Genomic DNA, 57671 nt, shown 5'->3' with positions numbered 1-57671 from the left:
TCTTGCGCCAATTTGCCCAGCGCAATACCCATTTTTTCCTGATCCGCTTTTGTTCTTGGCTCTACCGCAACCGAGATAACCGGCTCCGGGAACTCCATGCGCTCAAGAATAATGACATTATCAATGGCGCAGAGCGTATCGCCCGTGGTGACATCTTTAAGACCGATAGCGGCCGCGATATCACCTGCAAGCACTTCTTTAATTTCTTGACGGTCATTGGCATGCATTTGCACCATCCGACCGACACGTTCTTTTTTACCTTTAACCGAGTTATATACCGCCGAGCCACTTTCAAGCACACCGGAATAAACACGGAAGAAGGTTAGGGTTCCAACAAAGGGATCGGTAGCGATTTTAAAGGCCAGCGCAGCAAAAGGCGCATTGTCGTCAGCCTCGCGGGTATCGACGGTCTCACCGTCATCCAGCGTACCCTCAATCGCTTTCACTTGGTTAGGCGCTGGCATGTACTCAATTACCGCATCGAGCACCGCTTGAACACCTTTATTTTTGAAGGCGGAGCCGCCAAACACAGGAATAATTTCATTAGCCAGAGTACGCATACGAATACCCTGCTTGATCTCTTCCTCGCTCAGCTCACCATCTTCAAGGTATTTGTCCATCAACTCTTCAGAAGCTTCGGCCGCAGCCTCCACCATGTATTCGCGCATTTCTTCACACTGCGCCTGAAGGTCTTCTGGAATATCTTGATACTCAAAGGTCATACCTTGATCTTCCTCATTCCAGAGGATGGCCTTCATTTTGACCAGATCAACAACACCCTTGAATTCGTCTTCAGCACCGATGGTCATCTGCATAGGTACGGCATTGGCACCCAGACGATCACGCAACTGCTGAATAACGCGAGTAAAGCTCGCGCCGGTACGGTCCATCTTATTGACGAACACCATGCGCGGAACTTCATATTTATTGGCTTGGCGCCACACGGTTTCAGTTTGCGGCTGAACACCGGAGGAGCCACAAAGCACCACCACAGCGCCATCGAGCACCCGCAGCGAACGCTCAACTTCAATAGTGAAGTCAACGTGCCCAGGCGTGTCGATGATATTGATGCGATGCTGATCGAACTGCTGCTGCATACCCGCCCAGAAACAGGTGGTTGCAGCAGAAGTGATGGTAATACCGCGCTCTTGCTCCTGCTCCATCCAGTCCATGGTGGCAGCACCATCATGAACCTCGCCGATTTTATGAGACAAACCGGTATAGAACAGTACCCGTTCCGTAGTCGTGGTCTTACCAGCGTCTACGTGCGCACAGATACCGATATTACGATATCTGGCGATAGGTGTTTTACGAGCCACGGTATTTTCCTTAGCGCGAGTAACTTAGAAGCGGTAGTGCGAGAAGGCTTTGTTAGCTTCTGCCATACGGTGTACATCTTCACGCTTCTTAACTGCAGAGCCTTTGCCCTGAGAAGCGTCGATGATTTCACCAGCCAGACGCTGACGCATGGATTTTTCACCGCGACCACGAGAGTAATCTACCAACCAACGCATAGCCAACGCAGTGCGACGGCTTGGGCGAACCTCAACTGGAACTTGGTAGGTAGCACCACCAACACGGCGTGACTTAACCTCTACCATTGGCGCGATATTCTCAAGCGCCTCGTCGAATACTTCCAGGGGATCTTTGCTCAAACGTTCCTGCACCAGGTCCAGAGCTCCATATACGATGCGCTCTGCAACCGATTTTTTACCACTTACCATTACGTGGTTCATGAACTTCGCCAGGGTCAGATTCCCAAATTTTGGATCTGGAAGGATTTCCCGCTTGGCGGCGACGCGTCTTCTTGGCATGACTCTACTCTCTCTTCAGGTAAATCCGGTTACGATTTTCGCTTTGAACCGGCCTTACTTATAAAACGATAAAAAATCCTAACGGGGATTAACCCTTAGGACGCTTGGTTCCGTACTTGGAACGCGCTTGTTTACGGTTGTTAACACCGGAAGTATCCAGGCTGCCGCGAACAGTGTGGTAACGCACACCTGGCAAATCCTTAACACGACCACCGCGAATCAGCACAACACTGTGCTCTTGCAGGTTGTGGCCTTCACCACCGATGTAAGAAGAAACTTCAAAACCGTTAGTCAGACGCACACGGCAAACTTTACGCAGCGCTGAGTTAGGCTTCTTGGGGGTAGTGGTGTAAACACGAGTACACACACCACGACGCTGAGGACATGCCTGCAATGCAGGAACGTCGCTTTTTGCCGCTTTGCGTTTTCTCGGCTTACGAACCAACTGGTTGATCGTTGCCATTCATAACTCCAAATACAAAAACCAGCACCAAGGTACTGGTCGTTATTGCTCGTCAGATAATTCTGCCAAGCATAGAAAAAGTGGAGCGCGGATTTTAAAGATGCGCTCCACAGTCGTCAAGAGGGGTTAGTGCCGCCAGTGGCGCACTTATCCCTCAATATTTTCGCTCAAAGCTTCGGTCAGTGCCGCTTCGATTTCCTGAGCAGATACGGTGCTAGCCATAGCTTCTTCACGGCGCTGCTTACGCTCGCTGTGATAAGCCAGACCGGTACCGGCTGGAATCAGGCGACCCACAACCACGTTTTCCTTGAGGCCGCGCAGGTAATCGCGCTTGCCAGTTACCGCTGCTTCGGTCAGAACGCGAGTCGTTTCCTGGAACGAGGCCGCAGAGATAAAGGACTCTGTTGCCAACGAGGCCTTGGTAATACCCAGCAGTTCGCGCTCGTAAGAGCAGGCGATCTTGTCTTGAGCAGCCAGCATTTCGTTCTCAACCACCACGCGTACGTACTCAACCTGCTCGCCTTTGATGAATGAAGAATCACCAGAGGTAAGGATGTTGACCTTGCGCAGCATCTGACGGCAGATAACTTCGATGTGCTTATCGTTAATTTTTACACCCTGCAGACGGTAAACGTCTTGGATTTCGTTAACGATATATTTCGCCAGCTCTTCAACGCCTTTCAGACGCAGAATATCGTGCGGGCTCAATGGGCCTTCAGAAACAATCTCGCCCTTCTCAACCTGTTCACCTTCGAACACGGTCAGTTGACGCCATTTCGGAATCAGCACTTCGTAGTGATCGCTACCATCTGACAGCGGCTTGCCATCGGCTGGAGTAATTACCAAACGGCGCTTACCCTTGGTCTCTTTACCGAAGCTAACGGTACCGGAGATTTCCGCCAGAATCGCGGGCTCTTTTGGCTTGCGCGCTTCAAACAGGTCAGCAACGCGTGGCAGACCACCGGTGATGTCGCGAGTCTTCGAGCTTTCTTGAGGAATCTTGGCGATAACGTCACCAACTTTTACTTCTGAACCATTTTCCAGCGACACAATCGCCAGATCAGACAGGAAGTAGTGAGCAGGAACGTTGGTACCCGCTAGGCACAGTTCGTTGCCATCAGCATCAACCAGAGTCACCGCTGGACGCATATCTTTACCCGCCGCAGGACGCTCAGACTGCTCCATTACAGAGATGCTGCTTAAACCGGTCAGTTCGTCTGTTTGGCGCTTAACGGTAATACCCTCTTCCATACCGGACAGCTTCACGAAGCCCGCCACCTCAGTGATGATGGGGTGAGTGTGCGGATCCCAAGTCGCCACGATGGCACCAGCGGCCACTTCGTCGCGGTCTTGAACCTTGATAGAGGCACCGTATGGCAGCTTGTAGCGCTCGCGCTCACGGCCGTTGGCATCGGTAACTGCCAGTTCACCAGAACGGCTAACCGCAACCAGTGTGCCGTCTTCACGCTCAACGTATTTCAGATTGTGCAGACGCGCTTTACCGTCTTGCTTAACTTGAATGCTGTCGGCCGCAGTTGCCCGCGATGCCGCACCACCGATGTGGAAGGTACGCATGGTCAGCTGAGTACCGGGCTCACCGATTGACTGCGCAGCGATAACGCCCACAGATTCACCACGGTTAACCAAATGGCCACGCGCCAGATCACGGCCGTAACACATTGAACACACGCCGTGGCGAGTTTCACAGGTAATGGGCGAGCGCACTTCGATTTCGTCGATGCCCAGCTCTTCAAGCTGAACAATCCATTTCTCATCGAGCATCACGCCAGCTTCAACGGCCACGTCATCAGTACCGGGAACCATCACGTCTTTCGCAACGATACGACCCAGTACACGATCACCCAGCGATTCGATGATGTCGCCACCTTCGATTACTGGCGTCATCAACAGGCCTTGGTCAGTGCCACAGTCTTTGTCGGTAACAACCACGTCTTGCGCAACGTCTACCAGACGACGAGTCAGGTAACCAGAGTTTGCGGTTTTCAGTGCGGTATCCGCCAGACCTTTACGCGCACCGTGGGTCGAGATGAAGTACTGCAGTACGTTCAGACCTTCGCGGAAGTTCGCGGTGATTGGCGTTTCGATGATCGAGCCATCTGGCTTGGCCATCAGACCACGCATACCGGCCAACTGACGAATCTGCGCTGGGGAACCACGCGCACCAGAGTCGGCATACATATAAACCGAGTTGAAGGAGTCTTGCAGCTCTTCTTCGCCGTCGCGGTTAATCACTGGCTCTTTCGACAGACCTTCCATCATCGACTTAGAAACCAAGTCGTTGGCGCGAGACCAAATGTCGATAACCTTGTTGTATTTCTCACCCTGGGTAACCAGACCCGAGGCGTATTGCTTTTCAATTTCTAGAACTTCTGCATCAGCCGCTTCAACAATGCTGGCTTTTTGCACTGGAATTTCGAAGTCGTTTACACCGATGGAGCTACCGGAGCGAGTGGAGTACTCGAAACCGGTGTACATCAGTTGGTCGCCCAGAATTACTGTGGCTTTCAAACCAACCTGACGGTAACACTCGTTCAGCAAACGTGAGATCGCCTTTTTAACCATTGATTGGTTAACCAGCGAGAACGGCAGACCTTCTGGCACGATGCGCCACAGCACCACACGACCAACCGTGGTTTCAACCAGGCTGCGGTTAGTGTGGCTTTCGCCGTTTTCATCAACGATAACTTCTTTAATACGGCACTTGATACGCGCTTGCAGGTGTACTTTGCCACCGGCATAGGCACGCTGAACTTCCTGCGGGCTAGAGAACGCCATGCCTTCACCCAACGCATTAACGCGGGCGCGAGTCATCCAGTACAGCCCCAATACCACGTCCTGCGAAGGTACGATAATAGGCTCACCGTTTGCAGGCGACAGGATGTTGTTGGTCGACATCATCAGCGCACGAGCTTCAAGCTGTGCTTCCAATGTCAGCGGTACGTGTACCGCCATCTGGTCACCGTCGAAGTCGGCGTTATAGGCCGCACACACCAGTGGGTGCAACTGAATCGCTTTACCTTCGATCAGAACAGGTTCAAATGCCTGAATACCCAAACGGTGCAGTGTGGGCGCACGGTTCAGCATAACGGGGTGCTCGCGAATAACTTCAGCGAGGATATCCCACACTTCTGGTGGCTCACGCTCAACCATTTTCTTGGCGGCTTTAATAGTCGTCGCCAAACCGCGAGCTTCCAGCTTGCCGAAAATGAATGGCTTGAACAGCTCAAGGGCCATTTTCTTAGGCAGACCACACTGGTGCAGACGCAGAGTAGGACCCACCACGATAACCGAACGACCAGAGTAGTCGACGCGCTTACCCAGCAGGTTCTGACGGAAGCGACCTTGCTTACCTTTGATCATGTCAGCCAGTGACTTCAGCGGACGCTTGTTAGAGCCGGTAATAGCACGGCCACGACGACCGTTATCCAGCAGCGCATCCACAGATTCCTGCAGCATACGCTTTTCGTTGCGCACGATGATGTCTGGCGCGTTCAGATCCAGCAGGCGCTTCAGACGGTTGTTACGGTTGATAACCCGGCGATAAAGATCGTTCAGGTCAGAAGTCGCAAAACGACCACCATCCAGCGGTACCAATGGGCGCAGATCGGGCGGCAATACTGGCAGCACTTCCATAACCATCCACTCAGGCTTGTTGCCAGAGTCGGCCAGCGCTTCAATCAGCTTCAGGCGCTTGGACAGCTTCTTGATTTTGGTTTCAGAGTTGGTCGCCGGAATTTCTTCACGCAGGCGATTCACTTCTTCATTCAGGTCCAGCTCCAGCAGCAAATGCTGGATGGCTTCGGCACCCATCTTGGCAGTGAAATCGTCGCCAAACTCTTCCATTGCTTCGTAGTACTGCTCGTCATTGAGCAACTGACCTTTGTCCAGCGTAGTCATGCCGGGATCGGTCACAACATAGGATTCAAAGTACAGAATGCGCTCAATATCGCGCAGGGTCATGTCCAGCAACAAACCGATACGGCTTGGCAGTGACTTCAGGAACCAAATGTGAGCAACGGGGCTAGCCAGCTCGATGTGGCCCATGCGCTCACGACGCACCTTTGCCAGCGCCACTTCAACGCCACATTTTTCACAGATAACACCGCGGTGCTTCAGACGTTTGTACTTACCACACAGACACTCATAGTCCTTTACTGGGCCAAAAATTTTGGCGCAGAACAAGCCGTCACGCTCCGGCTTGAAGGTACGGTAGTTGATGGTTTCCGGCTTTTTAACTTCGCCGAATGACCAGGAGCGGATCAGCTCTGGCGATGCCAGTCCAATGCGAATTGAGTCAAACTCTTCGCTTTGCTGTCCCTGTTTCAAGAGATTCAATAAATCTTTCAAGGCCGTTCCTCCGCAAGGGTAATGTCAGGCGCCTCACCAATGGCGGGCGCCCCTTGCCAAATGTTGATGATGATTATTCGCTGTCCAACTCGATGTTGATACCGAGCGACCGGATTTCCTTAACCAGTACATTGAAAGACTCGGGCATGCCCGGCTCCATGCGCTGGTCGCCATCAACAATGTTTTTGTACATTTTGGTACGACCGTTTACGTCGTCCGACTTGACGGTCAGCATTTCCTGCAGGGTGTAGGCGGCGCCGTAAGCTTCCAGAGCCCAGACCTCCATCTCCCCGAAACGCTGACCACCAAACTGCGCCTTACCACCCAGCGGCTGCTGAGTAACCAGGCTGTACGAACCGGTAGAACGCGCGTGCATCTTGTCGTCTACCAAGTGGTTCAGTTTCAGCATGTACATATAGCCAACGGTAACAGGACGATCAAAAGAATCACCCGTACGACCGTCAAACAGTTTCAGCTGGCCACTTTCTGGCAGATCAGCCAACTTCAGCAGGCTCTTGATCTCAGCTTCATCAGCACCGTCAAATACCTGGGTTGCCATTGGCACACCACCACGAAGATTGCTTGCCATCTCCATGATTTCAGTGTCGCTGAAGCTCGCCAGATCTTCGGTACGGCCAGCGCCGTCGTTGTAGATCTTGCCGAGGAAGTCGCGTACTTCTGCTACTTTGCGCTGCTCGCGCACCATCAGATCGATCTTTTCGCCCAGACCTTTGGCCGCCAGACCAAGGTGAGTTTCCAGAATCTGACCAACGTTCATCCGCGACGGCACACCCAGTGGGTTCAGCACGATATCGACCGGCTGGCCGTTTTCGTCAAAGGGCATATCTTCAACCGGCATAATGACCGAGATAACCCCTTTGTTACCGTGACGACCCGCCATCTTGTCACCGGGCTGGATGCGGCGTTTGATCGCGAGATAAACCTTAACGATTTTCAGCACGCCGGGCGCCAGATCATCGCCAGAAGTCAGCTTGCGCTTCTTGTCTTCAAAACGTTCTTCCAAACGCTTTTTGTGCTCAGCCAACTGAACATCAGCATCTTCAAGTGCCGCATTAATAGCTTCATCAGCCAGACGCACTTTCAACCAATCTTCAGATTTCAGCTCTTCCAGACGCGCCGCATTCAGCTCTTCACCTTTCTTCAAGCCGGGACCGCTCAGCACTTTCTGACCCGCCAACAGGCTCTTCAGACGCGCAAAAGTCGCTTCTTCAACAATGCGGAACTCTTCGTTCAAATCCTTGCGGAATTGATTGAGCTGCATCTGTTCAATTTCCAGCGCGCGCTTGTCTTTTTCCAAACCATCGCGGGTGAACACCTGAACGTCGATAACCGTACCCTTGGTGCTTGAAGGCACACGCAGGGAGGTATCTTTAACGTCAGACGCTTTTTCACCGAAGATGGCGCGCAGCAATTTTTCTTCAGGGGTCAACTGGGTTTCGCCTTTTGGCGTTACCTTGCCCACCAGAATATCGCCGGGCCCAACTTCCGCACCGATGTACACAATGCCGGAGTCATCCAGATTCGCCAGCGCACCTTCACCCACATTGGGAATGTCCGCTGAAATTTCTTCTGGCCCAAGCTTGGTATCACGAGCGATACAAGTCAGCTCTTGAATGTGGATCGTGGTGAAACGATCTTCTTTTACCACTTTCTCAGACACCAGAATCGAGTCTTCGAAGTTGTAACCATTCCAAGGCATGAACGCGATGCGCATATTCTGACCCAGCGCCAGCTCACCCAAGTCAACGGATGGACCGTCGGCCAGAATGTCGCCACTTACCACTTTGTCGCCTTCGCGCACGAAAGGACGCTGGTTAATACAGGTGTTCTGGTTAGAACGGGTGTATTTGGTCAGGTTGTAGATATCAACCGGAGGCTGACCCACTTGCACTTCGTCGTTGTTAACGCGAACAACAATGCGTGAAGAATCCACGCTGTCGATCACACCGCCACGGCGAGCCACCACACACACACCACTGTCAGACGCAACATAACGCTCAAAACCGGTACCTACCAGTGGCTTGTCGGCTTTCAGTGTTGGCACAGCTTGACGCTGCATGTTCGATCCCATCAAGGCGCGGTTCGCGTCATCGTGTTCCAAGAAAGGAATCAACGAGGCCGCCACCGAAACTACCTGCTTGGGCGATACGTCCATATAGGTAACTTTTTCTGGCGGCATAACGGTGAATTCGTTCATATGACGAACCGCAACCATTTCCTCAACCAGCTCACCCTTGTCGTTCATTTCCGCAGAAGCCTGCGCAATCACTTGCTCAGCTTCGTTAATGGCAGACAGGAATTCGATTTCGTCAGTCACCTTGCCGTCGATAACCTTGCGGTACGGGCTTTCGAGGAAGCCGTACTCATTGGTACGCGCATAGGTTGCCAAGGAGTTAATCAGACCGATGTTCGGACCTTCAGGCGTTTCGATTGGACATACGCGACCGTAGTGAGTCGGGTGTACGTCACGAACCTCAAAGCCGGCACGCTCACGAGTCAAACCACCGGGGCCAAGTGCAGATACACGGCGCTTGTGAGTGATCTCAGACAGCGGGTTGTTCTGGTCCATAAACTGAGACAGCTGTGAAGAACCGAAAAATTCTTTCACTGCCGCCGCAACAGGCTTAGCGTTAATCAGGTCCTGAGGCATCAGGCCTTCGCTTTCCGCCATTGACAGACGTTCTTTAACCGCGCGCTCAACACGCACCAGACCCACACGGAATTGGTTTTCAGCCATCTCGCCCACAGAGCGAATACGGCGGTTACCCAAGTGGTCGATATCGTCAACGATGCCTTTACCGTTACGGATGCCAACCAGTGTTTTCAGAACCGCAACAATATCGTCTTTATCGAGAGTGCCAGCACCTTCGATTTCTTCACGGCCAAGGCGACGGTTGAACTTCATGCGACCAACCGCAGACAGGTCATAACGCTCAGCAGAGAAGAACAGGTTCTGGAACAAGTTCTCGGCAGATTCTTTGGTTGGTGGCTCGCCGGGGCGCATCATGCGATAGATTTCTACCAGCGCTTCCAACTCAGTGCTGGTTGGGTCGCTGCGCAGCGTATCGATAATGAATGGGCCACAATCCAGTTCGTTGGTATACAGCGTGTCGATACCATCGATGCCAGCCGCCTTGATCTGCTCGATCATGTCCAGTGTCAGCTCGCTGTTACAAGGGAACAGCACTTCACCGGTTTTAGTGTCGACAATGTCGCGCGCCAAGGCACGGCCAATCAGGTATTCCGCTGGCACTTCCAACTGGCTCAGATTGGCTTTTTCAATCTGACGGATGTGACGCGCAGTAATACGGCGACCGGTTTCAACGATAACCTTGCCGTTTTCGTCGAGAATATCGAAGGTTGCAACCTCACCACGCAGACGCTCAGGAATCAGTTCAATAGTGAACGTACCTTCCTCAGCAAACTTAAAGGTGTTGATGTCGTAGAACAGCTCGAGCATTTCCTCAGAGCTCATTCCAAGCGCACGCATCAGAATGGTTGCTGGCAATTTACGGCGACGGTCGATACGCACGTAAACCAGATCTTTGGGGTCGAACTCAAAGTCCAACCATGAGCCACGGTAAGGAATTACCCGGGCTGAATACAGCAACTTGCCTGAGGAGTGAGTCTTGCCACGATCGTGGTCGAAGAACACACCGGGCGAACGGTGTAGCTGGGAAACGATAACCCGCTCAGTACCATTGATAACAAAGGTACCGTTTTCGGTCATCAGGGGAATTTCCCCCATGTACACTTCCTGCTCTTTAATGTCTTTGATGCTTTTGCTGGATGATTCTTTATCGTAAATAATCAACCGCACTTTGACGCGCAGAGGCACAGAGTAGGTCACACCGCGCAGCTGACATTCACCAACGTCAAAAGCAGGCGCACCCAGAACATAGTCGACATACTCCAGCGCAGCATTGCCGGAATAGCTCACAATAGGGAAGATTGATTTGAACGCCGCGTGCAGGCCATGCTCGCCGCGCTCAGCAGCAGGAATGCCCTGCTGAGTAAACTTGGTATACGAATCTAACTGGATCGCAAGGAGGAAAGGCACGTCCATGACGTGTGGCAATTTGCCAAAATCCTTGCGGATGCGTTTTTTCTCAGTGTATGAGTAAGCCATCAGTACTCCCCAGCGTCTTTACATGATCCCGAGCAACTGGCAACGGAATCTCGAATACAGCCATCCCTAGCTGCCTTAATTCAAAACTCGAGTTTTGAACCGAAAATCTTAAACAGCAAAAGGCCGGCGGGCTAACCCACCAGCCTTTGCTTGAATGACCCAACAGCGGTCATTCGGCAACAACTTACTTGAGCTCGACAGTAGCGCCAGCTTCTTCCAGTTGTTTTTTCGCTTCTTCTGCGTCGGCTTTAGAAGCAGCTTCTTTAACAGTTGAAGGCGCGCCGTCAACCATTTCTTTAGCTTCTTTCAGGCCCAGACCAGTGATGGCGCGAACAGCTTTGATTACGTTAACTTTCTTCTCGCCAGCAGAGGCCAGAACAACGTCAAACTCAGTCTGCTCTTCAGCAGCAGCACCGCCTTCAGCAGCTGCAGCTGGAGCTGCAACAGCTACGGCAGCAGCCGCGCTAACACCAAACTTCTCTTCCATCGCAGAGATCAACTCTACAATGTCCATCACGCTCATTTCAGCGATTGCATTCAAAATATCGTCTTTAGACAGAGCCATTTTTAAACTCCTACTGTGTCAATGGTTAAAAAACTTTCAAGCTGCGATTAAGCAGCTTCTTTCTGATCGCGAACAGCCGCTACTACACGAACCAACTTGCTGGGGACTTCGTTCATGGTGCGTACCAACTTCGTTACCGGTGCTTGCATTACGCTCATCAGCATTGACAGCGCTTGCTCGCGGGTCGGCAGTTTCGCCAGTACATCCAATTGCTCGGAACCCATTAATTGGCCACTGACTGCCAGTGCTTTTACTTCAAAGTTCTTATGCTCTTTAGCAAAGTCTTTGAAAAGACGCGCCGCTGCACCGGGATCTTCCATCGAGAAAGCCAACAGAGAGGGGCCTTTGAAAGCCTCTTCTGCGCACTCGAAATCAGTTCCCTTCAACGCGATTTTTGCCAGAGTGTTGCGCACTACACGCATATCAACCTGGTTTTCACGCGCCAGCTTACGGAGCGTTGTCATTTCGCCAACTGTACACCCGCGGGCGTCAGCAATGACCAATGACAATGCACTTGCAGCAGTCTCGTTAACATCAGCTACGATCGCTTTCTTGTCTTCGAGTCTTAATGCCACTTGGATAACTCCTGGATTTGTCAGTTAATTACCGTAGATCGCCACCCCGAGGGATATTGACCGTGTTTCTGGTGAACAAATCCAATCCACCATCTGCGTAGGCCGGTGCCGGTAACGCCGCCGAAGCAACACACCTATTAAGAGAGTCCAACCCGAAAGTTTTCCTCTCACCTACGGTCTTTGATGGTCTTTGTCTTTTGACACAGTAGGTCAGTTGTCAAAGACCACAAAGGCTAGAGACCGCCACCCCAAACTGGGTAGCGATCGAATTTCTTACTTGGCAGCCAGGCTGCTTTGGTCAATCACTAGGCCCGGACCCATGGTCGAGGACAGGGTGATTTTCTTCAGGTAGATACCTTTAGCTGAAGCTGGCTTGGCCTTTTTCAGGTCAGACAGCAGAGCTTCAAGGTTTTCCTGAAGTGCATTGGCTTCAAACTTGATGCTGCCGATGGCGCCGTGAATGATGCCGTTCTTGTCGGTACGGTAACGAACCTGACCCGCTTTAGCATTCTTAACAGCAGTTTCAACATCGGGGGTAACAGTGCCAGTCTTAGGGTTTGGCATCAGGCCGCGTGGACCCAGAACCTGACCCAACTGACCCACAACGCGCATTGCATCAGGAGAGGCAACAACCACGTCGAAATCCATCATGCCGCCTTTAATTTGCTCGGCCAGATCATCCATACCAACAAAGTCTGCGCCAGCCGCTTTGGCTTTCTCAGCGTTGTCACCTTGAGTGAACACCGCTACACGCACTTCTTTACCAGTACCGTGAGGCAGAGTGGTCGCACCGCGAACCGCTTGATCTGATTTACGCGCATCAACACCGAGGTTGATTGCAACGTCTACCGCCTCAGGAAATTTAACTGCAGAAACTTCTTTCAGCAGAGCAACAGCTTCCTGAATAGAATACTGCTTACCAGCAACCACTTTCTCGCGGATTGCTTTCTGACGCTTGGTCAACTTGGCCATTTACACGCCCTCCACTTCAATACCAGCAGCGCGCGCGCTACCAGCAATAGTACGAACCGCCGCTTCCATATCTGCCGCAGTCAGATCTGGCATTTTCAGAGTGGCGATTTCTTCCAACTGAGCACGGCTTACCTTGCCCACTTTTTTAGTGTTTGGAGTGCCTGAACCGCTCTTAACGCCCGCTGCTTTTTTCAGCAGGAAAGAAGCTGGTGGAGTTTTGGTCACAAAAGTGAAGCTGCGATCAGAGTACACTGTGATAACAACAGGAATTGGCATGCCGTTTTCCATGCTCTGAGTTTGAGCATTGAAGGCTTTACAGAATTCCATGATGTTCACACCGTGCTGACCCAGAGCAGGACCAACTGGAGGACTTGGGTTGGCAGCGCCAGCGGCTACCTGAAGCTTAATGTAAGCTTCGACTTTCTTTGCCATTGTTTTCTCCTTTTGGGTATTAACGCCTCCAAGTTTTGCAACTCTTCACAGGCTCCCCGGTTAAAATTTTTGAATCTGAAACACAGACTCAAAACGCTGAGCTAAACGCTCAAATATCAGGTCTTCTCCACTTGGCTGAAATCGAGCTCAACCGGTGTAGAACGACCGAAAATCAGAACTGCCACGTGCAAACGGCTTTTCTCGTAGTTAACTTCCTCAACAACGCCATTGAAGTCATTGAAAGGACCATCGATAACACGAACCATTTCACCAGGCTCAAACAGGGTTTTGGGCTTAGGCTTCTCGCCACTTTCAACCCGCTGCAGAATCGCTTCTGCTTCTTTATCGGTAATGGGCGCAGGCTTATCTGCTTTACCACCAATAAAACCCATGACACGTGGCGTTTCTTTTACCAAGTGCCAAGTATCATCATCCAGCTCCATCTGAATCAGGACATAGCCGGGAAAGAATTTACGCTCGCTCTTACGCTTTTGACCACCGCGCATTTCAACAACCTCTTCGGTGGGCACCAACACCTCACCAAAACGATCGCCAATATTTGACAGCTCAATACGCTCTTTCAGCGCAGACGCAACTTTCTTTTCAAAACCGGAATAGGCGTGAACTACATACCAACGCTTTGACATCACTCACCTCAGCCTATTACCAAAGAGGCCAACCAACCCAGCAGAGTATCTAAACCCCACAGAATCAGCGCCGCAATCAATACAAACGCCACCACAATCAACGTAGTTTGCGTACCTTCCTGACGGCTAGGCCAAACTACCTTGCGGATTTCGGTGCGCGCACCCTGAAGCAACTCGAAAAAAGCTGCGCCACGCGCCGTTTGCACTGCAATAAACCCCGCCACCACTGCCAATACCAGCAACGCGATGACGCGATACAACAGGGATTCATCTGCGAAGTACATATTGCCAGTCACGCCTGCCGCGACTAACAAAACCACCAATAGCCATTTCAGACCATCAAAGCGGCTTTCACCTTCAGCCCTTGCTCCCATGTTTCAAAAACTTCCTATACCAAGCGCAAAACACCACTACGCTTGCGCGTAGCGGTGTCTGCGGAATAAGTGGCAGGCCAGGAGGGACTCGAACCCCCAACAGCCGGTTTTGGAGACCGGTGCTCTACCAATTGAACTACTGGCCTACAATACTTTTCTGCTGGGCATTGAGCCGCAGCTCAACACCCAATCACCAAAGGCGATTACTCTACGATTTTGGCAACAACGCCGGCGCCAACAGTACGACCGCCTTCACGGATCGCAAAGCGCAGACCTTCTTCCATCGCGATTGGTGCAATCAGGGTAACGTCCATTTTCACGTTATCGCCTGGCATTACCATTTCAGTACCTTCTGGCAGTTCACACGCACCAGTTACGTCAGTGGTACGGAAGTAGAACTGTGGACGGTAGCCTTTGAAGAAAGGAGTGTGACGACCACCTTCTTCTTTTGACAGTACGTATACTTCAGCTTCAAAGCGAGTGTGTGGCTTGATTGAACCGGGCTTACACAGAACCTGACCACGCTCAACTTCGTCACGCTTAGTACCACGCAGCAGAACACCAACGTTCTCACCAGCACGACCTTCGTCCAGCAGCTTGCGGAACATCTCAACACCAGTACAGGTGGTTTTGGTGGTGTCGTGGATACCAACGATTTCGATTTCGTCACCAGTTTTCAGAATGCCACGCTCAACACGGCCAGTTACTACAGTACCGCGACCAGAGATTGAGAATACGTCTTCGATTGGCATCAGGAATGGCATATCGATAGCGCGCTCAGGCTCAGGAATGTAAGTATCCAGCGCTTCAACCAGTTTCTTAACGGCGGTGGTACCCAGCTCGTTGTCGTCTTCGCCATTCAGGGCCATCAGAGCAGAACCTGGGATGATTGGAGTGTCATCACCTGGGAATTCGTAAGTGTCCAGCAGCTCGCGCAGTTCCATTTCAACCAGCTCAAGCATTTCGTTGTATTCGTCGGTGCCTACGCCGCCGCAATCTTCAGCCAGCAGGTCAGCTTTGTTCAGGAACACAACAATGTAAGGTACACCTACCTGACGAGACAGCAGGATGTGCTCGCGAGTTTGTGGCATTGGGCCGTCAGTGGCACCACATACCAGGATCGCGCCGTCCATCTGCGCCGCACCAGTGATCATGTTCTTAACATAGTCGGCGTGACCAGGGCAGTCTACGTGCGCGTAGTGGCGCAGGTTTGAATCGTATTCAACGTGTGAAGTCGCAATGGTGATACCGCGCTCACGCTCTTCAGGCGCATTGTCGATACCGTCAAATGCTACCGCTGTACCACCAAACACTTCCGCACATACGCGAGTCAGTGCTGCAGTCAGCGTGGTTTTACCATGGTCAACGTGACCAATGGTGCCCACGTTTACGTGGGGCTTATTACGTTCAAATTTTTCTTTAGCCATTGCGACAGTCTCCCAAGCAGACCCTTCAGCTTTCGCCGATCACCACAAAAGACAAAAGCCGCCCATTGCAGCTTTTGCCACCAAAAAATGGAGCTCATAACCGGATTTGAACCGGTGACCTCTTCCTTACCAAGGAAGTGCTCTACCGACTGAGCTATATGAGCACACTAACTGTTACCGCAAGCAAGAGCTCAAACTCCAGCCGGCATCGCATCGACCTATAAATAAAGAAGATGCCGTAAAACCTGCAACTCCAAGCATTAATGGAGCGGGTAGCGGGAATCGAACCCGCATCATCAGCTTGGAAGGCTGAGGTTCTACCACTGAACTATACCCGCCTGCCTTACTGCCAATTCACTAAAGCAAATCGGCAAATGCCTGCAAGTAATGGTGGAGGGGGGTGGATTCGAACCACCGAAGCTTGCGCGTCAGATTTACAGTCTGATCCCTTTGGCCACTCGGGAACCCCTCCCCAAAAGCGCGGAATATTCTGCTTAGCTTTCAATGAGTTGTCAAACAAAGATAACAACTGAATAGCAAGCGGAATGCGTGGAGCTGGTGAGAGGAGTCGAACCCCCGACCGGCTGATTACAAGTCAGCTGCTCTACCAACTGAGCTACACCAGCTTAAAGAATTACCACGTCGCTTCCGAACGAGGGCGGCATTCTAGTCGAACTCCCTTAAAGACGCAACGAAATTACAATTTTTTTTCTCAGCCTGCACAAGGCCATTTCCCAAGGCTTTTAAGCGCGCTAATTCTTTGTCGAACAAGGGCTTAGACGGATCACCGCGCAAACTCAACCAATAGCTTTCCAGCAACCGCGGCACCGGCGCTATTACAGGCTGATAACCCCGAGCCACAAACTGCTGAAGCTGGCGCTCAGCGCGGACGCGCTCCCGAAACACCCCAACCGAAACCGCATTCAACAGCTCGCCCTTATTTATGACAAAACTATCCCAGCCTTTTGCTCGAATCTCCGAACCCACCTCATCCGCCTTACTCGAATCAGGATACGGCCCCAAAATCACCCAGTATTCCAATTCTTGCTGAGCCGCACTCTTGTGGCGGCGAATCAGCCCATCAGCAGCAACGCTGGGCAACTCGTTATGATCATCAAACGCACCCAACACCCAACACTCTTCTCTTACCGGCGCAGCGACATCTGCATTTTCAATAACGTCAGACTCCAGCCGCATAGACTCTAGGCCATCGAACTCAAATCCCTCCGGTTCCGCCTCTGGCAATTCAGACAACAACACCAAATTTCCCGCCGAGGGCGGCAAGACACTCAATGGCCGCGACGGTGGCGGCGCATCAATTTCTCGCCAAACAAAGAATGCAATATTGAAGAGCACTAAAAACCAAAATACCCAGCGCAAACCCAAAGCCCTATTTCACAACAACACGCAAAACAACATGACAGCCTCTAAGCCACGCAAACCTCTAAGCCGACCAACCATTAATGACTGGATACAAACCATCGAGAACCAAATCCTCTCGATAGATCCAGTCATTTGCCTGACTACCCGCAGCCGCTATTAGCGCCGCACCCGCGCCGCCCGCAACAACAACCAATGGCGCCTCATCAACAAGCGCCGCCATCTGCTGCCGCGCCTGACTAACCGCCCCTATCAGCGCCAACCACTTGCCATGATGAACACACTCATCCGTGATCACACCCGGCGCTATCGTTTGCGCACCTTCTTCAGCAAAACGCACCCGATCCGTTCCAGACAACAAGGCCTGCAACATCATTTGCGGCCCAGGAATAATATAACCACCATGATGCACACCCTCGCCCGACACCATATCCAAGGTCAGCGCGGTACCCACATCAACAACCAAACAAGCCGCAGAAAACTCACGAAAAGCCGCAACCATTGCCAGCCAGCGATCCACCCCCATCCGCGCCACATCCGCATAAGCATTTTTAACCGGGCCACACACCACTTGGGACTGAGCAAATTCAGCCTGCAAACCACGACCACTGAAATAATCGCGCAGAATCTCGTTGCTGGATTCGCCCGCAACAGAACCCACCAATACTCGCTGAACATCTTCCAGAACGGCATCCAGCGAGGCCAACTCCGACCACGCCAAACGACCAGAATCGACAACACTCACCCCACAGCGCTTACGCCATTTAAGCGAGCTATTGCCAACATCCAGCTCTAGCAGAGCCTCAGCCATGCCGCCTCCGCAAACTCACCTCGCCACCGTGAAATAAACGCCGCTCACCATCAATAACAACCGCAAGCGCGCCATCGCGCTCCACACCATCAGCAACACCTAACAACCAATTCTCGCCTAGCTGCACCGACACTTCCGCGCCCGCAAAAATATCAAACTTGCGCCACTCATCGCGGTGAGCCGCAAAGCCCTGCCCTGCAAATTCCAGCATTGTTTCCTCTAGATGTAACAAGACTGCCGCCAAGACTTGATTTCGCGACAAACCAAAGGCGGTCAAATCCGCCCAGGGCTGATCAATGTCGGAGGTATCGGTAAAGCGCATATCCAAATTGACGCCGATACCGATAATTACCTGACACACCCCTGCCGGATCACCCTGCATCTCTAACAAAATACCGGCCAGTTTTTTACCGCCGAGCAGAATATCATTGGGCCACTTCAAACCTAAATCACTTACCCCAAGCCCTCGCAAGGCCCGCAGCACCGCAAGCCCCACGGAAAGACTTAAGCCCTCAAGCGCAGACGCACCATGCTCAAACTCCCACACCTTAGAGAGATAGAGATTGCGACCAAAAGGACTCAACCACTGCCGACCACGGCGCCCACGCCCAGCAGTCTGCTGCTCAGCAACACAGCAATAACCATGTGCCGACGCTTTTGCAATTTGCTTGGCCGCCTCGCTATTGGTGGAATCGGTTTGCAGAAAAATGTTGAGCTGATCCACAAGACCAGACTTACCCTCGGGAAGAAACGACCTTAACGCCGCCGGACTAAATAATTCCAGACCGCCTTCAAGACGATAGCCCCGCCCCTTCACCGACTCCAATTCCAGACCCAGCGCCGACAATTTCTGAAGCTGCTTCCAAACAGCAGTGCGACTCACACCCAAGACCTCACCCAACTCCTCACCGGAATGAAACTCGCCATCTGCCAATAGCGCGATCAACGCCTCACTCATTAACCCACTCCAGAAAAATCACCGCGACATCATTGCCGAAAGCCAGACATAAAAAAAGGGGTAGCTGCATCGCAACTACCCCTTTCACTTGGTGCCGAAGGCGGGACTTGAACCCGCACGAGCTAGGCTCACTACCCCCTCAAGATAGCGTGTCTACCAATTCCACCACTTCGGCTTTAACTTTTTTAAACCACGTACCAGCCGTAGCTTATTGAGGAATTTCCTGATTACCGCTTGCAGGCATGCTGCTTTTTGGCGCCACCGGCAAATCACCTGCAGGTACCGGAGCCACATCGCGGCTCTCTTCCAGCGCGGGAACTTCAATAATGTCATCAGACATGCCGCTGCTGTTTTTGGCAACAAAGGCCAGCGCCAGACTGGTCAAGAAGAACACAGTTGCCAGGATCGCGGTCGCGCGGGTCAGCACATTACCACTACCGCTTGCACCAAACAATGTCTGCGATGCGCCCGCTCCAAAAGAAGCACCCATATCTGCACCCTTACCCTGCTGAATCAGGATAAGACCAATGATGGCCAGCGCCGCCAAAATATGTACTACTAAAATTAACTGTTCCATTTACTCCGCCGCTCGGCAAATTGCGGAAAATTCTTGCGCATCGAGAGATGCACCACCAATAAGCCCACCATCAATATCAGGCTGGGCAAAAAGCTCGGCCGCATTGGCCGCCTTCACACTACCGCCGTACAACAGGCGCATTTCCTGAGCCGCCTGCTCATCAGCTTTCGCCACGGTAGCGCGGATAAAACCGTGCACTTCCTGAGCCTGTGCCGGACTGGCGGTTTTACCCGTACCAATCGCCCACACAGGTTCATAGGCAATAATCAGTTGGCGAAGATTCTCAACCGACAAACTCTTCAACACTGGCATCAATTGCTCAGCGATTACCGCAAAAGCTTGACCCGCTTCGCGCTCGGCATCCGTTTCGCCTACACACAAAACCGGAACCAAACCCGCATCGAGCACCGCACCAACCTTTTCGGCAACCAAGGCATTGGTATCACCGTAGGCTGCACGCCGCTCTGAGTGACCGACAATGACCAACCGGCACCCAATATCAGCCAGCATCTCCGCAGACACTTCCCCAGTAAACGCACCCGAACCCGCCTGCTCACAGACATTCTGCGCTCCCACATTTATGTGAGAATCGCTCAGAGCATGAATCACTTGAGAGAGGTATATCGCCGGAGGGAATACCGCCACATCGACATTTGAACCTGCAGGAAGCTCAGCACTGAGGCCAGCCACCAATTCTTCATTGGCCTTGAGTGTGCCGTTCATTTTCCAATTCCCGGCAACCAGCTTGCGTCTCATCCCACTTCCCTTAGCGCAAAATGGGCGGCAATCTTACATAAACCCATCGACTTATACAAGAAACCTCCGCTATTGCGCGAGGGATTTCACCTTCTCTACCAGACGAGCGCACTGACGACTGACTTCGCGCTCATCATCACCTTCTACCATTACTCGAATTACCGGCTCAGTACCCGAGGCGCGCAACAATACTCGGCCGCGACCATTCAATTCACGCTCGACCTCGGCAACCTCGGCCTGCAGCGCTGGATGCTGTAAATCCAGCGCTTCACTAATCCGCACATTCACCATAATCTGCGGCAGTTTTTCCACGCCTTTCAGTAATTCCAGCAGGCTTCGCTCCTGCCCCATCATCGCCGCCAACACCTGCAGCGCCGCCACAATACCATCGCCGGTAGTGCTCACATCAGAGCAGATAATATGGCCCGAGTTTTCGCCACCCAGCGGCCAGCCCATTTGCTGCATTAGCTCTTTAACGTAGCGATCACCCACCTTGGCCCGACCAAAAGGGATCTCCAACTCTTCCAGCGCACGCTCTAAACCAAGGTTGGTCATTAGCGTTCCAGCAACACCAGCACAGTGACCGGTGCGCAGTCGCTGGTCGGCAGCAATGATGTAAAGCAGCTCATCGCCATCCACCAGCGAACCATTGGCATCGACAAACAATACCCGATCACCATCACCATCAAAGGCGATACCTAAATCGGCTTTCTCAGCCATGACCTTCCAGCGCAGCGCATCCGGATGAGTCGAGCCCGCCTCTGCATTAATATTCAAACCATTCGGGCTGGCGCCAATGGTAATCACCTCGGCACCAAGCTCCTCAAACACCGCCGGCGCAACGTGATAGGTCGCGCCGTGAGCACAATCCACCACCAATTTAAGGCCATTAAGATTCAAATTAGATGGGAAAGTGGATTTGCAGTATTCGATATAACGCCCTTCGGCATCGTCGATTCGACTTACGCGCCCAAGCAACGCAGAGTCCACTGTGGTCATTGGCTGCTCGAGCATAGCCTCAATTTCCAGCTCGACTTCATCGGGCAATTTGCTGCCCGACGCAGAGAAGAATTTAATGCCATTATCGTAGTAAGGGTTGTGACTGGCGCTAATCACTACCCCCGCACGCGCCTTAAAGGTTCGCGCCAGATAAGCAATCGCCGGTGTCGGCATAGGCCCCAATAAACGCACATCCACACCCGCAGCAACTAAGCCCGCCTCAAGCGCAGACTCAAACATATAGCCGGAAATTCGCGTATCTTTGCCGATTAAAACCGTGTTGCGTCCTTCCTTGGCAAAGACCTTGCCCACCGCCCAACCGAGGCGAAGTACAAATTCAGGGGTAATAGTGCCCTGGCCAACGCGGCCCCGAATACCGTCAGTGCCAAAATACTTCCTACTCATAACCGCTCAAAATCCTTTAAATATTTATTCCACCGGCTGAGCCGACAACGCCGACACCACCGCGAGGGCATCCACGGTTTCACGCACATCGTGAACCCGAATAATCTTGGCGCCACGCTCAACCGCCAGCGCCGCCAACACAATACTGCCGGCCATGCGCTGACCCACTTCGCGACCGGTAATCGCGCCAACCATCGACTTTCTGGAAACACCAACCAATAAGGGATAGCCCAAATCACATAACTGGGGTAACTGCCGAAACAGCTCGAGGTTATGGGCTAAATTTTTACCGAAACCAAAACCGGGATCGAGAATGATTTTTGAACGGTCAATGCCCACCGCCGCACACGCCGCTACCCGCTCTTTTAAAAATGCGCTCACTTCAGCCAGCGGCGAATCGTACTGCGGACTCTGCTGCATCGATTGCGGCTCGCCACGCATGTGCATCAAACACACCGGCAGTGAACTTGCCGCCGCTGCAGCCAACGCACCCTCTCGCTGCAATGCCCGCACATCATTAATCAAACCCGCGCCCAACTTTGCTGATTCACGAATAATGCCTGGAGTACTGGTATCGACCGAAATCACACAATCAAAGCGCTCGACCAGCGCGGCGACCACCGGCAATACCCGATCCGCTTCTTGCACTGGCGACACCGTAGCCGCACCCGGCCGCGTAGATTCGCCGCCCACATCCAGAATGCTTGCGCCATCTAGCAAGGCCTGCTCAGCACGAGACAAAACCTGATCCAGCTTTAACTGGCCATCAAATAAGCTGCCGCCATCAGAGAAGGAGTCGGGGGTGATATTAAGCACCGCCATAACTTGCGGCTTACTTAAATCCAAAACACGATCGCCACAGCGTAGCTGTGGCGATAAAGAGGAATCGCTTGTCATTGAAGCCAGTCTTAGTGATCGGAAACCGAATCGACAAACGGGTCATCAGGGCGCTTGTCCTGATTGGGTTTTGGCTCGTCCTTGGCTTCAGCGCGCTGGCCGGAACCGCCGCTGCGATGATTATCATCCCAACCTGAAGGTGGACGCGGTTTGCGACCTTCCATGATGTCATCGATTTGATGGGCATCAATGGTTTCATACATCATCAGGGCATCCGCCATCATATCCAGCTTGCCGCGATGCTCTTCAAGAATGGATTTAGCGGTGCCGTAACACTCATCAATAATGCGGCGAACTTCTTCATCAATCTGACGCGTGGTTTCACCAGAAAGCGATTTAGAACCCTGCGCCGCAGAGCGACCTAAGAATACCTCTTCCTCAGCATCGTCATACATCAGCGGGCCGAGCTTTTCCGACAAGCCCCACTTCGTCACCATCTTGCGCGCAATATCAGTAGCGCGCTGAATATCGTTAGAGGCACCAGTCGTTACGCCGTCCGCACCCAACGTCATTTCTTCCGCAATACGGCCGCCAAACAGCGAACAAATCTGGCTAGTGATATGACGGCGACTCAGGCTGTAGCGATCTTCCTCTGGCAAGAACATGGTCACACCCAGCGCACGACCGCGGGGAATAATACTGACCTTATACACCGGATCATGCTCAGGCACGATGCGCCCAACAATCGCGTGACCCGCTTCATGGTAGGCGGTATTCAGCTTTTCTTTCTCAGACATCACCATAGATTTGCGCTCAGCGCCCATCATGATTTTGTCTTTGGCTAAATCGAACTGCTCCATGCTAACCAAACGCAAATTAGCCCGCGCCGCAAACAGCGCCGCCTCATTGGCAAGGTTGGCCAGATCCGCCCCGGAGAAACCGGGCGTACCGCGCGCAATAATTGCGGGATCAACATCATCGGTGACCGGCAGCTTGCGCATATGCACTTTCAAAATCTGTTCGCGACCGCGAATATCCGGCAAGCCCACCACCACTTGGCGGTCGAAACGACCGGGACGCAGCAGCGCGGGATCAAGCACATCGGGACGGTTGGTGGCGGCAATTACAATTACGCCATCATTGACTTCAAAACCATCCATTTCAACCAGCAACTGGTTCAGGGTTTGCTCACGCTCATCGTGACCGCCGCCCATACCGGCACCACGGTGGCGACCCACCGCATCGATTTCGTCGATAAAGATAATACAGGGCGCCTGCTTCTTGGCTTGCTCGAACATATCGCGCACACGGGACGCACCCACACCAACAAACATCTCAACAAAGTCAGAACCGGAGATTGAGAAGAACGGCACCTTGGCCTCACCGGCAATGGCTTTTGCCAGCAGCGTTTTACCGGTACCCGGCGGGCCCACCATCAACACACCGCGAGGAATACGACCACCAAGACGTTGGAATTTACCTGGATCGCGCAGGAACTCTACCAGCTCTTGCACATCTTCTTTGGCTTCATCGACACCAGCCACATCGGCAAAGGTTGTCTTAATTTGATCTTCACTGAGCAGGCGCGCCTTGCTTTTGCCAAACGCCATTGGCCCGCCCTTGCCACCGCCTACACCGCCCTGCATCTGGCGCATAAAGAACATAAAGATGGCGAGAATAATCAGAATGGGGAAACTGGCAACCAGCAACTGTGTCCACAGGCTTTGACGCTCAGGCTTGGTACCTTCCACCACCACATTGTGCTGCAGAAGATCATCAATCAGCTTGGGGTCATCCAACAAAGGACGCACGGTTTCAAAGCGCGAGCTATCTACTCGCTCACCACTGATCACCAAGCCGTCAATCACAACCTTGCGCACGCGCTCGGACTGCACTTCCGTGATGAACTGGGAGTAATTAAGCTGTTCTGTTGGTGACTGTACGCTGAAATTATTGAAGACCGTCAACAGGACGGCGGCAATGACCAGCCACAACAGTAAATTTTTTGCCATATCGTTCAAAACCAGTCCTCTTCCGGCTATCCACAGCCTGTGTTATCGACCGAATACTCTACTATAGAAAGTCCCGGCCCTCCATGAAAACCGGACTTTGGCGGCGCCGTCAATCTAACTGACAAACGCCCTAAAATTTGTCCATCAACCCTTAAAACCGCGACCCACCAAATACACCTCGCGGGAGCGTGGCCGTGATGCCGCCGGCTTACGGGTCACGATTTTGTCGAAATGTGAGCGCAATTCGCGAAAGAACTCATCAAAGCCCTCCCCCTGAAACACCTTGGCGACAAAATCGCCACCGGGGCGTAAGACCTGCACCGCCATATCCAAGGCCAACTCACACAGATACATGGATTTGGGCTGATCGACATCCCGCATCCCACTCATATTGGGGGCCATATCCGAAATTACAAGGTCAGCGCGTTGATCACCAAGCAAATCCAGCAATTGCTGAAACACACTGTCCTCTGTGAAATCGCCCTGCACGAACTCGACGCCAGCCAGGGAATCCATCGGTAAAATGTCCGACGCCAGCACGCGGCCGTGATGCCCCACCAAATCTACCGCCACCTGAGACCAGCCACCGGGGGCCGCGCCCAGATCAACCACGCACATACCGGGTTTAATCAGGCGGTCTTTTTCCTGTATTTCCAATAACTTAAAACAAGCGCGAGAACGGTAACCGTGCTTTTGCGCCAATTTGACATAGTGGTCATCAAAATGTTCACGCAACCAAGCGCCGCTAGAGGCTGAACGTTTAGCCATTGTGAAGAACCCTCTTTTTATTTACGGACAGAGTCCGAACTCCGACTTCCGACCAGTATACCTTTACCGTACAATAGCGCCCTTTTCACCAGATAGACCACCAGCATGAATCCTCTTAGCGCCAGTGACAAAAAACACCTTCGCAGCATCGGCCATCGGCTAAACCCAGTAGTGATGATTGGCGACAAAGGCTATTCAGAAGCCGTGGATTTGGAAGTGGAACGCGCCTTGAACGATCACGAATTAATTAAAGTGAAAGTGAATGTTGCCGAACCCGAAGAACGGCGCGAGCTGATTGAAGAAATGTGCGCCGCACGCGAAGCGGCGCTGGTTCAGGCCATTGGCAAAATTGCCTTGATTTACCGCCCCGCCAAAAAGCCCAATCCGCGCCTTTCAAATTTGCAGCGCCCAATCTAAGCGCTGCAAATCCGTTCACCAACTAAACTTACTCGGCCAAGTGCTGTACTTGGTCGATTTCGTACTCAATATTGCCACCGGGCGCAGTAACCAAAGCCACATCACCCTCTTCCTTACCGATCAAAGCACGCGCAATCGGCGAGGTCACCGAAATCTTGCCCGCCTTCACATTGGCTTCATCTTCGCCAACAATGCGGTAGGTCACTTCTTCATCGGTTTCGCAATTGATCAAGGTCACGGTTGTGCCAAAAATCACTTTGCCTGAACAGGGAATCTGAGTGATATCAATCACCCGCACATTGGACAGCTTGGCTTCGATTTCCTGAATCCGGCCTTCACAAAACCCCTGCTGCTCACGCGCCGCATGGTATTCCGCATTTTCTTTCAGATCACCATGCTCACGCGCCTCCGCAATCGCCTGCACAATGCGCGGGCGATCTACCGATTTTAATTGCTTCAATTCATCGCGCAGGGCTTTTTCGCCCGCGACGGTCATAGGAACCTGACTCATCCTACCAACTCCTGATGCACATCTTGCAGACGGCGCACTTGCTTCTCTTCGCCGAATTCCAGCGCCATACAAATGGCTTCGGCACCGGCCAGTGTCGTGGTGTAGCTCACTTTATTAGCCAAAGCCGTGCGACGAATCAACGAGGAATCCGCAATCGCTTGCTTGCCCTCAGTGGTATTCACAATCAAATCGATATCGCCGTTTTTAACCATATCGACAATATGCGGACGACCTTCCAGCACTTTGTTTACGCGCTGGCAGCTCAGGCCGGCTTCTTCCAGAATCTTGTGGGTACCACGGGTGGCACACAGTTCAAAACCCTGAGCAACCAGACGGCTAGCCACATCGACAACACCGCTCTTGTCGGGATCACGCACACTGATAAAGGCCTTGCCCGACGCTGGGAATACCTCACCCGCACCACGCGCCGCTTTAGCAAAGGCTTCAGCAAAGGTTTCACCCAAGCCCATTACCTCACCGGTAGATTTCATTTCTGGGCCGAGGATCGGGTCAACACCGGGGAATTTATTGAAGGGGAATACCGCTTCTTTCACCGCGTAATACTTGGGGATTTTCTCTTCGGTAAAGCCCTGCTCAACCAGTGAAACACCGGCCATACAGCGGGCCGCCACTTTAGCTAGCGACACACCAATACACTTAGAAACAAAGGGCACGGTACGCGATGCGCGAGGGTTCACCTCGATCACATAAACCTCGCCATCTTGCACCGCAAGCTGCACGTTCATCAGGCCGTTTACACCCAACTCCAGCGCCATGCGCTTAACCATTTCGCGCATTTCATTTTGAGTTGCTTCATCCAGCGAGTAAGGCGGCAGCGAACAGGCCGAGTCACCGGAGTGAACACCCGCTTGTTCGATATGCTGCATGATCGCGCCGATAACAACGTCTTTACCGTCAGACACGGCATCCAAGTCAACTTCTACCGCCGCATTCAGGAAGTGATCCAACAGTACCGGCGATTCATTCGATACTTTCACCGCTTCACGCATATAGCGCTGCAGCTCTTCTTCCTTGTAAACGATTTCCATTGCGCGGCCGCCCAGTACATAAGAAGGACGCACCACCAGCGGATAACCAATTTTATTGGCCGCTGCGATAGCTGCTTCTTCAGAACGCACGGTAGTATTCGGCGGCTGCTTCAGATTCAAACGCTGAATCATTTGCTGGAAGCGCTCGCGGTCTTCCGCACGGTCAATCGCTTCTGGGCTGGTACCAATAATTGGCACACCGGCAGCTTCAAGATCACGCGCCAGTTTCAGCGGGGTTTGACCACCAAACTGCACAATAACGCCCTTGGGTTTTTCCTTGGCCACAATTTCCAACACGTCTTCCAGCGTTACCGGCTCAAAATAGAGGCGGTCGGAAGTGTCGTAATCGGTGGATACGGTTTCCGGGTTACAGTTGACCATAATGGTTTCATAACCGTCTTCGCGCATCGCCAGTGCCGCGTGCACACAGCAGTAGTCGAATTCGATACCTTGGCCGATACGGTTGGGGCCACCACCGATAACCAGAATTTTTTCTTTATCGGACGGCTGCGCCTCGCACTCTTCCTCATAGGTGGAGTACATATAGGCAGTAGACGTTGAGAATTCCGCCGCACAGGTATCAACGCGCTTGTAAACCGGGTGAATACCAAGCTGATGACGGCGCGAACGCAATTGGCGCTCGCTAACAGCCAACAGCACCGCCAAGCGCTGATCGGAGAAGCCTTTACGCTTCAAACGCCACATCATATCGCGGTCGATTTCAGTCAGGGTCAGCGACTTCAGCGAGTTCTCGGTTTTGATAATGTCTTCAATCTGCACCAGGAACCAGGGATCAACGCCGGAGTGCTCGTAGACTTCCTGCACGCTCATGCCACTGCGGAAAGCGTCACCGATGTACCAAATACGATCCGCACCGGGGTTAGTCAGCTCGGCAATTAGAATGTCGCTGGCATCATCGCGGTCGGTATCAATCTTGTGTTCAAAACCTGCCGAGCCCACTTCCAGTCCACGCAGGGCTTTCTGCAAAGACTCTTGGAAGGTACGGCCAATCGCCATAACCTCACCCACAGATTTCATCTGGGTGTGCAGGCGCGAGGGCGCGTCACCAAATTTTTCAAAGGTAAAACGCGGCACCTTGGTAACCACGTAGTCGATGCTGGGCTCGAAAGAAGCCGGAGTCGCACCGCCGGTAATATCGTTTTGCAGCTCGTCGAGGGTGTAACCCACCGCCAGCTTGGCCGCCACCTTAGCAATCGGGAAGCCAGTCGCTTTAGACGCCAGAGCCGAAGAACGAGACACGCGAGGGTTCATCTCGATAACCACCAGACGGCCGTCTTCCGGATTCATACCGAATTGCACGTTGGAGCCGCCGGTTTCCACACCAATCTCACGCAGTACCGCGCAAGAGGCGTCACGCATGATTTGATATTCTTTATCGGTCAGGGTCTGCGCTGGCGCGACGGTGATCGAGTCACCTGTGTGCACGCCCATGGCATCAAAGTTTTCAATCGAACAGATGATGATGCAGTTGTCGTTGCGGTCGCGCACCACCTCCATCTCGTACTCTTTCCAGCCAATCAAACTTTCGTCGATCAGCAGCTCATTGGTCGGAGACAAATCCAGACCGCGAGTACAGATTTCAATGAACTCTTCTTTGTTATAGGCAATACCACCGCCGGAACCGCCCATAGTAAAAGAAGGACGGATAATCGCTGGGAAGCCGATGCTGTCCAGCACTTGCAGGGCTTCTTCCATGCTGTGAGCAATGGCCGCACGCGGAGTTTCCAAACCGATGCGCTTCATGGCCTTGTCGAACAACTGGCGATCTTCTGCCATGTCGATCGCATCTTTGGTGGCGCCGATCATCTCTACGCCGAACTCAGCCAACACGCCTTCGCGATCCAGATCCAACGCACAGTTCAGTGCGGTCTGGCCACCCATGGTCGGCAGCAAGGCATCGGGGCGCTCTTTCTCAATAATTTTGGCAACAGTCTGCCATACCACCGGCTCAATATAAGTGGCATCGGCCATGGCCGGGTCGGTCATGATGGTGGCGGGGTTGGAGTTAACCAGAATAACCCGGTAACCCTCTTCCTTCAGCGCCTTACACGCCTGCGCACCAGAGTAGTCAAATTCACAGGCCTGACCGATAACAATCGGGCCAGCACCAAGAATCAGAATGGATTTAATATCAGTTCTTTTTGGCATAACGGCTCCGCCCTCAACCTGCGTTACGGGCTTGGATCAATTCGATGAAATGGTCAAACAGTGGCGCAATATCATGCGGCCCCGGACTCGCTTCAGGGTGGCCTTGGAAGCTGAACGCCGGGCAATCGGTGCGATGCACGCCTTGCAATGAACCATCAAACAGCGACTTATGGGTCGTTTCCAGATTGGCCGGAAGCGTAGCTTCATCTACTGCAAAACCGTGGTTCTGACTGGTGATATGCACCACCTTGGTGTTGAGATCCTGCACCGGGTGGTTGGCACCGTGGTGACCGAATTTCATTTTTACGGTTTTAGCACCAGAGGCCAGTGACAACAGCTGGTGCCCCAAGCAGATACCAAATACGGGCAGTTTGGTTTCCAGAATTTCTTTGATTGCCGCAATCGCGTAATCACAAGGCTCTGGGTCACCGGGGCCATTGGACAGGAACACCCCATCCGGATTCATCGCCAGCACTTCGCTGGCTGGCGTTTTTGCTGGAACGACGGTTAGACGGCAACCGCGATCAGTCAGCATACGCAGAATATTGCGCTTCACACCAAAGTCATAGGCTACGACATGGTAAGGCAGTTCGCTGTCGGCAAAGACTTTATGGCCTTCACCCAGCGCCCAGCTACCTTCGCGCCATTCATACGCCGAGGCGGTGGTCACTTCTTTCGCCAGATCCATGCCTTTCAAACCGGCAAAGCCTTTGGCCAACTCCAGCGCTTTAGCTTCGTCGATATTATCGCCGGCCATCAGGCAGCCGTTCTGCGCACCTTTGTCGCGCAGAATACGCGTCAAACGACGGGTATCAATTTCGGCAATACCAATCACATTGCGACGCTCAAGATAGGCTTGCAGGGTTTCTTCCGAGCGGAAGTTGCTGGCCAACAAGGGCAAGTCGCGAATGACCAGACCGGTAGACCAGATTTCCGCCGCTTCTTCATCTTCGGCGTTAATCCCGGTATTACCGATATGCGGGTAAGTCAGAGTGACGATTTGGCGGGCATAGGAGGGATCGGTGAGAATTTCCTGATAGCCGGTCATTGCGGTATTGAACACAACCTCACCAACTGAATGCCCTGAGGCACCAATGGCAACGCCGCGAAAAATACTGCCGTCTGCTAGGGCAAGTATGGCTGGAACGGTCAAGACTACCTCCTGTCGGGCGCGGATGCCGCTCTGGCACCCTGTCAAACTCGCGGCCGAAGGCTATCGCCAGCAATCAAGCCGGAACAACAACCAGTACGCCACAGAGGGAAAATGTGTTTTGCAAAAAAGCGAGATGAGTCCAACCCACCTCGCTTATATTGCTAAAACCTTGTTTGCGGGCCGGCGACAACGTGTCGAAGCCACCCCCGAATCTGAGGCGCAATTTTACGAGAAAAGTCGTCAAACTGTCCACCGCAAAGACTGCCTCGAAGTGTGATTATTACAAGGGCATTGCAAAATGCCCCTTATTATCGATAAAGATCCGGCAAATTCAGTCTTTTAGACCGAGCACATCCTGCATATCGTAGTGACCGGCCTGCTGACTCGCCAGCCACGCCGCCGCTCTTACCGCACCGCGACCGAAGGACATCCGCGAGCTGGCCTTGTGAGTGATTTCAACCCGCTCACCCTCGGCGCAGAACATCACCGTGTGATCGCCGACAATATCGCCGGCACGAACCGTGGCAAAACCAATGGTTTCACGCTCGCGGGCTCCGGTTTGCCCCTCGCGACCATAAACCGCCACTTTATTTAAATCGCGACCCAAGGCGTCGGCAACCACCTGCCCCATGCTCAGGGCCGTTCCAGAGGGCGCATCCACCTTGTGACGGTGATGCGCTTCATAAACCTCAATATCCACATCATCGCCCAGCACGCGCGCCGCCATATCCAATAATTTGAAACACAGATTCACGCCGGTACTGAAATTTGATGCCTGACACACCGCAATCGGCGCAATGGTTTCCGCCAATTGTTTTTTCTGTGCCTCATCAAAACCGGTGGTACCAATCACCATACCCTTGCCGGCACTGGCACAGGCCGCCGCATTGGCCAGTGTTGCCAGCGGCGCCGTGAAATCGATCAACACGTCGAATTGATCCAGCACCGCATTAATGTCGCCGACAACAGCAACGCCATTCTTACCCAGCCCAGCCAGCTCCCCCGCATCGGCGCCAATCAAGCTGCTTTCGGGGCGCTCAATCGCCGCGCTGAGCACGCAACCCTCTGCCAAATTCACGGCCTCAATCAAGGTCTTACCCATGCGCCCCGCTGCGCCGGTTACTGCAATTCGAACGGTCATTGTGCTGCCTTTTCTCCACTAATACTGTCGCCCTCGGTTTTTTCAGCGGACTTTTCCGCCTCTGAACCCAGTGCCATTTCTTTTACTGTGATTTTACCTATCGCCTGCTCAACCGCATTTTCAATCGCAAGCTGAACACCGCCCACATCCACCGTAGAAAAACGCTTGCGGCGGTAAGGCAATAAACTGGTGGTGCCGTATTTTCGCACAGCATCGAGCACTTTTTTCACCGGCATGGTTTCCAGTGGCGCATTGGGCAAATAACGCGAAGGCTCTTCAGCATCTTCCGTAACCAGCCCCGCACGCTCTAGCGCCTTCAACACCAAGCCGACTCCTTGAATTTGGGTGCGCAAAAACAACTGGTAACCACTGGCCGTGAGCGGCGGACGCCCCTGATAAAAACGCTGCCCCATCAAAGCCATTAAGCGCAGTGCCAACTGCTCCTGCTGTTCAATACTGAGTCCACCGTCGCGCTTGGCCGGCACTACATATTCCGGATGCTGAACATAAAACGCGACACTGCTTCCCACCAGCAGAATCAACCAGCTGATATACATCCACATCATGAACAGAATCAGCAAGGCAAAACTGGAGTAGATCGCGTAAGTGCCACTGCCAGATGCCGACACCACAATGCTGCCAAACCCCCAACCCACACTTTGGAACAACACCCCAGACACCATGCCACCAATAACACCGGCTTTCAGCGTGACCCGCGTATTGGGAATAAACATATAAAAGAAGGTAAATGCCGCGATAATCATTAAATACGGCGCCATTTTGGTGGCGAAATTCACCAAATGCGCGAGGAACGGCAACTGTTCAGTGGCCTGCTGTACTAAGGCACCGCTGAGCACCGTCGCCGACAGACCCAGCGCAGAAAACACCAATAGCGGGCCGATTAACATCACACTGCCGTAATCCGCCACCCGCCGACCGATACTGCGGTGCTGCTCCAAACGCCAAATAAAATTAAAGGTCGACTCGATTTTCTGAATCAGTGAAATCGCCGTGTAAAACAACAGCGCAATACCAAAGGTTCCCAACACACTGATTTTGACATTGTCGATAAAGCCAATTACTTGCTGGGTAATCTCGACGCCTTTATCACCCATTGGCGCCAAAAACTGCAGCATAATCGGCTCCAGCTCCCGGTTGTGCATACCAAAGGCCTTCAGCACCGAGAAACTCACCGCTAACAACGGCACCAGCGACAATAGCGTGGTGTACACCAGACTCATCGCCCGCAGGGTCAACTCCCCCTTGGCCATATCGTCCAGCATTACATAAACATAGCGCAGCACCGCATACACCCGCTGCCGCCAATAGGGATAGTCCGCCACCGACTCAGACCAGAGGTGCGCCGCTACATATTTATTAAGGGTTTTATCCATAACCTACCAGCCGCTCCAGAACTGCCGCTAAGCATGGAGAAAAAAAAGAGATAAGTCGAGTAATGCTCGGCACTACCGAGCAGGGGAGCCCCAGATTAATTACTGCGCTTGCAAGGTACTCGCAAGCCTCAATTCTGTATAGGGCAGATTGTTGATTTCCTGATCGATCACCAACATGTCAAAGCTAGGAAGCTCAGATTAACGTCACGAGCAATACTAGATTGGTCGCCGCCGGCGGTACTCGTAATGCTCATTTATCTGCATAGGGCAGATTGTCGATTTCCGTACTCGAGGCCGATGCGGCTAGGCAAAAGGCGGCGAAACGAGGGAGTTTATAGTCGATAAATGACCGACTTGAGCCGCCTTTTAACAACGCCGCGTCAACGCAGAGAGGAAATCACCAATCTGCTACAGCTTCATGTCGTCGAAAAAGGTCTTTACCCCCTCAAACCAGCCTTTTTTACGCGGCGCATGCTCATCGCTACCGCCCAGACTGACTTGCAGTTCTTCCAGCAATTCTTTCTGACGCTTGTTCAGTTTGACCGGAGTTTCAACCACGGTTTTACAGATCAGGTCGCCGGTGGTGCCACCGCGAACCGGGGTAATGCCCTTTCCACGAAGACGGAAGGATTTTCCAGTTTGGGTTTCTGCCGGGATTTTCAGCTTCACGCGACCGTCTAGCGTGGGCACATCCAGTTCACCGCCCAGCGCCGCGTCGGTAAAGCTAATTGGCACTTCACAGTAAAGGTGTTTGCCATCGCGCTGGAAAATCGGGTGCGGCTTAACCGACATCTGCACATATAGATCGCCCGCCGGCCCGCCATTGGGGCTGGCCTCACCCTCACCACTCAGGCGAATGCGATCGCCAGTATCCACGCCGGGCGGCACTTTAACCGATAGGGTTTTGGTTTCTTCAATTCGACCCTGACCGCGACAATCGCCACAGGGATCGGAAATAATTTTGCCATTACCGCGACAAGCAGGGCAGGTTTGCTGTACCGCAAAGAAGCCCTGCTGCATACGCACCTGACCCACACCGTTACAGGTGCTACAGGTGGTTGGCGAGCTACCTTTCTTGGCGCCGCTACCATCACAGGTATTACAAGCCACCAGCGTAGGAATACGAATTTTTGCCGTGGTGCCTTTAACCGCCTGCTCGAGATCAATCTCAAGGGTATAGCGCAAATCGGCACCGGGCTGAGGGCCGCGCTGACGCTGACCGCCACCACCGCCGAAAATATCGCCAAACACATCACCGAAAATATCGCTAAAGCCGGCACCACCGCCGCCACCAAAACCACCGGCACCGGCGCCAACGCCTTCATGACCAAAGCGGTCGTAAGCGGCACGCTTTTCCTTATCGGTTAATACTTCATAGGCTTCAGTCGCCTCTTTGAAGATATCTTCCGCTTTCGGGTCATCCGGGTTGCGATCCGGGTGATTTTTCATGGCAATGCGACGATAGGCCTTTTTAATTTCCTTCTCGTCGGAGCTGCGCTCAACACCCAGAATTTCGTAATAATCGCGTTTTGACATGTATTCTGATCCGTACTGCTCAAGCTAAGACGCCGGGCTGGGCCCGGCGTTTTTCGTCGGACGGTTTATCGTCCAAAATCACACGACTTATTTCTTGTCGTCGTCTTTCACTTCTTCGAACTCGGCATCGACAACATCGTCGCCTGCAGCAGAAGCGTCCTCTGCACCGCCGGCCGCTTCAGCTTGCGCCGCCTGCTCAGCGTACATCTTCTGAGCCAAGCTACCGGAGGCTTCAGTCAGCTCTTTAGTTGCCGCTTCAATCGCCTCAACATCATCGCCTTTCACCGCTTCGTCTACCTTGGTTAACGCTGCTTCGATCGCCGCTTTCTCTTCGTCGCTGGCTTTATCGCCGGCTTCTTCAAGCGTCTTGCGAGTCGCATTAGCCAAACCTTCCGCCGTATTGCGCGCAGTTACCAGTGCCTCGAACTTCTTATCCGCTTCAGCGTTAGCTTCAGCATCGCGCACCATTTGCTCAATCTCATCCTCATTCAGACCGCTAGAGGCGGTAATGCGAATGGACTGCTCTTTGCCGGTTGCCTTGTCTTTGGCAGACACATGCAGAATACCGTTGGCGTCGATATCGAAAGTAACTTCGATTTGCGGCAGACCGCGTGGCGCTGGCGGAATATCTGCCAGATCGAAACGGCCCAGCGATTTGTTGTGTGCCGCCTGCTTGCGCTCACCCTGAACCACGTGAATGGTTACCGCTGTTTGGTTGTCATCGGCTGTTGAGAACACCTGAGATTTCTTGGTAGGAATCGTGGTGTTCTTCTCAATCAGCGGCGTGGCAACGCCACCCATGGTTTCGATACCCAGCGTCAGCGGGGTTACGTCCAGCAGCAGTACGTCTTTTACATCACCAGACAGTACCGCACCTTGAATCGCCGCACCCATGGCTACAGCTTCATCAGGGTTTACGTCGCGGCGCGCTTCTTTACCGAAGAACTCTGCCACTTTGGTTTGCACCAGCGGCATACGGGTTTGACCACCCACCAGAATCACTTCGTCGATTTCGCTAGCGGCCAGATCAGAATCTTGCAGAGCAATCTTCATTGGCTCCAGTGAGCGCTGTACCAAATCTTCAACCAGCGATTCCAGTTTGGCGCGGCTCAACTTCACCACCAAGTGCTTAGGACCGGTCGCATCCGCCGTGATGTAAGGCAGGTTTACTTCGGTTTGCTGGCTGGAAGACAGCTCGATCTTGGCTTTTTCTGCGGCTTCTTTCAGACGCTGCATAGCCAGAGAATCACCTTTCAGATCGATACCGCTCTCTTTCTTGAACTCTGCTGACAAGTATTCGATCAGGCGCAGGTCGAAATCCTCACCGCCCAAGAACGTGTCACCATTGGTCGCCAGCACTTCAAACTGGTGCTCGCCATCCACTTCTGCAATTTCAATAATAGAGATATCGAAGGTACCACCACCGAGGTCGTAAACCGCAACGGTGCGATCGCCCTTGGCCTTGTCCATACCGTAAGCCAGTGCGGCCGCCGTTGGCTCGTTGATAATGCGCTTCACTTCCAGACCCGCAATACGGCCGGCATCTTTAGTCGCCTGACGCTGAGAGTCGTTGAAGTACGCCGGAACCGTGATAACCGCCTCGGTCACTTTCTCGCCCAGGTAGTCTTCTGCGGTTTTCTTCATCTTTTTCAACACTTCCGCAGAAATTTGCGGAGGCGCCATTTTCTCGCCTTTCACTTCAACCCAGGCGTCGCCGTTGTCGGCTTTGGCGATTTTGTAAGGCACCATATCGATGTCTTTCTGAACCACATTGTCTTCAAAGCGACGACCAATCAGACGCTTAACCGCAAACAAGGTGTTGTTTGGGTTAGTTACCGCCTGACGCTTGGCGCTCTGACCAACCAGAATTTCGCCGTCTTCGGTGTACGCAACGATAGAAGGCGTAGTGCGCGCGCCTTCTGCGTTTTCAATTACCTTAACCTTGTCACCATCCATTACCGCCACACAGGAGTTGGTGGTACCGAGGTCAATGCCAATAATCTTTGCCATAGTCCTTCTCCAATCTAGTTGCCGGAGGCAATCCGGCGCTGTTCAATCTTGTCTTAGATATGGGCCCGTTTTCGTCTACTTCAAGAGCCCTAGGGGTTTTCCCTGTGTTTTTTCTTGCTCTTCAACAAAGAGCCGCGCTTATGGGGCTTTAGCAACCACCACCATCGCCGCACGCAACAGGCGACCGTTTAGGGTGTAACCTTTCTGCATTACATCCATCACGGTATTGGGTTCCATGGCAGGGTTCGGCACCATCGCCATCGCCTCGTGCAAAGCCGGGTCAAAAGGCTCGCCATTGGGATCGATTTGCTCAACATTGTGACGCCCCAAGGCATCAACCAGGGTTTTGCGGGTCAGCTCAACACCTTCCAGCAAAGGCTTAATCGCCTCAACTTCGGTATCCACCGCCGCCACCGCACGCTCGAGGTTATCCACCACGCTCAGCATGTCACTGGCGAACTTCTCCAGCGCAAACTTGCGGGCATTCTCAACTTCTTTTTCAGCGCGACGACGCACATTCTGGGCTTCAGCAACAGCGCGCATCGCCTGCTCTTTAGCATCTGCCGCCTCTTGCTGGGCGCGGGCCAGCTGATCTTCCATACTGCCTTCCGCAGCCGACTGCTCTACCGCAGCGTCCTGCTGCTCATCAATATGAGCCTGATGTTCACCCTCAGGGGCATCGGTCTTTTGTTGTTCCTCTGACACGATGATCTCTCTCCAAACCGGTTATTCAATGGCACGCCTTAGCGCAACTGGAGCGAATATGGGGTTGAACCGGATCTTTTCAAGTCAGCGACAGATATTTTTTGCTATCCCCTACACAGAATCGCGCAACTACTGTATAAATAACCATGCTTAATTAATCCCGGCAATCCACCAACGCCAATAGAGAGCACATCATGCTGTCACACCTGAGCATCAGTAATTACGCCATCAGCGACCATCTGGAAATCGATTTCAACCGAGGCATGACCGTGCTCACCGGCGAAACCGGTGCGGGCAAATCTATTATGTTGGATGCCCTTGGCCTGTGCTTGGGTGACCGCGCCGACGGCAGTGTCGTGCGCTTGGGTAGTGAGCGAGCGGATATTCACGCCTTATTTGATATTGCCGATATTCCAGAGGCACTAGACTGGCTTAAAGAGCGCGAGCTGGACAGCGATGATGAAGTTGTCCTGCGCCGAGTCATTACCGCCGAAGGTCGCTCCCGCGCCTATATCAATGGCCAGCCGTGCACCCTCGCGGATATCAAACAATTAGGCGGCATGTTGATCGACATTCACAGCCAACACGCCCATCAGTCCTTATTAAAGAAACATCATCAGCGGCAATTATTGGACGGCTACGCCGACTGCACCGAGCTGAGCAAAGAGGTTGCCAAGCTGTGCAGCGATTTCTTGCATACCGACAAAACCCTCACGCAACTTGAGCAAAACAGCGCCGATCAAAGCGCACAGGAACAATTGCTGCGCTACCAGCTAGAAGAACTGGAGCGGCTGGAGCTCAAAGAAGGCGAAATTCCGGAACTGGAGCAAGAGCAACAGCAACTCGCCCACGCCGAAGATATTCTCGCCGCCAATCATCACAGCTTGAATCTGTGCAAGGAAGGCGAGGTCAACGCGCTGGGAATTCTTCAGCAAGCACTTTCATCGCTGGGCAAACAAAGCGCCAATAGCCCCGCCGCACGCAGCGCCATGGAACTACTGGAAAACGCCCGCATTCAAATAGATGAGGCGGCGAGCGAGCTCGAACACGCTATTGATTCTCTCGAAGTCGATCCTGAAAAACTGCGGGAAGTGGAAGAACGGCTCGACGCCCTTTATCAAATCGCTCGCAAACATAAGGTACAACCGGAAGAGCTGCTAAATCTGCAAGATCGGCTCAGTGAAGAACTGGGGCAACTCGACGCCAGCGACGAGCGCATCGACGGCCTGCGCCAGCAACGCGACAGCCAACTTAGCCAGTATCGCAAACAAGCCGACAAGCTCAGCAAGCAGCGGCAAAAAGCGGCAAAAGCCTTAAAAGCCAGCGTGGAAAGCAAACTTGCCGAGCTGGCCATGAAGCATTGCCGTATCGAATTTGCCTTAAGCCCGCTAGACGATGCAACACCGCACCCACAAGGCCACGAGGATGTTGAAATCCAGATTCAAACTAACCCCAATGCCGCATGGGGGCCGCTGAGTAAAATTGCCTCGGGCGGTGAGCTCTCGCGCATCAGTTTGGCTATTCAAGTTGTTGCCGCACAGGTTTCGACCATCCCCACCATGGTGTTTGACGAAGTGGATGTCGGTATTGGCGGCGCCACCGCCGAAATTGTTGGGCAAATGTTGAATTCACTGGGCCAACGCGGGCAGGTACTTTGCGTTACCCACCAGCCGCAAGTTGCCAGTCAGGGCGACCATCACCTGCAAGTTAGCAAAATGGGCGATGAAAACACCCTGCGCACCGTACTGGAAGCACTGGACGAAGACCGCAAGATTGGCGAAATCGCCCGCATGCTGGGCGGAGTGGCGATTACCGAAAACACCTTAAGCCATGCCAGAGAAATGCTGGGGATTCGGCATTAATTACCAGCAAGAATAGTACGCACCGGATACTGCACGATCGCCTGATCATTCGTTAGCAAAATCAAGCCCTCAGCTTGCGCTTGGGCAATTAACATCCGATCAAAGGGATCTTTATGTAATTCCTGCAACTGCCCGGTCTGATCGCCATGATAAAGCGAGATTGGCAGAGCAATAAAACCTTCATTATCTATGATAGTGCTCATATCTTTTGGCGCTTTGAGTTTACCCAGCGCCATTTTTATTGATATTTCCCACGTACTCGCCGCACTGATATATACCTGATTACGCGCATCAGAAATAATTTCTCTCGCACGCTCACCAAGACGGTCATCGTCACTTAACCACCAAAGCAGCACATGAGTATCAAGAAGCACGCGCTTCAAAATCCACCCTCAAAGGCGTCAATAATTTCTTGAGACGCTTGATCGAAATCATCTGCAATCACGATCTGACCTTTTAATCTTCCAGGCCTCCTCTCAACCTGCCCCTCCCGATGAGGTTTTAGATCGAGATAAGGCTTACCCGCTTTGGCAATCACGACAGTCTCTCCATCCCAAACTTTTTCACCAAGTTTAGAGAGCTGAGACTTGGCTTCATGCATATTGACCTGCATATCCTCACCCCAATATTAGCTAAACTTAGCTAATATTAGTCAAAGCAACTCCGATCAGCAAGCCATCGTAGAAATTTCGACCACTATAGGGATTTGCCGCCACCACTATTGATCGCCACTACCAGCGAGCGTAATGGTCTTCGGTTAAGCCCCAAAGCCCATCCACAACCAGCCGCCCTTGCGGCAAGTTCAGCTCGCCATAATATTTGCCAAAGTGCTGGGTGAAGTTGCTGGCGATAAAACCCGCATTCACTTTTTCGCAGCGCTTACCGGCCGGCTCAAAGCGCAAATCGACCACCCCATCGGCGGTGGTAATCTGCCAAGCGGCGCTGTCACTGTAGCGTTCAAAACGAAAATCGGCCGGCGCAACCTGAATCAGCTCACCACCCAGCCACAGGCCATTTTCCGTAAAGCCAGTTTCATTTACGCCCGCCGCCAGATTCATACCCAAACGTCGCCCATCGGGCAAAACCGCTGAGAGGCTCGCCCAGTTCCATGCGGTTTCACGGCGCATAAAACCGCCGCTCCAGTCCACACTCGCCAAGGCCTGCTGCTGTGCCACATCAAACTCCTGCCCCTGCCATGTGATTTGCCCAGTCACCGGTAAGCCGGCGGCTTTTTGGGTATAAACCCAGCCGTTATACCCAGCCCGGCAGCAAACCCCAAGCGGTTGGTAGTTTTGGGATTCATCAATGCGCAGTTCAGCGCTTACACCCTTAAGATTCAAACTAACGAATCGGCAAGCCTGCTCAGCATCCGCTGAAATCTCAATGCGATTCGCGCCCTTTTGAAAGCGCGCCACACCATTTTTCGGCCTTGGCTCAATCTCGGTTTTACGGCCTAGCGGCTGCAAAAAACTAAATTCTTCAAAACGCCCGCTTGCGGGCTCAAATAAATAAACAAATGCATTGCTGACCCAGCCTAAATCGACAATCGCCGCACCCAAAATCAGCGAAGGGCTAGCCACCGAAACAAACTCAAAACGATTAAAACGCTGTTTTTTTCGTCGCGCAGAAATCGGCTTATCCATCGCCGTGCGCAAATTGAAGTCCATGAAATTCACGTCATCGACCCCACCGGGGTGATAACCGTAATCCGCTTGCTGGTTAATAATGAGCTTCTTGGTCACACCCACTCCTCAAAGAATTCGTTCTTATTATTTTCTATCCGCAAAACAGCGGACAAAAAAATGCCCGGCAAGAACCGGGCATTTGCTAATCCAATCTAGAGTCAGCCTTTCTAATCAGCCCTTCTTAGGCCGAACATACAGCACCAAGCTGTGATCCACCAATTCGTAGCCGCGCTCTTCAACCAGCGCTTTTTGGCGTTTTTCAATGACTTCATCACAGAACTCAATCACATCGCCGGTGTCCATACACACAATGTGATCGTGGTGGTCACCTTTATCCAACTCAAATACCGAATGACCGGATTCAAAATTGTGGCGGGTCACCAAACCTGCGGCTTCAAATTGGGTCAGCACTCGGTAAACCGTTGCCAAACCCACGTCTTCGCCACTCTCCATAAGAGTGCGGTAGACGTCTTCAGCGCTAAAGTGCTGATTATCGGCTTCGGCCTGCTCAAGTAGTTGCAGGATTTTGACTCGGGGGAGCGTGACCTTCAGGCCAGCTTTGCGCAGCTCCTGATTTTCCATCGGCATAGTTCAGACCTTAGCGTTGCGTATGGCTTTGCGCTATTATCCCACGCCTTAACGCGATATTGGAACCCTAAAACAATGCGAAGCACCATCATTGCCATCGGACTTACCGCCCTCCTGACTGCCTGCAGCTCTTGGGAATTTCCCGGCGTTTACCGACTCGATATCGACCAAGGCAATATCATCACCCAAGAAATGGTAGATCAGCTGGAAATTGGCATGAGCCGCAGCCAAGTGGAATACATTATGGGCGCGCCCTTGATTAAGGACAGCTTTGAACCAAACCGCTGGGATTACATCTTCCGGATGCGCAAAGACGGCGAGATGACCGAACAACACAACTTGAGTGCGTTTTTTAACGGCGATGTGCTGGTAAAAATCGTGACCGATGTTCAGCCGTCAGAGAAAGGCAAAATGGCCGGGGCGACTGCACAATCTGAAACCGCAACCAGCGAATAAGCCCGAATAAAATATCCGGGCAGGAACAGCATTTATTCCTGCTCGGCTTTTCTGGCTTTAACCTTTGCCGCGCGCTGTTTGCGAACCTCTTTAGGATCGGCGATCAGCGGGCGATACACCTCCACCCGATCACCATCAACCAAGGTCTGCGCCTCTGGCTTGGCGACGACTTTGCCGAACACACCCAAGTCCGCGCTGTTTAAATCCAAACCTTCAAACTGCTTATCCAAGCCCGACGCCACGGCTGCATCACGCACCGAGCTACCCGCCGGCAAATCCAAAGCAATAATACGTTGCACATTTGGTAGCGCATAAGCCACCTCGACATGGACGGTATTTGTTTCGCTCATTTCTTACCCCTTGCCATACTGTTGGGCCGCACGCTTAACCAGCGCATCGACCAAATTATTAGCGACTGAATTAAATAATTGCTTACCGGCGCTGGCCAGCAGCGCATTCTGCAAAGCAAAATTCAGCAGCAAACTGACTTTACAGGCTTGATCTCCCAAAGCCAGTAAAGTCCATTCACCACTCAGATTTTCGAATGGGCCATCGAGTAATTCCAGCCGCACCCGCTTTGGCGCTTCCAAACGATTGCGAGTAACAAAACTCAAATTCACCCCCGCCCTCGCCAGATCCAAGCGCGCCTCCATAACCTCAGGCGAACTCAATAGAATTTCAGCGCCGACACAGCCATCCATATATTCTGGATACGCTTCAATATCATTAATCAGCGCAAAAACACGATCAGCGGAATACGGCAGCAACGCACTGCGGCGAATTTCATTCATGGTCAGGCCTTGTCAAATTGAGCACAACAGCACCGCATCGCCTCAAGAAAAGCGGGCGTAACAACCCACAACAAGAACCAAAAACAGCACCGGGGGCGCAATATACCGCAACAGCTGGTACCAAAGCCAAAATGCCATCTTAGCGAAAACCCCGTCTGGCGATCCATACACCACTCGCGGGATGCGCCAACCGGCAAACAGCGAAAATAAAAACGCCGCCAAAGGTAATAAAATCGCACCGGCGAGAATATCTAACCATTCCCACAAGCTATGCCCCAAAAATCCCTGCGGGGCATTTTCTGCCGAGGGATTAACCAGCAAACTATCGATACTTAAAACCGACAAACCGCCGACAAACACCGCCACCGCCGGCGCAATAAGCCAGCGCGGTGCAGCCCAGCGCTCAACCCCATGTGCCACCAAGGGTTCCAGCAAGGCCACGGCCGAGGTCAGCATAAAAATACTGAGCAGCACAAAAAAAGCCACGCCCACCAAATCGCCAAAGATTAAATTGCCAAAGGTATAAGGAAGGGAGATAAACAATAGCGCCGGCCCGGTACCCGGCAAAATATGCTGATCTGCCACCAGTGCCAGAATTAGAATTCCGGCCATCAACATAATCAGCACATCGAGACTGGCCACCATGGCAATTTGGCGATCCACCGAGCGCCCCACCGGGAAATACGCGCCGAAGGCCATCAACGCAAAACTCCCTGCACACAAGGTAAAGAAGGCTTGCTGTAGAGCGGAAAAACCCTGCGACCAAGAGAACTGATCCGGACGAAACTCAAGCAATGCAGTATGGGCAACCCGCGCATCACCGAGTTCATAGGCGTAATACACCAGCAAAACCAGCATAATCATCATTAAGGGCAGCAAGACGCGCAGCAACATCGCCAAGCCTTTGCCGACCTCCATAGAAGCAAACAGCGCCACCACCACAAGAAAAATCAGGCTGTTTTTGACCATCTGCCCAGAGTCGGCAAGCAAGGACGTGAACACGCCCGCGACTGAATCCACACTCGCGGCGAGCATTTCCGGCGCCAGCATTTGCGGAATATAAGCCAGCAACCAACCGCCGACCACACACATCCGCGCCACCAACAAAACCACAGCCACCACCGCAATCACCGGCACTAATCGCCAGTAACGGCTGCTAGAGGCGTAGGTAATAAAATGATCAAAGGCGTGAATGGGATTGGCGCGGGCCTTCACCGCTATTCGCAGCTCGGCAACCGCAAGCGGCATCATCACCACCGCCAAAAAAAACAAATAACAAAGCAGATAGAGCGCACCACCCTGCTGGGAAATATAGAGCGGCGTCGCCCAAAAATCCCCCAAGCCCGCCGTAAGTGCAACGGCGGCAGCGAAGAAGGTCCAGCGACTAGACCAGATACCCTGCACTCTGCGTTTTTTAATTGGCATACGCCGTGAACATTCCCATTGAGCTTGCGCTACATTTATCTAAGGGCACGTTTTACCTGAGCGGGCCGCAATTTCCAACACTATCGCGCTAACACAGCGCCGAATCTGCAAATTGTGTTAGTCGGAAAGGGCTTCTGGCCCTATAATCTGCCGCCATGAGTAAGAAGAAAACCAAACCTACTAGCAATACCATTGCCCTTAATAAAAAGTCTCGCCACGACTATATCCTCACGGAAAAATTCGAGGCTGGCGTTGCCCTGCAAGGCTGGGAAGTAAAAAGCCTGCGCGAAGGCAAAGGCCAGATTACCGACACCTATGTTTTGCTGCAAAACGGCGAAGCCTTCCTGCTGGGCAGTCAAATTACCCCGCTGTTAAGCGCCTCCACCCATTTTGTGACCGACCCCAAGCGCACCCGCAAGCTCTTGCTTCACCGCAAGGAACTGAGCAAAATCATTGAAGCCACGCAACAGAAAGGCTACACCTGCGTGTGCACGGCGCTGTATTGGAAGAAGCATCTGGTCAAAGCCGAAATCGCCTTAGCCAAGGGCAAGAAAGATCACGACAAGCGTGAAACCGAAAAAAATCGCGACTGGGACCGACAGAAACAGCGCATTATGCGCCAGCATAATAGTTAATCGCTGGCGCGCTCTTTGAGATTAGCAGAACTATGAAAACCCTGTACTTACTTCGACACGCCAAATCCAGCTGGGACGATGACCAGCTCGATGATAAGGACAGGCCTCTGACCAAGCGCGGCAAACGCGATTGCGAACTGGTTATTCAGGAGCTGGAACGCCTGAATCGAATACCTAGATTAATCCACTGCAGCACCGCGCGCCGGGCGCAGGAAACTCTCAAGAAACTCAAACAATCTTCTGCACTTATTGATCAAACCCCCGCCACCGACAGCGATGCGCTGTACACCTTTGAGAAAAAAGAACTGCTCGACTATCTCAAAGACCTGCCAAACGATGCCGACCAACTGATGATCATCGGCCACAATCCCGCACTGCTGGATCTTGCGAATTATCTGTATGACGGCAATATCAGCACCATGGGCACCTGCACCTTTACCGAGCTGGCACTGAATGTGGAATACTGGGATCAGTTGCGCGGCGACTGCGCCAAACTGGTTGAAGTGATTCGCCCCAAACAATTGCGCTGATGTAAGACAATCGTCACTCTGCGGCCCAATAATCACCGTCAATAAATCACACGCCCGACTAAATAAGAGAGCCATGAGCGAAACCACATCTGGGCAACACAAAGCCCTTCGCGACATCAGCATCGTTCACGATGTATTGATTCTCAAAAAAAGCCACAAACTGATTCGGCGGATGCAGCGGGTGCTACCCGGCCCGGAAATTCACGGCTACCAGATTTGGAATTCCTCGTTCCTGATTATGGATTACCTGCTGCAGAATCCGCCGAAGAAGCGCCAGAAGATGATCGAGATTGGTTGTGGCTGGGGGATTCTCAGTATTTTCTGCGCCCAGCAATTCAAGGCTAAACTGACCGCACTGGATGCCGACGAGCATGTATTCCCCTATTTAGATGCCCACGCGCTACTGAATGAAGTGAAAATCAAAAATAAAGTGGCGCGCTACGAACAGCTCAATCAAACCGAGCTTAAAGGCCAGCAATACATGCTCGGCGGCGATATCTGTTTCTGGGATAAATTAGTAAAACCGCTTTATACCGCCATTGAAGAAGCACGCGCCGCCGGCGTGAAGTGCATTATTATTGCCGACCCCGGTCGCCCGCCCTTCCACAAACTGGCCAAGCGCTGCCAAAAAGCATGGGGCAGCGATGTAGAGTTAGTGGACTGGGAATGCACTACCCCTAAAAAAATGAGCGGCGAACTACTGATTATTCGTCAGTAAATCGCCGCTCTTTTACTTAAGCAGAGCCTTATTTTTCTTCTTTTTGGCTTTCTGCTTCACCGTAGAACGGTAATTCAACTTGGGCAGGCGCGGCAGCTTGCCCTCGCTCAGATAATCGTGAATCGCATATTGCGACTGCACCTTGCGCACATTGGGCTTACGGAGTCTAAAGCCATTGGTTTGGCTGGCATCCAAAATACGCGCCTTCACATTGTCCGCCCACTGAATATCGATAATATTCTGAATAATCTGCTGCAGATTTTTATCGCGAATCGGCGCTGCCACCTCGACACGGAAATCGATATTGCGGGTCATCACATCCGCTGAAGACAGAAAGTATTTCGGCTCACCGGCGTTGCGGAAAATATAAACACGAGGGTGCTCGAGCAAGCCATCGACAATACTGATCGCCTCAATATTGTCACTCAGGCCGGGAATACCCGCCATCAGCGCGCACATACCCCGCACAATTAAGCGCACTGGCACACCGGCCTGACTGGCAGCGTAAAGGCGGTCAATCACTTCGCGATCAACCAGATTATTACACTTCAGAGTAATACCGCATTCTTCGCCCTTTTCCGCATTTTTGATTTCATCATCAATCATGCCCACTAATTTGCTACGGCTGTTCAGTGGTGAAACGCCCAGCAATTTGAACTCATGGCGCTTATAGGTGAACGCAATAAAGTCGAATACCTTGGCGACCTCATCACCCAACTCTTGGTCGTAGGTAAACAAGCTAAAGTCTGTGTACACATTGGCGGTTTTTTCGTTGAAGTTACCGGTGCCAACATGGGTGTAATAGCGCAGCGTATTGCCCTCCTGCCGGGCAATCGAAATCAATTTGCTATGCACCTTCAGTCCGGGCACGCCGAGAATCACGTTTACACCACCATCGGTCAGACGCTCAGAAAGCTCAATATTCGCCTCTTCATCAAAGCGCGCCTGCAACTCAACCACGGCGGTAACTTCTTTGTGGTTGGCCACCGCATTAAGCAAGGCATCAACCACATGAGAATTCGACGCCACCCGGTAAAGACTGATCTTGATGCTTTTAACCGAAGGGTCAATCGCGGCGGTTTTCAGCAAATCCGTTAGGTAGTTAAAGCTGTGATAGGGGTAGTACAGCAGCAAATCCTGATCGCGCATACAGCTCATAATATTGCTGGAGGCTTCAATTTGCTGGTGCGGAATCGCAGGCAGCGATTTGCTGTCCAGATAGGCCGGCCCCAGATTGGGAAACTTCATAAAATCTTTAGAGTTGTGGTAACGGCCACCGGGAATCATGGAGTCCAGCTTGCCCAGCCCTAAGCGTTTAACCAGATATTCCTGCAAGTCATCGGGCATTTGCGCATCGTAAACAAAACGCACCGGATCGCCTTTTTTGCGGCGCTTCAGACTCTGGGCCATTTTCTCCACAAAGGTCTGGGTCATCTCTTCGCTAAGCTCAAGCTCCGCATCGCGGGTTAGCTTAATGGTGTAAGCCTCAGCGCTATCCAGCGGAAAAACCCCGCGAAACACTTCCGGCAAACACACCCGAATAATATTCTCGAGCACAATCAATACATGACCGCGCTTGCCCTTCTTGCCCGGAATTTCTACAAAGCGATCCAAGCGGGTGGTTGGCACTTCCAGCAAAAAGTATTTAACCTGCCCCTCGTAACTCAGCTTAATCGCCAAATAAATCGATGCATCGCTCAGCTCCGGAATCGGGTAGGCATCATCAAGCATGATCGGCACCAATTCCTGCTCGATCTTCTTGTAGAAATAATCCCGCGCAAAGGCGATCTGGCCTTCATCTAACTGACGCTCATTCACCACATAGATTTTGCGGCGACGCAGTTCTTTCAGGTTTTTTTCGTAGGTAGCCTCAAAACGGCGCTGGAGTTTGAATACCGTTTGCCGAATCTGCTCCAATAAATTGCGGTATTCTTCCTGCTTTGATGGTGTAGAAAACACCGCCAAACGGCGCACATCGGCCACGCGCACCCGGAAGAACTCATCCATATTGTTGGAAAAAATACCCAGATAACGAATGCGCTGAATAATGGGCACCGAGGGATCAGCTGCTTCCTGCAACACCCGATCATTAAAGGAAAGCCAACTCAGCTCCTTTGCCACCCACGCCTGTTCAGCCGTTATTTCAGTCATCATCGTTTCCAGTCAAAAATCCACGCCAAAATCTTTTCTATGTTAGCGCCCACCAATGTCATTTTAATGACATATTCAAAGCGGTTAATAGCAGCAAAAAAAAGCCAGTGTCGCATTTCCCATTCTCTGCCGATACACTACTGCCTGCTTTACCGAGAAAAGAGTGATGTCACAAAACACCGAATCCTATGCCGCCCTCGATTTAGGCTCCAACAGCTTCCACCTGCTGATTGCCAGCTTCAAAGATAACAAACTCAAAATTATCGATCGCCATAAAGACATGGTGCGCTTGGCAGCCGGACTCGATGAAAACGACTTCCTCAGTGAAGACGCCCAGCAACGCGCACTAGACAGCCTTGCCAAAATCGCCAACCGCCTCACTGATGTACCGCGCAAACAGATTCGCGTAGTGGGCACTAACACACTGCGCGCCGCAGAAAACGCGGGCGAATTTATGCGCAAAGCGGAAGCCGTTCTCGGCGTACCCATCAATATTATTTCCGGCACGGAAGAAGCGCGACTGGTTTACCTTGGCGTGGCCAATGACCTAGCGCCGGATAATCGCACCCGATTAGTCGTCGATATCGGCGGCGGTTCCACTGAACTCGTTACCGGCGATCATCACCCCAAACTGCTAGAAAGCCTGCCCATGGGTTGCGTCAGTTTTAGCATGCGCTTCTTCCCCAATGGCAGCATTAATGAAAAGCAATTCAACAAAGCCGTAAGCGCGGCAAGACAGCTTGTTTCGCCCTACGTAGAACAGTTCCAAGACCAATGGCAAGAAGCGGTTGGCTCATCCGGAACCATTCGCAGCATCGCTAACATTCTCAGCGAACAAGGGCTTTGTGATGTGGGCCATATCACCCCGGACGGCCTCAAAGCCATCAAAAGCCAAATCCTACAGGCCAGTCATACCAGCGAGTTGAAAATTCAAGGCCTTAGCGATGACCGCCGCGATGTTTTCCCCGGCGGCTTTGCCGTGCTCTATGCCCTGTTTAAAGAAATGAACATCCCAGACATGCACGTTTCAACCTACGCCGTGCGTGAAGGCATACTCTACGACCTGGCTGGACGCTTCTTCCACCGCGACAAGCGCGAAGAAACCGTACGTCAACTCATCAGCCAATACCGAATTGACGAAAATCAAGGCAATCGCGTTGCCGAACTGTGCACACGCTGGCTACCCGGCATCGCCGAACACCTCAGCACCCCGGTAGAAGAAGCCGAAAACCTACTGCGCTGGGCGGCACAACTACACGAACTCGGCCTCGCCATCGCCCACGGCGGCTACCACAAGCACGGCGCCTATATTCTGACCAATGCCGACCTACCCGGATTCTCAAGACAAGAACAAGCACGGCTCAGCCTGTTAGTGCTTAACCACCGCCGCAAACCTAAGTCGCCCGACAACGGCACTTACGGCGTATCGCCAGACTGGTTGCTAGTAGGGCTATTGAGGCTAGCGTGTATATTCCTGCGCCGGAGACAAACCAGCCTACCCAGCGAAGAAATCAACATTAACTCCAGCGGCGCAAACCAGATTGAGATAAGCCTGCCTCAAAGCTGGCTGGATGAGAATCCGCTTACTGCAGCGGACTTGGAGGAAGAAGCGGCCTTGGCGCAGAAGAGCGTTGGGTTGCAGTTGGAGATTAGTGCGCGGGATTGATTAAAACCCGAAATAAGACCAGTACAAACTCTCGTAACTAAAACACATGCAAAATAGACTAGACAAAATTTTTAACGAAGTGGCAATAAAATGAAAGTAGGTATTATCGGCGGAGCCGGTTTTGTGGGTACTCGGCTTGCCGCCGTCATGGAAGATGCAGGCAAAGATTTCCACCTCTTCGACAAATCACTTGAAAATTCAAATTACTTAGACATAACCGACCCCAAGTCTTTTGCGTCACTCCCTCACCTCGACGCAGTAATAAACCTAGCGGCAGAGCACCGGGATGACGTTTCCCCTAAAAGTCTATACGACTTAGTTAACGTCGAAGGAAGCCGCAACCTTTGCAACTTCTGTCGCCAGCGGGGAATCAACACAATCATATTCACCAGCAGCGTTGCGGTTTATGGTTTTGCCCCCGAGGGAACAGATGAATCTGGCGAAATAAATTACTTCAATGACTATGGCCGCACCAAGTACCTTGCCGAAAATGTGTACAGAGAATGGTATGAAGAAGATCCCGAAAACAGGAACCTAACAATTATCAGACCTACCGTAATATTTGGTGAAGGTAACAGGGGGAATGTCTTTAACTTGCTAAACCAGATAGCAAGTGGGCGATTCTTGATGTTTGGCAACGGGAAAAACCGAAAATCCATGGCTTACGTGCAAAATGTGGCCGAATTTATCCAATTTTCCACAAAACTCAGCGGCTACAACTTGTACAACTACATCGACAAACCGGACCTCGATATGAACACATTGGTCGGTACGGTAAGAGCAACACTATTCAAAAAATCTGGAGTTGGCCTTCGCTTTCCTGCTTTGCTGGGCGTTTTAGCTGGCTACGGCTTTGATGTTTTAGCTTTTCTTTTACGAAAGAAACTCCCCATTAGCTCAATCCGGGTTAAAAAGTTTATGGGAACAACATCATTTAATACCTCCATCCCTAAAACGGGCTTTAAAGCTCGAGTAGATTTACTCGAAGGGCTGAGAAAAACCCTCAACTATGAATTCATAGAAGACAACACTGAAAAACCAACATTCATAACAGAGTAATTAGCCTAGGACGGGGCGACGCTGCCCCTAATACTATAGCTAATACACTAAGTAATACTTCTTCCACAACGACAATGCTACAATCCGCCACCTACTCGCACTCCAATTGAAGTTAACAGCTCAAAGAAAGCCGCCAAGGTGACCATTTTATTTACAGGGATAGGTTATGGAAGACATTTTATTAGCCGGATTAATTGCTTTTTCGCTTTGCTCACTGCTTTTAAAGGGCCTGATCCGCTTTGCGCCAGACCTGAAACTAATGGACACCCCCGGCGGCCGTAAGCAGCACCTTGAATCAACGCCACTCGTCGGCGGCTTAGCCATTTCACTAAGTCTTACAACAGTGCTTTTATGGCCAGAGTTCCGTAACTCCCAACTCGTTTGGCTTGCCCCACCGCTGCTTATCTTAATATTGATTGGTCTGCACGATGACCGTAACGATTCGTCACCGAGATTTCGCTTTTTCGCCCAAATACTTGCTGCGGTTTTCACGATTTTAGGCACAGGCACAGCCATCACTCACCTAGGCGACTTATTCGGACAGGGCTTGGTTAGCCTTGGGCTACTCTCCATTCCAGTAACAGTATTTGCCATCCTAAGCGCCATTAATGCATTCAATATGTCTGATGGCTTAGACGGACTTGCAGGCGGCTTAACACTGATTCCACTAATAATTCTCACTAGCTTAGCTGCGAAACACGGTCTTTTTGCTGAAGCAACATTGGGCTGCACCCTATCCTCAGCAACTGTGGCATTTCTACTAGTTAACTACCGCTTTCCTTGGACTAATCGCGCTCAAACCTTTCTTGGGGATACTGGAAGCATGGTATTGGGCTTTTGTGTAGCCTGGTTGTTAATTAGCTTAAGTGAATCAGGCGCCATTTCTCCAGTAACGGCTCTTTACCTCATAGCTTTCCCGCTTATAGACACTGCAGCTGTATTAGTCAGGAGAAAACTTGCCGATCGCCCGCTTACTAGCCCCGGCAGAGATCATTTCCACCACATTTTGCGGAACGCCGATTTCTCAGTTCGCCAAACAGTAGCCATCATCCATACCGCAGCATTACTTATGGCAGGTGTTGGCTTAAGCCTTTCAAAACTCGGGGTAAATGAATTAAGCGCTTTTCTTATTTTTATTTGTGTTTTGGGATTTTTTGTCTGGTTGAACCTACCCAAAAGCCGATCGGTACCTACACCTCGTATTGAGCTGGTAATAGCCAAAGTTAAAAGCCGGGCTCAGTAGGGTTAAAAAGCGAGGCTCGATACCAATCACTAGAGCTCTTAAACCTCGCCCCTTCCTTCCCTCATATAGTGCCTTACCAAAACAACTAACACGCCGAGCATACCACCCAATACAGTAGCCACGGCCGCAATCAATGCGCGCTTGGGCTCACTTTTCTCTTGTGGAACAACCGCGGGATCAATGGTTTTAAACACATATTCTGGCTGAGCATTTGCGAGCATTACGGTACGGGTTTCACTTTCAATTAGCTGATAGAAAACCTGTTGCATACCGGCAATATTGGTTTCGCTAAGTTTCTTTTCTAGGTAGCCAATGCGAGCCTCAGCATCTTCGATATCCTGCGCCCGCATATGCTCATTGATATCTTTAACTAATTTTTGTACCCAATCCTTAGCTGCAACCGGAGATAGGCTTTTAATTGCAATCGTCACCATGCCTGTGTCTTTGCTTTCTGACACACTAAGCAGCCCTTTAAATTTTTTCACCATATCCCAATCGGTTGGCTCTAGGCTTTTACCGTCATCATCCAATTGCCAACTGCCAGTTTCGCGACTATAGATCTCTTGATCAAGTTCCCATACTTCGCCGCCGAGATTCCAACCTGTTGCCGCCATTAAAGACACTTCCAACTGGTGACGATGAATAAAATCAGCGAGAAAAGCCCTGGATTGCAAAATCTCTTTAGCGACAACTGTTGGATCGGAGCCATTACCCCCACCCAAGCTGATTCCAGCAAGACTTGCCAAACCACCCAACTGCCCACTCAAGCGACCCGCGCCACCGCCGTCTTGTGCGGGCGCAACTAGCGCACTTGATTGATAAACATTAGGCTTCATAAGTGCAAAGATAACGCCAGCAACCGCAAAAAAAGCAGTTATAGCAATAATCAGAAATTTGCCTTTCCACAAAACAAGGAAAAGTTCTTTAAGATCGATCTCATCATCTTGGTAATAGGGCTGAGGCATTCTCTCTTCCATTACAGATTCCCCACCGCCGCAGCGCCCAAGGCCATTTGATAGATAATTTGGCTTAGGTTTGTCCAAAGTTCCAATTTATTCAGACGGTCCACATCTATCGGCATAATGATGGTGTCACCAATACCAATTTCAGCACGGCGACCACCAAACCAACGGCTTCTATTTGGCAGCAAAACCGACCCATCCGCCTTAACCACATAAACACGGCTTTGGTCAGCTTGACGGGTAGCCCCGCCAGAGCGCTCCAAATAATCATCCACAGAAAGCCCCGGCTGATATAAATGACTGGTTGGGAATTGCACCTCCCCCAGCACCGTGACAGATTGTGGGATAGGCGGCACTTGCAGCTTATCGCCATCCTGCAAAATCACGTTTTGATAGCGCTCGCCTTTTTGCATGGCCTCAAGATTAATAACCATGCGCCCAACGGGGGCGCTATTTTGCACTTCTTCAAGCAGGCCCTGCGCTTGCTGCACCCGTTCAGCATTATCTCCTCCAACGTTGTTGCCTGCTAACTGCACGCCCAACAAATCATTTTGCAAGCGATCTTCCGCTTCTTTTAAACGCTGAGCCTCCAACAACCGAAGGCGCTCACGGGTAAAAACCGCCCCTTTTGCAAAAGCACTTGCGGTAAGCCCGCCCGCACGAGCTAAAACCGCTTCAAGGGTCTCACCCTCTTGAAAGGTATAAGTGCCAGGGTATAGCACCTCACCAAGCAGAGTAACCGTATTGTTTTTAGCAAAGTCGGGAACGGTTTTAATCAAGATACTATCGCGCCCCTGTAACACGATATCTTCATTACCAGTCAGAATTTCCACAGGCGAAAAAGGCAGGATTCGGGTTTCTCCAATGCCTTTTTCATTGGTGACATAACGAGTAATCTCACCCTCAAGCAGCAGCGCATTCTCCTTCGCGCCACCCGCAGCAGCCAATACCTCTGAAAGTGTTTCATCGGCAGCAATAGGATATGAACCGGGAAAGCGAACCGCACCGTTGACTCTCACTACCGGAGCCCATTCACGAGGCCCAGTTTGATTTTCTAGCCGCTTCACGATATCCGCAAGCGCGGCTTGACGTTGCTCCGCATTCGCCTCTGAAAGCAGTATTACGCGATCCCTTGACGCAAGCCCCAAATTCTCAGGTGAACTTGTATCTTCTACCGCCACCCTTAAGTTGAACGCCTCAACCTCAATTGTATTACGCTCGACCTTTTCTCTAATACGCAATGCATAGCGGTAATCTGCATCTCGAGTCACATCAAAGGTTAAACTGCCAATCAAATCACTAACGCGCAGCCCCGGCCGCCAGGCATAACGCCCAGTTCTTACCGCCTCTCCTTCTAGAGAGACGAAGCCCTCTGCCAGCTCTGTGACCGAGGAAATAGCCAATACATCACCTGTTTTAAGACCAACGTTTTCCGAGTTTCGCTCAGTAAGGTCAAGATCCAAAATCCTGAGATTGAAATTCTCATCAACCCGCTGCAGCTGGGCGCGTTTTGGATAGGCATCCGCCGTAAACCCGCCGGAAAGTCGAACAAGCTCGGCAATTGTTTGTGTGCCTTTTAATTCATAAAGTGCAGGCCTACGAACCTCACCTTTAATCCCCGCTAACTGGCCGACAGGGGGGATAAAAATAACATCACCGGGCTGGAGGCGCTGATCCGCACTTGTATCACCTTTCAGCAACAAGTCATAAAGGTCCAGCACTCCAAGCAATTGCCCTTTACGTTTGAGCTGAACATTACGCAATGAACCCGTTCGTTTTACACCTCCGGAAGCAAACAGTGCATTAGTAATGGTGGACAGTGAGCTGACGGTATAAGCCCCCGGCGCCCTAGCCTCACCCAGCACAAAAATCTGTACACTTCTTAGCTCACCCAAGCTAACGCTGGCCTTTACTCCAATGAAATGCTGACTAACTAAGGCATTAACGCGCTCTTTTAAATCGGCAAAAGACAAGCCGGCCACTGATTCGGGGCCGATTTCGGGGAAGTTAATTACACCGTTGCGATCCACCACCAATGTCAAATCACGATTTTCTTTACCCCAGAGCTGTACCCGAATTTCATCGCCGGGACCAACCGTATAAGCACCGGGCACGGGCATTGACGCCGCAGGCGCAAAGGTACTGGGAACGCCCGCAAAAAGGTCGTAGCCAAAAGGTTCTAACTTATTAACAGTGGTTTCATTTTCAGCCGCGCTATTTTTAGTTTGCACATTACTTTCTTCTAAGCGGCTATCGCTCGGTTTTGAAAGAGGCACGACCAAAGGCGCGGGATTACGCAATTGCGAGCCATCAACACTTGATTGTCCTCCCCCAATCGCACCCAAATCCACCCCATATTGCTGGGCCAAAGCCTCCTGCTGAGCCCGAGGTAGACTTTTGAATTGCGCAATTTGCGCAGGAGAAATGGTTTGAGCCGCCACGATTAAGGGCAAAAACAAAACTAGAGCGCTGATTACTTTTCTAAAAATCACAGGTGCAATATTCCGTTATTCACATTCGGCACGCAGCGGCGCACCATTAAATTTCACAAAGCTGCAAGTATATGTCAGACCACTTGCAATCGAAATGTTTCTAGAAGCGGTAGGTCCAATCCACAAAACCCTGCCACTGTTCTTGCTCTTGGCCATTTATCACAATCGGCTTATCGGCAAATTCGCTCCGCAAGCGTAACGCGCCACCAAAGGCGGGCATTTCGTAGGAGACAGAAACCTGACTCAGCTTGTCATTCGACTTTAGAATGAAATACTGAACACCGGGGTCGGTTTCAGCAATAGCAGATTTTCCCGCTTTATTGAGCTGACCGCTGCTGTAAACAACCGACAGGTTGTGGCCATTTTCAAAGAACTGCATCACACCAAATGTTGCGACTCGAGCATCGCCCCCATAACTCGGCCCAATGTTGCGGCCATTATAGTAGTAGCCACTCTGATAGCGATTGTGTGTGTAGGCCACTCCATATTTTGTGCTGTCACTGCTTTGTACTTGTGTATCGCCCGTTTCTACAAACCAGCGCTGTGTGCCTTTGCCAAAATGAGTGACCAAATCAGTACCGATAAGGTTCAGATTTTGTTTAAAAAGCCCACCCGACTCCATCTCTTTAGCGACCTGACCATATACCGCCAAGGCGCCAGCACCCAGAGGAACGCTATATCGAGCATCCACTGCTGCCAACTCATTAGCAAGATCTTGCTGCCCTGCTTGATTACTATCGCCCATCAAGGTATCTGCAAGGCCACTCAAGCTTTGATCCTGCCCTTTACCGCCCCATTGAATAGAACGCGACAAACCAATTTCCAAGTTCGTACGCGGACGAAAGGTAAACCGGGCACCAAGTAACTTGGCATCAGGAATAGCGCGATCAGACTCTAACTGCCCCGCAAATAAAATAAGTTGCCAAGGCCCCAAGCGACACAACCAATCAGAATCAAAGGGACGTGTATCTTTACGAGACACCCAAATAGAGGGAATGGGCCGTGCATTATTCGAAAGAATCAGACTCGATTGCCAACCGGGACCCCACCAACGGTCAATTGCCCCAGCTCCAAGCACCACGTTACCGTAGGTTGCCGCCAAATAACTGCCGTCATAGCGCTCTTGCTCACCATCACTGGGATTACTCACCGTACTGTATTCGAGCCGGCCGGCAAACTTTTCGCCAATATATTCAAAACCAAAAGTCGCTGCCGCCTCATCTCGAGGCTGGGCATCAAAACCACGAACTAACGTCGCTTCAGTTGCGCCACTCAGCTGAATGTCACCACTACCCCCTTCGCTCGTTTGCCAGTTTCGCTCAAATTGGAGATAGGCATATTCCTGAGAAGCAGCCGCCGCAGGGCTTACATTCAAGCCATTAATGACACCCGACCACATCACCGGCCAAGTGCTCACAGGCGAATTCACCACACCTTGATCAGCTAAATATTGCAGGCTGTGACGCATTCTTATATTACCGGGATCAATCCAAGGCGCAGAAAGCGCCAACGAGCTCACACTGCCAGAAAGCAGACACAGCAAAAAACGAGAACCAAAAGAACTCAAAACATCCCCCAGACCTTGACCTTTCCCCAGAGTTAGTACCACAGCTCTGATGAGATTTTCCAAAATTTATGCCGCCTGTTTTGCAAAAGCAACAGGTGGCAAATAGCCCAGAGAACTGTGTGGTCGAACGTGGTTGTAGTGATGCCTCCACTGATCGATCTCGACTCGAGCCTCTTCCATCGTTCTAAACCAATGCTGGTTTAAACACTCGTTTCTGAATTTACCATTTAAGCTTTCTACAAAAGCGTTCTGTGTAGGCTTACCTGGCTGTATAAAGCCGAGCTTTACCACTGCTTCACGGCTCCAAAAGAACATGGCTTTACTGGTAAATTCAGTGCCATTATCGCAAACGATCGTATTAGGTTTTCCACGCACCTCAATTAACTGGCTAAGAAATCGTGCGACTTGCCTTCCGCTAATGGATACCGAAACCAATTGGCCAACCATTTCACGGGAATAATCATCC

The 57671-nt window shown here is 51.9% G+C and carries 51 protein-coding genes and 6 tRNA genes (1 of these 57 running past the window's edge); 10 read left to right on the top strand and 47 right to left on the bottom strand.

The window, feature by feature from the left end; genetic code table 11:
* The 27 genes from fusA to rlmE all read right to left on the bottom strand — a co-directional run.
* On the bottom strand, positions 1–1319 hold the 5' portion of the coding sequence (gene fusA, locus IB286_RS09955; protein WP_190765077.1) for an elongation factor G. Its footprint begins 787 nt before the window's first position; the window shows 1319 of its 2106 coding nt (coding positions 1–1319); it begins with the start codon at positions 1317–1319; its stop codon lies off the left edge, out of view.
* A gap of 24 nt (positions 1320–1343) precedes the next feature.
* Positions 1344–1814 carry a 30S ribosomal protein S7 gene (rpsG, locus tag IB286_RS09950; protein WP_190765075.1) on the bottom strand — a complete coding sequence of 157 codons (471 nt, stop codon included), beginning with the start codon at positions 1812–1814 and terminating at the stop codon, positions 1344–1346.
* 88 nt (positions 1815–1902) lie between these two features.
* On the bottom strand, positions 1903–2277 hold the full coding sequence (rpsL, locus tag IB286_RS09945) for a 30S ribosomal protein S12 (protein WP_190765073.1): 375 nt from the start codon (positions 2275–2277) through the stop codon (positions 1903–1905).
* A gap of 147 nt (positions 2278–2424) precedes the next feature.
* Positions 2425–6645, bottom strand: coding sequence for a DNA-directed RNA polymerase subunit beta' (gene rpoC / locus IB286_RS09940; RefSeq protein WP_190765071.1), 4221 nt, complete (start codon positions 6643–6645; stop codon positions 2425–2427).
* A 73-nt stretch (positions 6646–6718) separates the two neighbouring features.
* On the bottom strand, positions 6719–10795 hold the full coding sequence (rpoB, locus tag IB286_RS09935; RefSeq protein ID WP_190765069.1) for a DNA-directed RNA polymerase subunit beta: 4077 nt from the start codon (positions 10793–10795) through the stop codon (positions 6719–6721).
* A 184-nt stretch (positions 10796–10979) separates the two neighbouring features.
* Positions 10980–11360, bottom strand: coding sequence for a 50S ribosomal protein L7/L12 (gene rplL / locus IB286_RS09930; RefSeq protein WP_190765067.1), 381 nt, complete (start codon positions 11358–11360; stop codon positions 10980–10982).
* 47 nt (positions 11361–11407) lie between these two features.
* Positions 11408–11935: a 50S ribosomal protein L10 gene (gene rplJ / locus IB286_RS09925; RefSeq protein ID WP_190765065.1), complete on the bottom strand. Its 528-nt coding sequence runs from the start codon at positions 11933–11935 to the stop codon at positions 11408–11410.
* 273 nt (positions 11936–12208) lie between these two features.
* Positions 12209–12907: a 50S ribosomal protein L1 gene (gene rplA / locus IB286_RS09920; protein ID WP_190765063.1), complete on the bottom strand. Its 699-nt coding sequence runs from the start codon at positions 12905–12907 to the stop codon at positions 12209–12211.
* A complete protein-coding gene (gene rplK, locus IB286_RS09915) occupies positions 12908–13339 on the bottom strand; it encodes a 50S ribosomal protein L11 (protein ID WP_190765061.1) in 432 nt (143 codons plus the stop codon).
* Positions 13340–13455: 116 nt separating this feature from the next.
* A complete protein-coding gene (nusG, locus tag IB286_RS09910; protein ID WP_190765059.1) occupies positions 13456–13986 on the bottom strand; it encodes a transcription termination/antitermination protein NusG in 531 nt (176 codons plus the stop codon).
* Positions 13987–13994: 8 nt separating this feature from the next.
* On the bottom strand, positions 13995–14360 hold the full coding sequence (secE, locus tag IB286_RS09905; protein ID WP_190765057.1) for a preprotein translocase subunit SecE: 366 nt from the start codon (positions 14358–14360) through the stop codon (positions 13995–13997).
* Between the two features lie 70 nt (positions 14361–14430).
* Positions 14431–14506 (bottom strand) — tRNA-Trp (locus tag IB286_RS09900).
* Between the two features lie 57 nt (positions 14507–14563).
* Positions 14564–15787 carry an elongation factor Tu gene (tuf, locus tag IB286_RS09895; RefSeq protein WP_190765055.1) on the bottom strand — a complete coding sequence of 408 codons (1224 nt, stop codon included), beginning with the start codon at positions 15785–15787 and terminating at the stop codon, positions 14564–14566.
* A gap of 88 nt (positions 15788–15875) precedes the next feature.
* Positions 15876–15951 (bottom strand) — tRNA-Thr (locus tag IB286_RS09890).
* Between the two features lie 100 nt (positions 15952–16051).
* Positions 16052–16125, bottom strand: a tRNA-Gly gene (locus tag IB286_RS09885).
* Positions 16126–16175: 50 nt separating this feature from the next.
* A tRNA-Tyr gene (locus tag IB286_RS09880) sits at positions 16176–16259 on the bottom strand.
* A gap of 78 nt (positions 16260–16337) precedes the next feature.
* Positions 16338–16413: transfer RNA gene (locus IB286_RS09875), tRNA-Thr, on the bottom strand.
* A 40-nt stretch (positions 16414–16453) separates the two neighbouring features.
* The gene (locus IB286_RS09870; protein ID WP_190765053.1) at positions 16454–17167 is read right to left on the bottom strand and encodes an SPOR domain-containing protein; all 714 of its coding nucleotides are present in this window, start codon (positions 17165–17167) and stop codon (positions 16454–16456) included.
* 64 nt (positions 17168–17231) lie between these two features.
* On the bottom strand, positions 17232–17978 hold the full coding sequence (locus IB286_RS09865) for a type III pantothenate kinase (RefSeq protein ID WP_190765051.1): 747 nt from the start codon (positions 17976–17978) through the stop codon (positions 17232–17234).
* The gene (birA, locus tag IB286_RS09860) at positions 17971–18936 is read right to left on the bottom strand and encodes a bifunctional biotin--[acetyl-CoA-carboxylase] ligase/biotin operon repressor BirA (protein WP_190765049.1); all 966 of its coding nucleotides are present in this window, start codon (positions 18934–18936) and stop codon (positions 17971–17973) included. The genes IB286_RS09865 and birA overlap by 8 nt, the downstream gene beginning before the upstream one ends.
* 89 nt (positions 18937–19025) lie before the next feature.
* Positions 19026–19111 (bottom strand) — tRNA-Leu (locus IB286_RS09855).
* A 33-nt stretch (positions 19112–19144) separates the two neighbouring features.
* A complete protein-coding gene (secG, locus tag IB286_RS09850; protein WP_190765047.1) occupies positions 19145–19513 on the bottom strand; it encodes a preprotein translocase subunit SecG in 369 nt (122 codons plus the stop codon).
* Positions 19514–20269, bottom strand: a complete 756-nt coding sequence (gene tpiA, locus IB286_RS09845; RefSeq protein WP_190765045.1) for a triose-phosphate isomerase — start codon at positions 20267–20269, stop codon at positions 19514–19516.
* A 69-nt stretch (positions 20270–20338) separates the two neighbouring features.
* Positions 20339–21673 carry a phosphoglucosamine mutase gene (gene glmM, locus IB286_RS09840; RefSeq protein ID WP_190765043.1) on the bottom strand — a complete coding sequence of 445 codons (1335 nt, stop codon included), beginning with the start codon at positions 21671–21673 and terminating at the stop codon, positions 20339–20341.
* Positions 21674–21697: 24 nt separating this feature from the next.
* Entirely contained in the window at positions 21698–22570 is an 873-nt protein-coding gene (gene folP / locus IB286_RS09835; RefSeq protein ID WP_190765041.1) for a dihydropteroate synthase, read from the bottom strand.
* Between the two features lie 11 nt (positions 22571–22581).
* Positions 22582–24522: an ATP-dependent zinc metalloprotease FtsH gene (gene ftsH, locus IB286_RS09830; protein WP_190765039.1), complete on the bottom strand. Its 1941-nt coding sequence runs from the start codon at positions 24520–24522 to the stop codon at positions 22582–22584.
* A 144-nt stretch (positions 24523–24666) separates the two neighbouring features.
* Positions 24667–25290 carry a 23S rRNA (uridine(2552)-2'-O)-methyltransferase RlmE gene (rlmE, locus tag IB286_RS09825; protein WP_190765037.1) on the bottom strand — a complete coding sequence of 208 codons (624 nt, stop codon included), beginning with the start codon at positions 25288–25290 and terminating at the stop codon, positions 24667–24669.
* A 105-nt stretch (positions 25291–25395) separates the two neighbouring features.
* Between rlmE and yhbY the strand changes: the two genes are divergently transcribed.
* The gene (gene yhbY / locus IB286_RS09820) at positions 25396–25707 is read left to right on the top strand and encodes a ribosome assembly RNA-binding protein YhbY (protein ID WP_190765035.1); all 312 of its coding nucleotides are present in this window, start codon (positions 25396–25398) and stop codon (positions 25705–25707) included.
* 28 nt (positions 25708–25735) lie between these two features.
* On the opposite strand, the gene greA is transcribed toward yhbY, so the two are convergent.
* Genes greA through carA form a run of 3 tightly spaced genes read right to left on the bottom strand, consistent with a single transcriptional unit; the run spans position 25736 to position 30589 of the window.
* Complete coding sequence (gene greA / locus IB286_RS09815) at positions 25736–26218, bottom strand: transcription elongation factor GreA (protein WP_190765033.1); 483 nt, start codon at positions 26216–26218, stop codon at positions 25736–25738.
* A complete protein-coding gene (gene carB, locus IB286_RS09810) occupies positions 26215–29436 on the bottom strand; it encodes a carbamoyl-phosphate synthase large subunit (RefSeq protein WP_190765031.1) in 3222 nt (1073 codons plus the stop codon). Before carB ends, greA begins: the two co-directional genes overlap by 4 nt.
* A 13-nt stretch (positions 29437–29449) precedes the next feature.
* Entirely contained in the window at positions 29450–30589 is a 1140-nt protein-coding gene (gene carA / locus IB286_RS09805) for a glutamine-hydrolyzing carbamoyl-phosphate synthase small subunit (protein ID WP_190765029.1), read from the bottom strand.
* On the opposite strand from carA, the gene IB286_RS09800 reads away from it, so the two are divergent.
* A complete protein-coding gene (locus tag IB286_RS09800) occupies positions 30573–30866 on the top strand; it encodes a hypothetical protein (RefSeq protein ID WP_190765027.1) in 294 nt (97 codons plus the stop codon). The genes carA and IB286_RS09800 overlap by 17 nt on opposite strands.
* Positions 30867–30920: 54 nt before the next feature.
* Here IB286_RS09800 and dapB read toward each other — a convergent pair whose 3' ends face one another.
* The 5 genes from dapB to grpE all read right to left on the bottom strand — a co-directional run bounded on the left by dapB (position 30921) and on the right by grpE (position 37375).
* Complete coding sequence (gene dapB, locus IB286_RS09795; protein WP_190765025.1) at positions 30921–31730, bottom strand: 4-hydroxy-tetrahydrodipicolinate reductase; 810 nt, start codon at positions 31728–31730, stop codon at positions 30921–30923.
* A complete protein-coding gene (locus IB286_RS09790; RefSeq protein ID WP_190765022.1) occupies positions 31727–33124 on the bottom strand; it encodes a YihY/virulence factor BrkB family protein in 1398 nt (465 codons plus the stop codon). The genes dapB and IB286_RS09790 overlap by 4 nt, the downstream gene beginning before the upstream one ends.
* Before the next feature lie 408 nt (positions 33125–33532).
* On the bottom strand, positions 33533–34660 hold the full coding sequence (gene dnaJ / locus IB286_RS09785; protein WP_190765020.1) for a molecular chaperone DnaJ: 1128 nt from the start codon (positions 34658–34660) through the stop codon (positions 33533–33535).
* Between the two features lie 87 nt (positions 34661–34747).
* Positions 34748–36670 (bottom strand): molecular chaperone DnaK, encoded by a 1923-nt coding sequence (dnaK, locus tag IB286_RS09780; RefSeq protein WP_190765018.1) that lies wholly within the window; start codon positions 36668–36670, stop codon positions 34748–34750.
* A 138-nt stretch (positions 36671–36808) separates the two neighbouring features.
* Complete coding sequence (gene grpE / locus IB286_RS09775; protein WP_190765016.1) at positions 36809–37375, bottom strand: nucleotide exchange factor GrpE; 567 nt, start codon at positions 37373–37375, stop codon at positions 36809–36811.
* A gap of 194 nt (positions 37376–37569) precedes the next feature.
* Here grpE and recN point away from each other — a divergent pair, with 194 nt between their 5' ends.
* Positions 37570–39237 (top strand): DNA repair protein RecN, encoded by a 1668-nt coding sequence (recN, locus tag IB286_RS09770; protein ID WP_190765014.1) that lies wholly within the window; start codon positions 37570–37572, stop codon positions 39235–39237.
* On the opposite strand, the gene IB286_RS09765 is transcribed toward recN, so the two are convergent.
* From IB286_RS09765 to fur, 4 genes are all read right to left on the bottom strand, one after another.
* Entirely contained in the window at positions 39234–39611 is a 378-nt protein-coding gene (locus IB286_RS09765) for a type II toxin-antitoxin system VapC family toxin (protein ID WP_317889739.1), read from the bottom strand. The two genes, recN and IB286_RS09765, sit on opposite strands and share 4 nt — an antisense overlap.
* A 5-nt stretch (positions 39612–39616) precedes the next feature.
* Positions 39617–39850 carry a type II toxin-antitoxin system Phd/YefM family antitoxin gene (locus tag IB286_RS09760; RefSeq protein ID WP_190765010.1) on the bottom strand — a complete coding sequence of 78 codons (234 nt, stop codon included), beginning with the start codon at positions 39848–39850 and terminating at the stop codon, positions 39617–39619.
* 118 nt (positions 39851–39968) lie between these two features.
* Positions 39969–40979: a DUF2804 domain-containing protein gene (locus IB286_RS09755; RefSeq protein WP_317889738.1), complete on the bottom strand. Its 1011-nt coding sequence runs from the start codon at positions 40977–40979 to the stop codon at positions 39969–39971.
* A 114-nt stretch (positions 40980–41093) separates the two neighbouring features.
* Entirely contained in the window at positions 41094–41510 is a 417-nt protein-coding gene (gene fur / locus IB286_RS09750; protein ID WP_190765006.1) for a ferric iron uptake transcriptional regulator, read from the bottom strand.
* Between the two features lie 75 nt (positions 41511–41585).
* Between fur and IB286_RS09745 the strand changes: the two genes are divergently transcribed.
* Entirely contained in the window at positions 41586–41966 is a 381-nt protein-coding gene (locus tag IB286_RS09745) for an outer membrane protein assembly factor BamE (protein ID WP_190765004.1), read from the top strand.
* 32 nt (positions 41967–41998) lie between these two features.
* Here the strand turns inward: IB286_RS09745 and IB286_RS09740 are convergent, their stop codons facing one another.
* Genes IB286_RS09740 through IB286_RS09730 form a run of 3 tightly spaced genes read right to left on the bottom strand, consistent with a single transcriptional unit; the run spans position 41999 to position 44182 of the window.
* Positions 41999–42316 carry an RnfH family protein gene (locus tag IB286_RS09740; protein ID WP_190765002.1) on the bottom strand — a complete coding sequence of 106 codons (318 nt, stop codon included), beginning with the start codon at positions 42314–42316 and terminating at the stop codon, positions 41999–42001.
* Positions 42317–42319: 3 nt separating this feature from the next.
* Positions 42320–42757, bottom strand: coding sequence for a type II toxin-antitoxin system RatA family toxin (locus tag IB286_RS09735; RefSeq protein ID WP_190765000.1), 438 nt, complete (start codon positions 42755–42757; stop codon positions 42320–42322).
* Between the two features lie 42 nt (positions 42758–42799).
* On the bottom strand, positions 42800–44182 hold the full coding sequence (locus IB286_RS09730) for an SLC5/6 family protein (RefSeq protein WP_190764998.1): 1383 nt from the start codon (positions 44180–44182) through the stop codon (positions 42800–42802).
* Between the two features lie 155 nt (positions 44183–44337).
* Here IB286_RS09730 and smpB point away from each other — a divergent pair, with 155 nt between their 5' ends.
* The 3 genes from smpB to IB286_RS09715 all read left to right on the top strand — a co-directional run bounded on the left by smpB (position 44338) and on the right by IB286_RS09715 (position 46065).
* On the top strand, positions 44338–44817 hold the full coding sequence (smpB, locus tag IB286_RS09725) for an SsrA-binding protein SmpB (RefSeq protein WP_190764996.1): 480 nt from the start codon (positions 44338–44340) through the stop codon (positions 44815–44817).
* 32 nt (positions 44818–44849) lie between these two features.
* Entirely contained in the window at positions 44850–45347 is a 498-nt protein-coding gene (locus IB286_RS09720; RefSeq protein ID WP_190764994.1) for a SixA phosphatase family protein, read from the top strand.
* A gap of 73 nt (positions 45348–45420) precedes the next feature.
* Positions 45421–46065, top strand: coding sequence for a class I SAM-dependent methyltransferase (locus IB286_RS09715; RefSeq protein WP_190764992.1), 645 nt, complete (start codon positions 45421–45423; stop codon positions 46063–46065).
* Between the two features lie 12 nt (positions 46066–46077).
* Here the strand turns inward: IB286_RS09715 and ppk1 are convergent, their stop codons facing one another.
* On the bottom strand, positions 46078–48216 hold the full coding sequence (gene ppk1 / locus IB286_RS09710; protein ID WP_190764990.1) for a polyphosphate kinase 1: 2139 nt from the start codon (positions 48214–48216) through the stop codon (positions 46078–46080).
* A gap of 166 nt (positions 48217–48382) precedes the next feature.
* Here ppk1 and ppx point away from each other — a divergent pair, with 166 nt between their 5' ends.
* The 3 genes from ppx (at position 48383) to IB286_RS09695 (ending at position 52184) form a co-directional block, all read left to right on the top strand.
* Complete coding sequence (gene ppx, locus IB286_RS09705) at positions 48383–49882, top strand: exopolyphosphatase (protein ID WP_190764988.1); 1500 nt, start codon at positions 48383–48385, stop codon at positions 49880–49882.
* A gap of 90 nt (positions 49883–49972) precedes the next feature.
* A complete protein-coding gene (locus IB286_RS09700; protein ID WP_190764986.1) occupies positions 49973–50941 on the top strand; it encodes an NAD-dependent epimerase/dehydratase family protein in 969 nt (322 codons plus the stop codon).
* A gap of 166 nt (positions 50942–51107) precedes the next feature.
* On the top strand, positions 51108–52184 hold the full coding sequence (locus tag IB286_RS09695; protein ID WP_190764984.1) for an MraY family glycosyltransferase: 1077 nt from the start codon (positions 51108–51110) through the stop codon (positions 52182–52184).
* Between the two features lie 38 nt (positions 52185–52222).
* Here IB286_RS09695 and IB286_RS09690 read toward each other — a convergent pair whose 3' ends face one another.
* From IB286_RS09690 to IB286_RS09675, 4 genes are all read right to left on the bottom strand, one after another.
* Complete coding sequence (locus IB286_RS09690; RefSeq protein ID WP_190764982.1) at positions 52223–53161, bottom strand: Wzz/FepE/Etk N-terminal domain-containing protein; 939 nt, start codon at positions 53159–53161, stop codon at positions 52223–52225.
* Entirely contained in the window at positions 53161–55638 is a 2478-nt protein-coding gene (locus tag IB286_RS09685; RefSeq protein WP_190764980.1) for an SLBB domain-containing protein, read from the bottom strand. The genes IB286_RS09690 and IB286_RS09685 overlap by 1 nt, the downstream gene beginning before the upstream one ends.
* 100 nt (positions 55639–55738) lie before the next feature.
* A complete protein-coding gene (locus tag IB286_RS09680) occupies positions 55739–57205 on the bottom strand; it encodes a capsule assembly Wzi family protein (protein ID WP_190764978.1) in 1467 nt (488 codons plus the stop codon).
* A 66-nt stretch (positions 57206–57271) separates the two neighbouring features.
* On the bottom strand, positions 57272–57671 hold a 400-nt coding region (locus IB286_RS09675; protein ID WP_190764976.1), incomplete at its 5' end, for an integrase core domain-containing protein.

Origin of the sequence: Spongiibacter pelagi (assembly GCF_014705705.1) — a bacterium.
In the GTDB taxonomy this organism is placed as follows: Bacteria; Pseudomonadota; Gammaproteobacteria; order Pseudomonadales; family Spongiibacteraceae; genus Spongiibacter; species Spongiibacter pelagi.
Note: the sequence above shows the minus strand (reverse complement) of the source record. Positions and strands in the feature narration are given on the sequence as shown.

Bases quoted from the DNA above. Each gene is read 5' to 3' on its own strand.
- rpsG (WP_190765075.1), bottom strand. From the start codon at position 1,814: ATGCCAAGAAGACGCGTCGCCGCCAAGCGGGAAATCCTTCCAGATCCA.
- rpsL (WP_190765073.1), bottom strand. From the start codon at position 2,277: ATGGCAACGATCAACCAGTTGGTTCGTAAGCCGAGAAAACGCAAAGCG.
- rpoB (WP_190765069.1), bottom strand. From the start codon at position 10,795: ATGGCTTACTCATACACTGAGAAAAAACGCATCCGCAAGGATTTTGGC.
- rplL (WP_190765067.1), bottom strand. From the start codon at position 11,360: ATGGCTCTGTCTAAAGACGATATTTTGAATGCAATCGCTGAAATGAGC.
- rplA (WP_190765063.1), bottom strand. From the start codon at position 12,907: ATGGCCAAGTTGACCAAGCGTCAGAAAGCAATCCGCGAGAAAGTGGTT.
- rplK (WP_190765061.1), bottom strand. From the start codon at position 13,339: ATGGCAAAGAAAGTCGAAGCTTACATTAAGCTTCAGGTAGCCGCTGGC.
- nusG (WP_190765059.1), bottom strand. From the start codon at position 13,986: ATGTCAAAGCGTTGGTATGTAGTTCACGCCTATTCCGGTTTTGAAAAG.
- secE (WP_190765057.1), bottom strand. From the start codon at position 14,360: ATGGGAGCAAGGGCTGAAGGTGAAAGCCGCTTTGATGGTCTGAAATGG.
- tuf (WP_190765055.1), bottom strand. From the start codon at position 15,787: ATGGCTAAAGAAAAATTTGAACGTAATAAGCCCCACGTAAACGTGGGC.
- IB286_RS09865 (WP_190765051.1), bottom strand. From the start codon at position 17,978: ATGGCTGAGGCTCTGCTAGAGCTGGATGTTGGCAATAGCTCGCTTAAA.
- birA (WP_190765049.1), bottom strand. From the start codon at position 18,936: ATGAGTGAGGCGTTGATCGCGCTATTGGCAGATGGCGAGTTTCATTCC.
- secG (WP_190765047.1), bottom strand. From the start codon at position 19,513: ATGGAACAGTTAATTTTAGTAGTACATATTTTGGCGGCGCTGGCCATC.
- tpiA (WP_190765045.1), bottom strand. From the start codon at position 20,269: ATGAGACGCAAGCTGGTTGCCGGGAATTGGAAAATGAACGGCACACTC.
- glmM (WP_190765043.1), bottom strand. From the start codon at position 21,673: ATGAGTAGGAAGTATTTTGGCACTGACGGTATTCGGGGCCGCGTTGGC.
- folP (WP_190765041.1), bottom strand. From the start codon at position 22,570: ATGACAAGCGATTCCTCTTTATCGCCACAGCTACGCTGTGGCGATCGT.
- ftsH (WP_190765039.1), bottom strand. From the start codon at position 24,522: ATGGCAAAAAATTTACTGTTGTGGCTGGTCATTGCCGCCGTCCTGTTG.
- rlmE (WP_190765037.1), bottom strand. From the start codon at position 25,290: ATGGCTAAACGTTCAGCCTCTAGCGGCGCTTGGTTGCGTGAACATTTT.
- yhbY (WP_190765035.1), top strand. From the start codon at position 25,396: ATGAATCCTCTTAGCGCCAGTGACAAAAAACACCTTCGCAGCATCGGC.
- greA (WP_190765033.1), bottom strand. From the start codon at position 26,218: ATGAGTCAGGTTCCTATGACCGTCGCGGGCGAAAAAGCCCTGCGCGAT.
- carB (WP_190765031.1), bottom strand. From the start codon at position 29,436: ATGCCAAAAAGAACTGATATTAAATCCATTCTGATTCTTGGTGCTGGC.
- IB286_RS09800 (WP_190765027.1), top strand. From the start codon at position 30,573: ATGGCTGGAACGGTCAAGACTACCTCCTGTCGGGCGCGGATGCCGCTC.
- dapB (WP_190765025.1), bottom strand. From the start codon at position 31,730: ATGACCGTTCGAATTGCAGTAACCGGCGCAGCGGGGCGCATGGGTAAG.
- IB286_RS09790 (WP_190765022.1), bottom strand. From the start codon at position 33,124: ATGGATAAAACCCTTAATAAATATGTAGCGGCGCACCTCTGGTCTGAG.
- dnaJ (WP_190765020.1), bottom strand. From the start codon at position 34,660: ATGTCAAAACGCGATTATTACGAAATTCTGGGTGTTGAGCGCAGCTCC.
- dnaK (WP_190765018.1), bottom strand. From the start codon at position 36,670: ATGGCAAAGATTATTGGCATTGACCTCGGTACCACCAACTCCTGTGTG.
- recN (WP_190765014.1), top strand. From the start codon at position 37,570: ATGCTGTCACACCTGAGCATCAGTAATTACGCCATCAGCGACCATCTG.
- IB286_RS09760 (WP_190765010.1), bottom strand. From the start codon at position 39,850: ATGCAGGTCAATATGCATGAAGCCAAGTCTCAGCTCTCTAAACTTGGT.
- fur (WP_190765006.1), bottom strand. From the start codon at position 41,510: ATGCCGATGGAAAATCAGGAGCTGCGCAAAGCTGGCCTGAAGGTCACG.
- IB286_RS09745 (WP_190765004.1), top strand. From the start codon at position 41,586: ATGCGAAGCACCATCATTGCCATCGGACTTACCGCCCTCCTGACTGCC.
- IB286_RS09740 (WP_190765002.1), bottom strand. From the start codon at position 42,316: ATGAGCGAAACAAATACCGTCCATGTCGAGGTGGCTTATGCGCTACCA.
- IB286_RS09735 (WP_190765000.1), bottom strand. From the start codon at position 42,757: ATGAATGAAATTCGCCGCAGTGCGTTGCTGCCGTATTCCGCTGATCGT.
- IB286_RS09730 (WP_190764998.1), bottom strand. From the start codon at position 44,182: ATGCCAATTAAAAAACGCAGAGTGCAGGGTATCTGGTCTAGTCGCTGG.
- smpB (WP_190764996.1), top strand. From the start codon at position 44,338: ATGAGTAAGAAGAAAACCAAACCTACTAGCAATACCATTGCCCTTAAT.
- IB286_RS09720 (WP_190764994.1), top strand. From the start codon at position 44,850: ATGAAAACCCTGTACTTACTTCGACACGCCAAATCCAGCTGGGACGAT.
- IB286_RS09715 (WP_190764992.1), top strand. From the start codon at position 45,421: ATGAGCGAAACCACATCTGGGCAACACAAAGCCCTTCGCGACATCAGC.
- ppk1 (WP_190764990.1), bottom strand. From the start codon at position 48,216: ATGACTGAAATAACGGCTGAACAGGCGTGGGTGGCAAAGGAGCTGAGT.
- ppx (WP_190764988.1), top strand. From the start codon at position 48,383: ATGTCACAAAACACCGAATCCTATGCCGCCCTCGATTTAGGCTCCAAC.
- IB286_RS09700 (WP_190764986.1), top strand. From the start codon at position 49,973: ATGAAAGTAGGTATTATCGGCGGAGCCGGTTTTGTGGGTACTCGGCTT.
- IB286_RS09695 (WP_190764984.1), top strand. From the start codon at position 51,108: ATGGAAGACATTTTATTAGCCGGATTAATTGCTTTTTCGCTTTGCTCA.
- IB286_RS09690 (WP_190764982.1), bottom strand. From the start codon at position 53,161: ATGGAAGAGAGAATGCCTCAGCCCTATTACCAAGATGATGAGATCGAT.